Annotated in this window: 48 protein-coding genes (2 of these 48 cut by a window edge); 19 read left to right on the top strand and 29 right to left on the bottom strand. The window is 74.6% G+C overall.

Going from position 1 to position 57,379, the window contains the following annotated elements:
* From ABTW87_RS06015 to mraZ, 6 genes are all read right to left on the bottom strand, one after another.
* Nucleotides 1–1,137, bottom strand: partial view of a UDP-N-acetylmuramoyl-tripeptide--D-alanyl-D-alanine ligase gene (locus ABTW87_RS06015; RefSeq protein WP_350648943.1) — the 5' portion only. 297 nt of this gene lie to the left of the window's left edge; only the first 1,137 of its 1,434 coding nucleotides appear in the window; it begins with the start codon at nt 1,135–1,137; its stop codon lies beyond the left edge, outside the window.
* Complete coding sequence (locus ABTW87_RS06010) at nt 1,134–2,678, bottom strand: UDP-N-acetylmuramoyl-L-alanyl-D-glutamate--2,6-diaminopimelate ligase (protein ID WP_502891531.1); 1,545 nt, start codon at nt 2,676–2,678, stop codon at nt 1,134–1,136. The genes ABTW87_RS06015 and ABTW87_RS06010 overlap by 4 nt, the downstream gene beginning before the upstream one ends.
* A 91-nt stretch (nt 2,679–2,769) precedes the next feature.
* Nucleotides 2,770–4,935 carry a peptidoglycan D,D-transpeptidase FtsI family protein gene (locus ABTW87_RS06005; RefSeq protein ID WP_350648941.1) on the bottom strand — a complete coding sequence of 722 codons (2,166 nt, stop codon included), beginning with the start codon at nt 4,933–4,935 and terminating at the stop codon, nt 2,770–2,772.
* Between the two features lie 3 nt (nt 4,936–4,938).
* Nucleotides 4,939–5,535, bottom strand: coding sequence for a cell division protein FtsL (gene ftsL, locus ABTW87_RS06000; protein WP_350648939.1), 597 nt, complete (start codon nt 5,533–5,535; stop codon nt 4,939–4,941).
* Nucleotides 5,525–6,628: a 16S rRNA (cytosine(1402)-N(4))-methyltransferase RsmH gene (gene rsmH / locus ABTW87_RS05995; RefSeq protein WP_350648937.1), complete on the bottom strand. Its 1,104-nt coding sequence runs from the start codon at nt 6,626–6,628 to the stop codon at nt 5,525–5,527. Before rsmH ends, ftsL begins: the two co-directional genes overlap by 11 nt.
* Before the next feature lie 206 nt (nt 6,629–6,834).
* Nucleotides 6,835–7,266, bottom strand: coding sequence for a division/cell wall cluster transcriptional repressor MraZ (gene mraZ, locus ABTW87_RS05990; RefSeq protein ID WP_350648935.1), 432 nt, complete (start codon nt 7,264–7,266; stop codon nt 6,835–6,837).
* A 358-nt stretch (nt 7,267–7,624) separates the two neighbouring features.
* Between mraZ and ABTW87_RS05985 the strand changes: the two genes are divergently transcribed.
* The 3 genes from ABTW87_RS05985 to ABTW87_RS05975 are packed head-to-tail and all read left to right on the top strand — an operon-like array spanning nt 7,625 to nt 10,315.
* Nucleotides 7,625–8,872 (top strand): MurT ligase domain-containing protein, encoded by a 1,248-nt coding sequence (locus ABTW87_RS05985; RefSeq protein WP_350648993.1) that lies wholly within the window; start codon nt 7,625–7,627, stop codon nt 8,870–8,872.
* Nucleotides 8,862–9,581, top strand: coding sequence for a type 1 glutamine amidotransferase (locus ABTW87_RS05980; RefSeq protein WP_350648934.1), 720 nt, complete (start codon nt 8,862–8,864; stop codon nt 9,579–9,581). The genes ABTW87_RS05985 and ABTW87_RS05980 overlap by 11 nt, the downstream gene beginning before the upstream one ends.
* On the top strand, nt 9,578–10,315 hold the full coding sequence (locus ABTW87_RS05975; protein ID WP_350648933.1) for a TVP38/TMEM64 family protein: 738 nt from the start codon (nt 9,578–9,580) through the stop codon (nt 10,313–10,315). Before ABTW87_RS05980 ends, ABTW87_RS05975 begins: the two co-directional genes overlap by 4 nt.
* A gap of 120 nt (nt 10,316–10,435) precedes the next feature.
* Here the strand turns inward: ABTW87_RS05975 and leuS are convergent, their stop codons facing one another.
* The 7 genes from leuS to mbhE all read right to left on the bottom strand — a co-directional run bounded on the left by leuS (nt 10,436) and on the right by mbhE (nt 19,155).
* Nucleotides 10,436–13,276 (bottom strand): leucine--tRNA ligase, encoded by a 2,841-nt coding sequence (gene leuS / locus ABTW87_RS05970; protein WP_350648931.1) that lies wholly within the window; start codon nt 13,274–13,276, stop codon nt 10,436–10,438.
* Between the two features lie 240 nt (nt 13,277–13,516).
* Complete coding sequence (gene mnhG / locus ABTW87_RS05965) at nt 13,517–13,873, bottom strand: monovalent cation/H(+) antiporter subunit G (RefSeq protein WP_350648929.1); 357 nt, start codon at nt 13,871–13,873, stop codon at nt 13,517–13,519.
* A complete protein-coding gene (locus ABTW87_RS05960) occupies nt 13,870–14,127 on the bottom strand; it encodes an MrpF/PhaF family protein (protein WP_350648927.1) in 258 nt (85 codons plus the stop codon). The genes mnhG and ABTW87_RS05960 overlap by 4 nt, the downstream gene beginning before the upstream one ends.
* A 3-nt stretch (nt 14,128–14,130) precedes the next feature.
* On the bottom strand, nt 14,131–14,526 hold the full coding sequence (locus ABTW87_RS05955; protein WP_350648925.1) for a Na+/H+ antiporter subunit E: 396 nt from the start codon (nt 14,524–14,526) through the stop codon (nt 14,131–14,133).
* On the bottom strand, nt 14,523–15,992 hold the full coding sequence (locus tag ABTW87_RS05950) for a monovalent cation/H+ antiporter subunit D family protein (protein WP_350648923.1): 1,470 nt from the start codon (nt 15,990–15,992) through the stop codon (nt 14,523–14,525). The genes ABTW87_RS05955 and ABTW87_RS05950 overlap by 4 nt, the downstream gene beginning before the upstream one ends.
* On the bottom strand, nt 15,989–16,306 hold the full coding sequence (locus tag ABTW87_RS05945; protein ID WP_350648922.1) for a sodium:proton antiporter: 318 nt from the start codon (nt 16,304–16,306) through the stop codon (nt 15,989–15,991). The genes ABTW87_RS05950 and ABTW87_RS05945 overlap by 4 nt, the downstream gene beginning before the upstream one ends.
* On the bottom strand, nt 16,303–19,155 hold the full coding sequence (mbhE, locus tag ABTW87_RS05940; protein WP_350648921.1) for a hydrogen gas-evolving membrane-bound hydrogenase subunit E: 2,853 nt from the start codon (nt 19,153–19,155) through the stop codon (nt 16,303–16,305). The genes ABTW87_RS05945 and mbhE overlap by 4 nt, the downstream gene beginning before the upstream one ends.
* A gap of 315 nt (nt 19,156–19,470) precedes the next feature.
* Between mbhE and ABTW87_RS05935 the strand changes: the two genes are divergently transcribed.
* The 3 genes from ABTW87_RS05935 to ABTW87_RS05925 are packed head-to-tail and all read left to right on the top strand — an operon-like array spanning nt 19,471 to nt 24,314.
* Nucleotides 19,471–20,526, top strand: coding sequence for an AAA family ATPase (locus ABTW87_RS05935; protein WP_350648920.1), 1,056 nt, complete (start codon nt 19,471–19,473; stop codon nt 20,524–20,526).
* A 1-nt stretch (nt 20,527) separates the two neighbouring features.
* On the top strand, nt 20,528–21,826 hold the full coding sequence (locus tag ABTW87_RS05930) for a DUF58 domain-containing protein (protein ID WP_350648918.1): 1,299 nt from the start codon (nt 20,528–20,530) through the stop codon (nt 21,824–21,826).
* Between the two features lie 16 nt (nt 21,827–21,842).
* Entirely contained in the window at nt 21,843–24,314 is a 2,472-nt protein-coding gene (locus tag ABTW87_RS05925) for a transglutaminaseTgpA domain-containing protein (protein ID WP_350648917.1), read from the top strand.
* A gap of 288 nt (nt 24,315–24,602) precedes the next feature.
* Here ABTW87_RS05925 and ABTW87_RS05920 read toward each other — a convergent pair whose 3' ends face one another.
* The 9 genes from ABTW87_RS05920 to ABTW87_RS05880 all read right to left on the bottom strand — a co-directional run bounded on the left by ABTW87_RS05920 (nt 24,603) and on the right by ABTW87_RS05880 (nt 35,376).
* Nucleotides 24,603–24,998 carry an SCO2097 family morphological protein gene (locus ABTW87_RS05920; protein WP_350648915.1) on the bottom strand — a complete coding sequence of 132 codons (396 nt, stop codon included), beginning with the start codon at nt 24,996–24,998 and terminating at the stop codon, nt 24,603–24,605.
* Nucleotides 24,999–25,113: 115 nt separating this feature from the next.
* Nucleotides 25,114–26,373 (bottom strand): DNA polymerase IV, encoded by a 1,260-nt coding sequence (locus ABTW87_RS05915; protein WP_350648913.1) that lies wholly within the window; start codon nt 26,371–26,373, stop codon nt 25,114–25,116.
* A 40-nt stretch (nt 26,374–26,413) separates the two neighbouring features.
* Nucleotides 26,414–27,613, bottom strand: coding sequence for an alkaline phosphatase family protein (locus tag ABTW87_RS05910; RefSeq protein ID WP_502891530.1), 1,200 nt, complete (start codon nt 27,611–27,613; stop codon nt 26,414–26,416).
* Nucleotides 27,562–28,329: a methyltransferase domain-containing protein gene (locus tag ABTW87_RS05905; RefSeq protein ID WP_350648909.1), complete on the bottom strand. Its 768-nt coding sequence runs from the start codon at nt 28,327–28,329 to the stop codon at nt 27,562–27,564. Before ABTW87_RS05905 ends, ABTW87_RS05910 begins: the two co-directional genes overlap by 52 nt.
* Before the next feature lie 38 nt (nt 28,330–28,367).
* The gene (locus ABTW87_RS05900) at nt 28,368–28,550 is read right to left on the bottom strand and encodes a hypothetical protein (protein ID WP_350648907.1); all 183 of its coding nucleotides are present in this window, start codon (nt 28,548–28,550) and stop codon (nt 28,368–28,370) included.
* A 98-nt stretch (nt 28,551–28,648) separates the two neighbouring features.
* Entirely contained in the window at nt 28,649–32,023 is a 3,375-nt protein-coding gene (locus ABTW87_RS05895; protein WP_350648906.1) for an error-prone DNA polymerase, read from the bottom strand.
* A gap of 270 nt (nt 32,024–32,293) precedes the next feature.
* Nucleotides 32,294–34,021, bottom strand: coding sequence for a DNA polymerase Y family protein (locus ABTW87_RS05890; protein ID WP_350648904.1), 1,728 nt, complete (start codon nt 34,019–34,021; stop codon nt 32,294–32,296).
* The gene (gene imuA', locus ABTW87_RS05885) at nt 34,018–34,809 is read right to left on the bottom strand and encodes a DnaE2-dependent mutagenesis accessory factor ImuA' (protein WP_350648902.1); all 792 of its coding nucleotides are present in this window, start codon (nt 34,807–34,809) and stop codon (nt 34,018–34,020) included. The genes ABTW87_RS05890 and imuA' overlap by 4 nt, the downstream gene beginning before the upstream one ends.
* Nucleotides 34,810–34,926: 117 nt before the next feature.
* Nucleotides 34,927–35,376: an SAV_6107 family HEPN domain-containing protein gene (locus ABTW87_RS05880; RefSeq protein ID WP_350648900.1), complete on the bottom strand. Its 450-nt coding sequence runs from the start codon at nt 35,374–35,376 to the stop codon at nt 34,927–34,929.
* A 457-nt stretch (nt 35,377–35,833) separates the two neighbouring features.
* Between ABTW87_RS05880 and ABTW87_RS05875 the strand changes: the two genes are divergently transcribed.
* Genes ABTW87_RS05875 through ABTW87_RS05850 form a run of 6 tightly spaced genes read left to right on the top strand, consistent with a single transcriptional unit; the run spans nt 35,834 to nt 41,149 of the window.
* The gene (locus ABTW87_RS05875) at nt 35,834–36,322 is read left to right on the top strand and encodes a YbaK/EbsC family protein (protein WP_350648898.1); all 489 of its coding nucleotides are present in this window, start codon (nt 35,834–35,836) and stop codon (nt 36,320–36,322) included.
* A 34-nt stretch (nt 36,323–36,356) separates the two neighbouring features.
* Nucleotides 36,357–37,106, top strand: a complete 750-nt coding sequence (locus tag ABTW87_RS05870; protein ID WP_350648896.1) for a monooxygenase — start codon at nt 36,357–36,359, stop codon at nt 37,104–37,106.
* Nucleotides 37,103–37,666: a GNAT family N-acetyltransferase gene (locus ABTW87_RS05865; RefSeq protein ID WP_350648894.1), complete on the top strand. Its 564-nt coding sequence runs from the start codon at nt 37,103–37,105 to the stop codon at nt 37,664–37,666. The genes ABTW87_RS05870 and ABTW87_RS05865 overlap by 4 nt, the downstream gene beginning before the upstream one ends.
* A complete protein-coding gene (locus ABTW87_RS05860; RefSeq protein ID WP_350648892.1) occupies nt 37,663–38,526 on the top strand; it encodes a carotenoid biosynthesis protein in 864 nt (287 codons plus the stop codon). The genes ABTW87_RS05865 and ABTW87_RS05860 overlap by 4 nt, the downstream gene beginning before the upstream one ends.
* Nucleotides 38,523–39,650: a glycosyltransferase family 2 protein gene (locus ABTW87_RS05855; protein ID WP_350648890.1), complete on the top strand. Its 1,128-nt coding sequence runs from the start codon at nt 38,523–38,525 to the stop codon at nt 39,648–39,650. Before ABTW87_RS05860 ends, ABTW87_RS05855 begins: the two co-directional genes overlap by 4 nt.
* 11 nt (nt 39,651–39,661) lie before the next feature.
* Nucleotides 39,662–41,149, top strand: coding sequence for a phytoene desaturase family protein (locus ABTW87_RS05850; RefSeq protein ID WP_350648889.1), 1,488 nt, complete (start codon nt 39,662–39,664; stop codon nt 41,147–41,149).
* A gap of 104 nt (nt 41,150–41,253) precedes the next feature.
* On the opposite strand, the gene ABTW87_RS05845 is transcribed toward ABTW87_RS05850, so the two are convergent.
* Both ABTW87_RS05845 and metF read right to left on the bottom strand, forming a co-directional pair.
* Entirely contained in the window at nt 41,254–41,943 is a 690-nt protein-coding gene (locus ABTW87_RS05845) for a CDP-alcohol phosphatidyltransferase family protein (protein WP_350648887.1), read from the bottom strand.
* Nucleotides 41,944–41,987: 44 nt separating this feature from the next.
* Nucleotides 41,988–42,905 (bottom strand): methylenetetrahydrofolate reductase [NAD(P)H], encoded by a 918-nt coding sequence (metF, locus tag ABTW87_RS05840; protein WP_350648885.1) that lies wholly within the window; start codon nt 42,903–42,905, stop codon nt 41,988–41,990.
* 115 nt (nt 42,906–43,020) lie between these two features.
* Between metF and ABTW87_RS05835 the strand changes: the two genes are divergently transcribed.
* Nucleotides 43,021–44,103 carry a polyprenyl synthetase family protein gene (locus ABTW87_RS05835; RefSeq protein WP_350648883.1) on the top strand — a complete coding sequence of 361 codons (1,083 nt, stop codon included), beginning with the start codon at nt 43,021–43,023 and terminating at the stop codon, nt 44,101–44,103.
* An 8-nt stretch (nt 44,104–44,111) separates the two neighbouring features.
* Here ABTW87_RS05835 and ABTW87_RS05830 read toward each other — a convergent pair whose 3' ends face one another.
* Nucleotides 44,112–44,492, bottom strand: a complete 381-nt coding sequence (locus tag ABTW87_RS05830; protein ID WP_350648881.1) for an Rv2175c family DNA-binding protein — start codon at nt 44,490–44,492, stop codon at nt 44,112–44,114.
* Nucleotides 44,493–44,678: 186 nt separating this feature from the next.
* Between ABTW87_RS05830 and pknB the strand changes: the two genes are divergently transcribed.
* Both pknB and ABTW87_RS05820 read left to right on the top strand, forming a co-directional pair.
* The gene (pknB, locus tag ABTW87_RS05825; protein WP_350648879.1) at nt 44,679–46,661 is read left to right on the top strand and encodes a Stk1 family PASTA domain-containing Ser/Thr kinase; all 1,983 of its coding nucleotides are present in this window, start codon (nt 44,679–44,681) and stop codon (nt 46,659–46,661) included.
* The gene (locus ABTW87_RS05820; protein ID WP_350648877.1) at nt 46,658–47,521 is read left to right on the top strand and encodes a deoxyribonuclease IV; all 864 of its coding nucleotides are present in this window, start codon (nt 46,658–46,660) and stop codon (nt 47,519–47,521) included. Before pknB ends, ABTW87_RS05820 begins: the two co-directional genes overlap by 4 nt.
* Before the next feature lie 12 nt (nt 47,522–47,533).
* Here ABTW87_RS05820 and ABTW87_RS05815 read toward each other — a convergent pair whose 3' ends face one another.
* From ABTW87_RS05815 to ABTW87_RS05805, 3 genes are all read right to left on the bottom strand, one after another.
* On the bottom strand, nt 47,534–48,565 hold the full coding sequence (locus ABTW87_RS05815) for a threonine aldolase family protein (RefSeq protein WP_350648875.1): 1,032 nt from the start codon (nt 48,563–48,565) through the stop codon (nt 47,534–47,536).
* A 50-nt stretch (nt 48,566–48,615) separates the two neighbouring features.
* The gene (locus tag ABTW87_RS05810; RefSeq protein WP_350648873.1) at nt 48,616–50,022 is read right to left on the bottom strand and encodes a class II 3-deoxy-7-phosphoheptulonate synthase; all 1,407 of its coding nucleotides are present in this window, start codon (nt 50,020–50,022) and stop codon (nt 48,616–48,618) included.
* An 84-nt stretch (nt 50,023–50,106) separates the two neighbouring features.
* Entirely contained in the window at nt 50,107–50,589 is a 483-nt protein-coding gene (locus tag ABTW87_RS05805) for a nuclear transport factor 2 family protein (RefSeq protein ID WP_350648871.1), read from the bottom strand.
* A 157-nt stretch (nt 50,590–50,746) separates the two neighbouring features.
* On the opposite strand from ABTW87_RS05805, the gene ABTW87_RS05800 reads away from it, so the two are divergent.
* A complete protein-coding gene (locus tag ABTW87_RS05800) occupies nt 50,747–51,742 on the top strand; it encodes an AraC-like ligand-binding domain-containing protein (RefSeq protein WP_350648869.1) in 996 nt (331 codons plus the stop codon).
* 78 nt (nt 51,743–51,820) lie between these two features.
* On the opposite strand, the gene ABTW87_RS05795 is transcribed toward ABTW87_RS05800, so the two are convergent.
* Nucleotides 51,821–53,446, bottom strand: coding sequence for a glycosyl hydrolase family 18 protein (locus ABTW87_RS05795; RefSeq protein ID WP_350648867.1), 1,626 nt, complete (start codon nt 53,444–53,446; stop codon nt 51,821–51,823).
* Nucleotides 53,447–54,293: 847 nt separating this feature from the next.
* Here ABTW87_RS05795 and ABTW87_RS05790 point away from each other — a divergent pair.
* The 3 genes from ABTW87_RS05790 to ABTW87_RS05780 form a co-directional block, all read left to right on the top strand.
* Nucleotides 54,294–55,613 (top strand): quaternary amine ABC transporter ATP-binding protein, encoded by a 1,320-nt coding sequence (locus tag ABTW87_RS05790; protein WP_350648865.1) that lies wholly within the window; start codon nt 54,294–54,296, stop codon nt 55,611–55,613.
* Nucleotides 55,610–56,497 carry an ABC transporter permease gene (locus ABTW87_RS05785; protein WP_350648863.1) on the top strand — a complete coding sequence of 296 codons (888 nt, stop codon included), beginning with the start codon at nt 55,610–55,612 and terminating at the stop codon, nt 56,495–56,497. The genes ABTW87_RS05790 and ABTW87_RS05785 overlap by 4 nt, the downstream gene beginning before the upstream one ends.
* A gap of 100 nt (nt 56,498–56,597) precedes the next feature.
* Nucleotides 56,598–57,379: the 5' portion of a glycine betaine ABC transporter substrate-binding protein gene (locus ABTW87_RS05780; protein ID WP_350648861.1), read on the top strand. Its footprint extends 127 nt past the window's final position; only the first 782 of its 909 coding nucleotides appear in the window; it begins with the start codon at nt 56,598–56,600; its stop codon lies off the right edge, out of view.

Here is a 57,379-nt window from a genome sequence, read left to right as displayed (position 1 = left end):
CTCGGCGTGCCCGTCGTGCTCGAACGGACCCAGCTCGGCCATGTAGCCGAGCACCGCCACGGTGCGCCGCCCCTGCCCGACGCCGGCCAGCGCGCGCAGCGCGGCCGCCATCGAAGCGGGGTTGGCGTTGTACGAGTCGTCGATGACGGTGACCCCGTCGACGCGCTCGAACACGTCCATCCGCCGGGTCGAGACCAGCCCCAGCGCGCCCAGCGCGGTCGCCAGCTCGGGCAGCGGCATACCCAGCTCCCGAGCCACCGCCGCGGCGGCGAGTGTGTTCGACACCTGGTGACGGCCGGTGAGCCCGAGCCGCACCGGCGCGTCGCCCTCCGGCGTCACAAGCGTGTACGACGGCCGGCCGCGCTCGTCCAGCGTCACGTCGACCGCGCGGACGTCGGCGTCCGGGGCCTCGCCGTACCGGACCACCCGCGCGCGGGTCCGCGTGGCCATCGCGGAGACCAGGTCGTCGTCGGCGTTGAGCACGGCCAGCCCGTCCACGGGCAGCGCCTCGACCAGCTCGCCCTTGGCCAGGGCGATGGTCTCCCGGGACCCGAACTCGCCGATGTGGGCCACTCCGACGTTGAGCACCACGGAGATCCGCGGGGGCACCACGTCGCACAGGTAGCGCACGTGCCCCACTCCCCGGGCGCCCTTCTCCATCACCAGGAAGCGGGTCTCCGGGCCGGCCTTCAGCGCCGTGTACGGGTGCCCCAGCTCGTTGTTGAACGACCCGGGCGGCGCGACCGTCGGCCCGAGCCGGGCGGCGAGCTGGGCGATGAGGTCCTTGGTGGTGGTCTTGCCGGAGGAGCCGGTGAGGCCGATGACGGTGAGCGCGGGCAGCCGGTCCACGACGACGCGGGCCAGCCGGCCCAGGGCGGCGAGGGCGTCGTCGACGAGCACCATCGGCACGCCGGGCACCTCGCGGGTGCCGAGCACGGCTACCGCGCCGGCCTCGACGGCCGCCGCGGCGTAGTCGTGCCCGTCCACCTGCTCGCCGGGGAAGGCGACGAAGAGCCCGCCCGGCGCCACCTTGCGGGAGTCGAACTCCACCGGGCCGGTGACCGTGACCGCCGGGTCTGCGGCGACCAGCCGGCCAGCCACCGCCTCCGTCACCTCGGCCAGGCTGAGCGGGATCACGACGGCCCCGCCGGATCTCCGAAGCGGGCGCTCAACGCGGCGGCCAGCTCGGTGCGGTCGTCGAAGGGGTGCACCTCCCCGCCGACCTCCTGGCCCTGCTCGTGCCCCTTGCCGAGCAGCGCGACGATGTCGCCCGGCTCGGCCAGGCGGACGGCCTCCGCGATGGCGGCGCGCCGGCCGGGCACCTCCAGGATCCGGGCGTCGGTGCCGGCCCCGTACGCCCCGGCGAGCACCTCGGCGCGGATCTCGGCCGGCTTCTCGGTCCGGGGATTGTCGTCGGTCACCAGCACCACGTCCGCTCCCTCCGCCGCCGCCGCGCCCATCAACGGCCGTTTGCCCCGGTCCCGGTCGCCGCCGGCGCCGAGCAGGCAGATGAGCCGCCCGGCGCTGAGCTCCCGCAGGGCGGCCAGCGCGGCGACGATCGCGTCGGTCTTGTGGGCGTAGTCGACCACGCCGCGTACCGGGCCGGGGGCCCGGACCAGCTCCAGCCGGCCGGGGACACCGCTGCACGCGGCCACGCCCTCGACGGCGGTCTTCGGGTCCACCCCGGCGGCCACCAGCACGGCGACGGCGAGCAGCGCGTTGGCGACGTTGTGCCGGCCGGGCAGGGCCACCCCGGCGGGCAGGACGAGCCCGTCCGGGCCGTGCAGCGTGAAGCGCTGCGCGTACCCCTCGCCGCCGATCTCCTCGGCCCGCCAGGTGGCGGAGCGGTCACCGGCGGCCGAGTACGTCACCGTGGCCGGCCGGTACAGCGGCCGCAGCGCCGGGTCGTCGTGGTTGAGCACCTCCACGTCGCACCGGCCGTCGAAGAGCTTGGCCTTGGCGGCGAAGTAGTCGGCGGCGTCGGCGTGGAAGTCGAGGTGGTCGGAGCCGAAGTTGGTGTAGCCGCCGACGTCGAACCGGACGCCGCCGACCCGTCCCATGGCGAGGGCGTGGCTGGACACCTCCATGACGACGGCGGTCACGCCGCGCTCGCGGGCCGCGGCGAGCATCGCGTGCAGGTCGGTCGCCTCCGGCGTGGTGCGGACGCTGTCGATCACCAGGTCCCCGAGGCGGGTCTCGACGGTGCCGATCAGGCCGGTGGTGTGCCCGGCCGCGCGCAGCCCGGATTCGACCAGGTACGCCGTGGAGGTCTTGCCGGCGGTGCCGGTCACCCCGATCACGGTCAGCCCCTGGGTCGGGTCGCCGTACACGGCGCCGGACAGGTCGCCGAGCACGGCGCGCGGGTCGGGCACCACGAGCGCCGGCAGGCCCGCCTCCTCGGCCGCGGGCGCGCCGGCCGGGTCGGTGAGCACGGCGACCGCGCCGGCCGCCGCGGCGGCGGGGACGAACTCGGCGCCGTGCCGGCGGGCGCCGGGCAGCGCCGCGTACAGGTCGCCGGGGCGGACCTCTTGGCTGGCGTGGGTGATACCGGTGACCACCGGCTCCCGGGCACCGGACCGGGGGTCGACGGCGCCCGCGTCGGGTTCGGCGGCGAGCCGGGCGGCGAGGTCGCCGAGCCGGACTCCGGCCACGGTACGGGGGCGAGGATTGCCGGGCACGGCGTCAGACCCTACCCGGTCGTCCGGTTCGGGCCGTACAGCCGCCCCGGTGGTTCGTCCGCACGCACCGATGATGTCCCGTTCCCGCCGGTCAGCGCGGAAAGACCTGGAACTTCGGCGCGGCGGCGGCCGACGGCGGCACCCGGTAGTGGCGCAGCGCGAACTGCATCATGTCCCGGAACGCCGGTGCGGCGATGTCGCCGCCCCCGCCGCCGGGGGTGTGCGCGAACACCGCGATCACGTACCGGGGCTTCTCGGCCGGCGCCATCCCGATGAACGAGGCCACCTCGCCGGGCTGCTTGCGCCCGTCGACCAGCCGCCAGCCGGTGCCGGTCTTGCCGGCCACCCGGTAGCCGGGGACCGCCGCCGCCAGGCCGGTCGCGCCGTCGACGGTGGTCACCGCCTCAAGGATGGTGCGCAGCTCGGCGGCGATGTCCGGGCTGAGCACCTTCCGCGTCTGCGGCGGGTCCGGCTTCGTCCGCTTCCCGTCCGGCCCGATGATCTCCTTGACCAGGCGCGGCTGCACGTACGTGCCGTCGTTGGCGACCGTCGCGTACGCGGCGGCCATCTGCAGCGGGGTGGCGTCGACGCTGTGCCCGATCGGCACCGACCCGTACGACGACCCGCTCCACTCGTCGGCGGGCAGCAGCCGGCCGCTCGCCTCGCCGGGCATCCCGACACCGGTCGGCTCGCCGAGCCCGAACCGCTTCTGGTAGTCGATGAGCCGCTCCTGGCCGAGCTGGTCGGCGATGGTGATGGTGCCGACGTTCGACGAGTACGCCATCATCCCGGGCAGGCTCATCCGCTTCCCGCCCGCCGGATGGGTGTCCGCGAACCAGGTGTCGCCCATCTTGATGCCGTTCGCGATGGGCAGCGTCGTGTCCGGGGTGATCACGCCCTCCTGCAGCGCCGCCCCGAAGGTGATCGCCTTGTGCACCGAGCCCGGGTCGACCACGAAGCCGGTCGCCACGTCCTCCCGCTCGGTCGGCTGGCTGTCCAGCGGATCGGCCGCGTTGTAGGTGGGGTACGAGGCCTGGGCGAGCACCTCGCCGGTGCCCACCTCCAGCACGATCGCGGCGCCGGTCGAGCCCTTGACCTGGCCCATCCGCTCCGCGAGCAGGACCTGCACCTGGTACTGCAGGTCCCGGTCGATGGTGAGCTGCAGGGAGCTGCCCGGCTTGGCCCTGGTGGTCTCGCTGTAGCCGCCGGGGATCGGCGCGGCCAGGTCACCGAGGCCCACCTCGTAGACGCGCTTGCCGTCCTTGCCGGCGAGCAGCTCGTCGTAGCGGGCCTCCAGCCCCTCCAGACCGGTCATGTCCGGGCTGGTGAAGCCGATGAGGTTCGCCGCCAGGTCGTCGCCGGGCACCTCGCGCCGCTCGTCCCGGTTGACGTTGATGCCCGGCAGCTTGAGCGCCATGATCTGCCGCGCCCGGTCCACGTCCACGCCTCGGGCCAGGTACTCGAACTGCGACTCGATGCCGCCCGGCAGCGTGCGCCGCTGCATCTTCTCCGCGAGCTGCGACGCCGGGATGCCGAGCAGCGGGGACAGCGCCCGCGCGGTCACGCCCGGGTCCTTGACCAGGGTCGGGTCGGCGTACACGTACCGCGCCTCGACGCTGTGCGCCAGCGCCGCGCCGTCCCGGTCGTAGATGGCGCCGCGCGGCGCCGGCAGGACCACGGTGCGCAGCCGGTCGGCGAGGCCCGCGTCGGCGTACGCCGGGCTCTCCACGGCCTGCAGCACGACGAGCCGGATGCCGATGACGGCGAACAGCGTCAGCGCGAGGGCGGTGCCGAGCCGCAGCCGGCGGCCGGGGTCGGCCAGCCGGGGCGGCTTCGGTGGCTTGCGCGCCGGCCGCCGGGCCGCCGGTCGGGCCGGTGCGGTGCGCGCCGGGCGGCCGCGCGGCGGCTCGTCGCGCGGCGCGCGCTCGGGCACGGTCCGCACCACGGAGGTGCGGCGCGGCGGCGGCTCCCGCCGGCCGGCCCGCGCGGCCCGGCCGCCGTCCAGCACCTGGAGGGCGGGGCGGAACGGATCGCCGGAGCGGCCGGCGCGCGGCGTCCGACGCTGCTCGCCGCGGGTCGCGCGGGCGTCGCCCAGCCGCTGCTCGCCGAGGGTGCGCCCCCGCGGGGTGTACGCCCGGGCGCCGGAGATGCCGCCGACGCCCGGCTCGGCCGAGCGATCGGCGGCTCCGTCACCGCGGGACGGGCCGCGCCGGGAGCCCGTGGCGTCCCGGCGCGGTTCCTCCGATCTCGGCGGCACGGCCTACCCCCCGGTGCCCTGCTGGCTGGTGACCGACGGCTGCCCGCTCGCGGGCTGCGGCACACCGATGGTCTTGCCGTCCGGAAGCCGGATGTACGCCGGCTCGTCGGCCTCGACCAGGCCGAGCTTGCGCGCGGCGGCGGTCAGGTTGCCCGGCGCCTCCGCCTCGGCGATCTGCCGGTTGAGCTGCTGCTGCTCCAGGTCCAGCTTGGCCTGCTGCTGCTGCAGCTTCTCCAGGCGGAACGCGTTCTCGTTGATCTTCGTGTTGACCGTCAGGATGCCGAGCACCCCGCCGACCACCAGCAGCACGATCAGCGCGGCGAACGGCGCGCGCGGCACCGACACCGGAGCCGGCGGCGCCACCCGCAGCCGCGGCGGGCGCGCCGTGCCGGCGGCGGTCCGCTCGACCGGGCGCAGCGCGGCGGTGCCCTGCGTCGGGAACTCGCGCGCCCCCCGGGCGCGAGTCTCCGCCGGCCGGCCCGCCCGCGGCGTGCCCGTTCCGGTGCGCGTGGCCCGCTCCGCCGCGATCCGGCCCCCCGACCGCGGTGTGCGCTGCCCGCCGCCGGTCACGTCCCGGCGGTCGCGCTTGTCAATCGTCATGTCCCTCCCCCTCTTCGTCCGTCCCTGTCCCGTCCCCCGGAGGCGGCCGTCGCACGGCCGACCCCGTCCCCGGTTGGTGCATCGCCCGGACCCGCCGGCGGTACCGTTCGCGGTCGGTACGCCGGTGCTGCTCCGCGGTCGGGTCGAGCCGCTCGGCGGCCCGCAGCCGCACCGAGGCGGCGCGCGGGTTCGCCGCGACCTCCGCCTCGCTCGGCAGCTCCGCGCCCCGGCTGAGCAGCCGGAACGTCGGACCGGTCCCGGGCAGCTCGACCGGCAGGTCGACCGGGCCCGTGCTGCGGACCCGGTCGGCGAGGGCGACCTTGGTGAGCCGGTCCTCCAGCGAGTGGTAGGACAGGACCACCATCCGGCCCCCCACCGTGAGCCGGTCGAGCGCCGCCGGCAGCGCTGCCTCCAGCGCCACCAGCTCTTTGTTTACCTCTATCCGTAAAGCCTGAAACGTTCTCTTTGCCGGGTGTCCGCCCGTTCGTCGGGCTGGTGCCGGAATGCTCTCCCGGACCAGTTCCGCCAACCGCGCCGACGACGTGATCGGGGCGCGTTCCCGCTCCCGCACGATCGCCGACGCGATCCGCGTCGCGAACTTCTCCTCGCCGTAGACCCGCAGCACGCGGGCCAGGTCCGAATGCGAGTAGGTGTTGACCACCTCCTCGGCGGTCACCCCCCGGGTCTGGTCCATCCGCATGTCCAGCGGCGCGTCCTGCGCGTACGCGAACCCGCGGTCGGGCGCGTCGAGCTGCAACGAGGAGACACCGAGGTCGAACAGGACGCCGTCCACGGCCGGGTACCCGAGCCGGTCGAGCACCTCCGGCAACTCGTCGTAGACCGCGTGCTCCAGGTGGACCCGGTCGGCGAACCGGGCCAGCCGCACGCGCGCGTGCGCCAGGGCCTCGGTGTCCCGGTCGAGCCCCACCAGCACGGTCCCCGGATGCGCCGCCAGCACGGCCTCGGCATGCCCGCCGAGCCCCAGCGTGGCGTCGACGTGGACGGTACGCTCGCCCCGGTCCAGCGCGGGAGCCAGCAGCTCGAGACACCGCTCGAGCAGCACCGGCACGTGCGTGCCGCGTAGCTCCCCCATCTCGACCCCCACTGGTTCACAACCGTCCGTCGTCTCGCGCCTGTCGTCGGACGACGCCGTGCCGTCGTACCGCCAGATCCCCATCCGCTCCCGCCCGCCTTCCGGCCACGGCCCCCCGATCGGATCGTGCGCCTGGCACCGGGGAAGGGATGCCAGGAACTCGAAAGCGGCTGGAGATCTCGCAGTACGCCGGGCGCCGTCACGCCCTACAGACCGCCGGGCAGCACCCCCTCCTCGATGTCGGCGAAGTCGTCTTCGCTCTCCGCGAGGTAGGCCTCCCAGGCCGTGCGGTCCCAGATCTCCACCCGCGTGTGCGCGCCGATCACGACCAGGTCGCGGTCGAGAGCGGCGTACTCCCGCAGGTGGCCCGGGATGGTCACCCGTCCCTGCTTGTCGGGGACCTCGTCGTGCGCGCTGGCGAAGAAGACCCGGCTGTAGGCCCGGGCCGCCTTGTGCGTCATCGGCTGCGCGCGCAACTGCTCCGCGATCCGCTGGAACTCCGGCGTCGGGAAGACGTAGAGGCAGCGCTCCTGCCCTTTGGTGATCACGACACCCCCCGCCAGCTCATCCCGGAACTTCGCCGGAAGGATCAACCGGCCCTTGTCGTCCAGGCGCGGAGTGTGGGTGCCGAGGAACATCGGCCCAACCCCCTCGCCCATCTAGCGGCGTTCGCGGCGCCGCTGACCCCCCGGGCCGGTGGGGCCCTCCCGGCCTCACCATCGCGCCCCACTCTACTCCACTTCCCTCCACCTGCAACCGGAAACGCCCGCGTGGCGCGCCCGATGCTCGGCCAAAACCGCACGTCAAAAGGGGTGGAGCGGAGTGGAGGGCGAAAGCGGCCAACCGGCCACGTCCGCTTTCCGACATAGATCGACTCCGTCCGGCCGAGGCCGGTCCAGCCGGCCGCCGCGCGGTAACCGGCCGAACGGTTCAACGTCGGCAACGATCTGGCGGGCCCGCCGGTGGAGTAACCTCGCTCGCGTGACGGACGCGAAAATGCCCCTGCGGGCGAAGGTGGCCAGCTCCGTGTCGCGGACCGCCGCGGCGCTGTCGCGGGCCGCGGGCCGCGGCGACGGCTCGGTCATCGGCGGCTGGATCGGCCTCAAGATCGATCCGGATCTCCTCGCCCACCTCGCGGCGGGCCGCGCCATCGCCCTGATCTCCGGCACCAACGGCAAGACCACCACCACGCGCCTCGCCACCGCCGCGGTCAGCGTGCTCGGCAAGGTCGCCACCAACTCCTTCGGCGCGAACATGCCCACCGGGCACACCTCGGCGCTGGCCAAGGCCGGCAGCACCCCGTACGCGGTGCTCGAGGTCGACGAGCACTACCTCGCCCAGGTGCTGGACTCCACCGAAGCCCACGTGGTCGCCCTGCTCAACCTCTCCCGCGACCAGCTCGACCGCGCCAAGGAGGTCGCCATGATGGCGCAGCTCTGGCGCGCGGCGCTGGTCCGGCACCCCGAGCTCCGGGTCGTCGCCAACGCCGACGACCCGATGGTGGTCTGGGCCGCCACCCCGCCGCCCAACCACGACCACCGCATCACGCCGCCGCAGGTCACCTGGTTCAGCGCCGGTCAGCGCTGGCACGACGACTCGTGGGTCTGCCCCGAGTGCGGCTCGACGATCGCCCGCGAGGGCGACCAGTGGTGGTGCACCGGCTGCCCGCTGCGCCGGCCGCAGCCGCAGTGGACGGTGGAGGACGACGGCGTGGTCGACCCGACCGGCGCCTGGCACAAGGTCAAGCTCCAGCTCCCCGGCAAGGTCAACCTCGGCAACGCGGCCACCGCCCTCGCCGTCGCGGCCGAATTCGGTGTACGCCCGGTCGACGCGGTGCTCAAGCTCAGCTCGGTCACCTCGGTCGCCGGCCGGTACGCGCAGGTCGAGCGGGACGGGCGGCTGATCCGACTGCTGCTGGCGAAGAACCCGGCGAGCTGGCTGGAGGCGTTCGACATGGCCGACGAGGCGCCGACGCTGCTCTCCATCAACGCCCGCGACCCCGACGGCCTGGACACCTCCTGGCTCTTCGACGTCGACTTCAGCCCGCTGCGCGGCCGCCAGGTGCTCATCACCGGCGACCGGGCGTACGACCTCGCGGTCCGGCTCGACGTCAACGACGTGCCGTTCCAGCACGTCCGCACGTTCGCCGAGGCGATCCGGACGGCCCCGCAGGGCCGGCTGGAGGTCATCGCGAACTACACCGCGTTCCAGGACATCCGAGCGGAGTTGGACCGTGTCCTCTGACAGCCTGCGCATCGTCTGGGTCTATCCCGACCTGCTCTCCACCTACGGCGACCGGGGCAACGCCGTCATTCTGGCCAGCCGGGCCCAGCGCCGCGGCTACCCGGTCGAGGTGCTGGAGATCCGCTCCGACCAGCCGCTGCCCGCGACCGCCGACATCTACCTCATCGGCGGCGGCGAGGACGGCCCGCAGGCGCTCGGCGCGCAGCGGCTGATCGCCGACGGCAGCCTGCACCGGGCGGTCGCGCAGGGGTCGGTCGTGTTCGGCGTCTGCGCCGGCTACCAGTTGCTCGGCACCTCGTTCTTCGCCAAGGGCACCAAGTGCGCCGGCCTGGAGCTGCTCGACCTGTCGTCCGACCGGGGCCCCACCCGCGCCGTCGGCGAGCTGGCCGGCGACATCGACCCGCGTCTCGGCCTGCCGCCGCTGACCGGCTTCGAGAACCACGGCGGGCGCACCCACCTCGGCCCGGACGCGTCCCCCCTGGCCCGGGTCACCGCCGGGGTCGGCAACGACGGCGTCACCGAGGGCGCGTGGCGAGGCAAGCTGCTCGGCACGTACTCGCACGGGCCGGCCCTGGCCCGCAACCCGGCCCTGGCCGACCTGCTGCTGCGCTGGGCGATCGGGGTCAACCAGCTGCCTCCGCTGGACGACACCTGGTCGGACCGGCTCCGCGCCGAGCGCCGCGCCGCGGTGGCCGCCGCCCGGCCGTGACCCCGGCCGGCCGCCGCCCGGCCGACACCCGGGGCGGACGCCGCCGGCAGGTCCTCCGCGCCAGCCGCCGGATCCTCGCCGATCCGGCCGCCGCCCGCTTCGGCGTACTGCTGCTCCTGCTCGCCGGGTTCGGCCTGGCGCTGCTCGTGGTGCCCCACCCGGACCCGGCGCGGCTGCCCGACCTGGCCGACCAGCTCGGCGGGTACGCCCCGGTGGCGGCGATCGTCGGCGGGGCGCTGCTGCTCGTGGCGCTGGTCCCCCGGACCTTCATCACGCTGGCCTCCGGTGCGCTGTTCGGCGCGCTGGAGGGAGCCGCGTACGCCCTCGGCGCGGCGCTGCTGGCCGCGGCCACCGGGTTCGCGGTGGGCAGGCTGCTCGGGCGGGAGTTCGTCGCCGAACGGGTCCGTGGCCGCCTGGCCCGGCTGGACGGCTGGTTCGCCCGGCAGAGCGTGCTCGGCGTGGTCACCGTACGGCTGCTGCCGATCGCCGGGTTCGGGCTGGTCAGTTACGGCTACGGCACCACCGGCGCGCGGGTGCTGCCGTTCCTCGCCGGCAGCCTCATCGCGTCCGCGCCGACCGCCTTCGGGTACGCGGCCGTCGGCGCCGCCGCCACCTCCCCCGACGAGGTCAACTGGTTCGCCGCCGCCCCGGCCGGGCTCGGCCTGATCGCCAGCGCGGTGCTCATCCACCGCTGGTGGCGCGCCGAACGTCTCCGCCGCAACACCCCGACCTGACCCACGCCGGGCCGCCGCCCCGCCGCCCCAAGATCGGCACAACTTCGGGGAAAGTGCCGCCTCCGCGCAACGGGAGGGGACACCTTCCCCGAAGTTGTCGCCCGTCCGGGGCCCCTCCTTCTACATCACCACGGAGACCATCCGACCGGGGACGACGATGACCTTGCGCGGTTCCTTGCCGGCCAGCGACGCGGCGACCGCCTCCAGGGCGGCGCTCCGCACGGCCTCCTCGGCGGCGTCGGCGGGCACCTCGACCCGGCCGCGTACCTTCCCGTTCACCTGCACCGGGTACGTCACCGTGTCGGCCACCAGCAGGGCCGGGTCGGCGACCGGGAAGTCCGCGTACGTCAGCGAGGTCTGGTGGCCCAGCCGGCGCCACAGCTCCTCGGCGACGTGCGGGGCGAACGGCGCCAGCATCAGCACCAGCGGCTCGGCCACCTCGCGGGGCGTCTGCGGCAGCCGGGTCAGCGCGTTGGTCAGCTCGATCAGCTTGGCGATCGCGGTGTTGAACCGGATCCCCTCCATGTCGCCGCGAACGCCGTCGACCACCTTGTGCAGCAGCCGGCGGGTCGCCTCGTCGGCCGGGGTGTCGACCACCCGCAGCGCCCCGGTCTGCTCGTCCACGATCGCCCGCCAGACCCGCTGCAGGAACCGGAACGAGCCGACCACCGCCCGGGTCTCCCACGGGCGGGACACCTCCAGCGGGCCCATCGACATCTCGTACACCCGGAACGTGTCCGCGCCGTACGCGGAGCACATCTCGTCCGGCGTCACCACGTTCTTCAGGGACTTGCCCATCTTGCCGTACTCGCGGTTGACCTGGACGTCGCCCAGGTAGAACCCGCCGTCGCGCTCGACGACCTCCTCCGCCGGCACGTACGCCCCGCGCGCGTCGGTGTACGCGTACGCCTGGATGTAGCCCTGGTTGAACAGCTTCCGGAACGGCTCGTAGCTCGACACGTGGCCCAGGTCGTACAGGACCTTGTGCCAGAACCGGGCGTACAGCAGGTGCAGCACGGCGTGCTCGGCGCCGCCGACGTACAGGTCGGTTCCCCCACAGTCGCCCTCGCCGCGCGGTCCCATCCAGTACCGCTCGTTGTCCGGGTCGACGAACCGGTCCGCGTTGGTCGGGTCCAGGTAGCGCAGCTCGTACCAGCAGGAGCCGGCCCACTGCGGCATCACGTTGGTCTCGCGCGTGTACCGCTTCGGGCCGTCGCCCAAGTCCAGCTCGACCTCTACCCAGTCCCGGCGACGCGACAGCGGCGTCTCCGGGTTCGACGCGGCGTCCTCCGGGTCGAAGGTTCGCGGCGAGAAGTCGTCCACCTCGGGCAGCTCGACCGGCAGCATCTCGTCGGGCAGCGCGATGGCGGCGCCGGTCTCGTCGTACACGATCGGGAACGGCTCGCCCCAGTAGCGCTGCCGGCTGAACAGCCAGTCCCGCAGCCGGTAGGTCACCGCGCCGACGCCGTGCCCGTCGGCCGCCAGCCACTCGATGATCCGCGCCTTGGCCTCGGCGACCCCCAGGCCGTTCAGGTCCAGGCCGCGGTCGGGCGCGGCGCTGTTGATCGCCGGGCCCTCCCCGGTGTACGCCTTGCCGTCGAAGCCCGCCGCCGGCTGCACGGTGCGGACGATCGGCAGGTCGAAGACCTCGGCGAACGCCCAGTCACGCTCGTCCTGACCGGGCACCGCCATGATCGCCCCGGTGCCGTAACCGGCCAGGACGTAGTCGGCGATGAAGATCGGGATCTGCGCGTCGTTCACCGGGTTGGTGGCGTACGCCCCGACGAAGACGCCGGTCTTCTCCTTCGTGTCGGCCTGCCGCTCGACGTCGGTCTTCGCCGCGGCCGCCTTCCGGTAGGCCTCCACCGCGGCCCGGGGGTTGGCGTGCCCGCCGGTCCAGGCGTCCTTCGTCCCCTCCGGCCAGGCCGCCGGCACCAGCGCGTCGACCAGGTCGTGCTCGGGGGCCAGCACCATGTAGGTGGCGCCGAAGACGGTGTCCGGCCGGGTCGTGAACACCCGGATCGGCGCGACGGAGGTTGGGAAGTCGATGTGCGCGCCGGTGGAGCGGCCGATCCAGTTGCGCTGCATCAGCTTGATCGGCTCGGGCCAGTCCAGCGCGTCCAGGTCGTCGAGCAGCCGGTCGCCGTACGCGGTGATCCGCATCATCCACTGCTTCAGGTTGCGCTTGAAGACGGGGAAGTTGCCCCGCTCCGAGCGCCCGTCGGCGGTGACCTCCTCGTTGGCCAGCACGGTGCCCAGGCCGGGGCACCAGTTGACCGGGGCCTCCGAGACGTACGCCAGCCGGTGGTCGTCGACGACCGCCCGGCGCTCGGCCTCGGTCAGCTCGGCCCACGGCCGCCCGTCCGGGGTGCGCCGGGTTCCGCCGGCGAACTCGGCGATCAGCTCGGCGATCGGGCGGGCCCGCTTCGCCTCCGTGTCGTACCAGGCGTTGTAGATCTGCAGGAAGACCCACTGGGTCCAGCGGTAGAAGTCGGTGTCGATTGTGGCGACCGAACGCCGCTCGTCGTGGGCCAGCCCCAGGCGGCGCAGCTGGGCCTTGTACCGGGCGATGTTCGCCTCGGTGGTGGTGCGCGGGTGGGTGCCGGTCTGCACGGCGTACTGCTCGGCGGGCAGCCCGAAGGCGTCGAAACCCATCGCGTGCAGCACGTTGCGCCCGGCCATCCGCTGGTAGCGGGCGAAGCAGTCGGTGCCGATGTAGCCCAGCGGATGGCCGACGTGCAGGCCGGCGCCGGACGGGTACGGGAACATGTCCAGCACGTACAGCTTCTCCGCGCCGGCCCTGGGGTGGCCGGGGTCGGCCAGCGGGCCGGTCGGGTTGGGGGCGTGGAAGGTGCCCTCGCGTTCCCAGATGTCCTGCCAGCGGTGCTCGATCTCGTCGGCCAGGGCGGCGGTGTACCGGTACGGGGGGATGTCGCCGGCCGGTGCGGCTGCCTCAGTCATGGCTCTCCTCGCTTCGCTCGGCGCGGTTGTCTCGTGCGGTCTCGGTCGATGCTCACCGCCCGCCCGCCCGGCAGGGACCGGACCGACGGCGGGCACAAAAAAGCCCCTCGCGCAGGAGGGGGCCGCCGTGCTGTCGCGCTCAGCGCATCAGCACGGCCCGGTAAGAAGCAGGAAGACTCCGGCCATGCCCCGCAGTCTACCGCGCCGGCCCGGCCGGCTGTCGTAGGTCACCCGGAGGCATCAGCCGGCACCGTCCTGCCTCCCGGCGCCGGGGACCCGCCCCCCGAGTTCGTCGTAGCGGGTCGCGTCGGCCAGCGGGCTGCCCGCCCGGTACGCGGCACGCGCCAGGGCGTACCCACCGACCGGCGCGGAGACGAGTTGCAGCCCGGCAGCCACCAGGACCACCACCGCCGTCCGCACGCCGGGCATCAGCAGCAGCACCGCGAACAGGACGCAGACCACCCCCAGGCTGCCGGCCTTGGCCACGGCGTTCATCCGGTTGTAGACGTCCGGCAGCCGGATCAGGCCGAGAGCGCTGACCGCGATCAGCCCGGTCCCCGCCACCAGCAGCACCGAGGCGGCCAGGGCCCGGATCACGACCGCCGCCGGTGCACGAGCCGGGCCAGCGCGACCGTGGCCAGGAAGCTGACCAGCGTGCCGGTGAGGACCAGGTCGATCAGGTCGGGCGAGTCCAGCCGGACGGCCAGCACGGCCACGGCAGCCAGGAACACGAAGAACCCGTAGTCGAGCGCCGCCGCCCGGTCGGCGTCGGTCGGCCCGACGATCACCCGCCCGACGACCGCCATCAGGGACAGGGCGAGCACGACGAGCACCAGGTCGAGCAGGAACACCGGTCACCTCCGTACGTCTGGGCCGGCGGGCGGTGCCACCGCCCCGACCGGCCGGGCGGCGGCCAGCAGCCGCCCCTCCAGTTCCGCCATCGTGTCCCGGAACGCCGAGGCGTCCGAGGCGTACATGCCGTGCACCCACATCACCGGCGGGTCCCGGCGCACCGCGAGGGTGAGAGTCCCCGGGGTCAGCGTCACGCACAGCGTGACCAGGGCGATCTCGGTGTCGGTCCGGGTGCGCAGCGGGACGCGGACGATGGCCGGGTGCAGCCCGGAACCCGGGGTGAGGATCTCCCGGGCCACCACCAGGTTCGCCACCACCAGCCGGCCCGCGAACCAGGTGAGGAACCGCACGATCCGCGCCACCCGCACCACCGCCCGCCACGGCGTCGGGACGCTCATCGTCCGGTCACCGCCCGCACGTACCCGGCGGGTTCGAGCAGGCCCGCCGCCGCCTCGTCCGCCACGTGCAGCAGCGGCCCGCCGAGCGGCCCGAGGAGCAGAGCGCACGCGCTGAGCGCCAGCGGCGGCCCGACCAGTGCGGCTCCGGCACGAGCCCTTCGCCCGGGTACGGCCGGCCGCGGCGGCTCCCCCCAGAACACCGCGCCCCAGATCTTGAGCATGGACAGCAGCGTGACAAGGCTGACCAGGATCGCCACCGTCATCGCCAGCCGGTCACCGACGTCGTCGGCCGCCCGCAGCACCAGGAACTTGGCGAGGAACCCCGCGAACGGCGGGAGGCCGGCCAGTGACAGGGCCGCGGCGCCGAAGGCCAGTGCGAGCAGGGGACGCGCGGCGGCGAGGCCGCCCAGCCGGCTCAGTCGGTCGGTGCCCCGGCTGGCCCGGACGACGGCCGCGCACAGGAACAGGGCGGCCTTCACCAGCACGTACTGAGCGAGGTAGAAGATGGCGGCGGCGAGGCTCGCCGCGGTGAACAGGGCGAGCCCGAGCAGCACGTACCCGATCTGGCTCACCATGTGGAAGGCCAGCACGCGGCGCATCGATCCCGCACCGACCGCGCCGAGCACCCCGACCACCATGGACGCCAGTGCCACCGCCACCAGCAACGGGTGGTACGCCGGGTCGCCTCCGTACAGCACGGCGTAGACCCGGATGACCGCGTACAGCCCGACCTTCGTGAGCAAGCCGGAGAAGAGCGCGACCACCACCGGCGACGCGGTGGGATAGGTCCGCGGCAGCCAGTCGTGCAGGGGGACGAACGCGCACTTGAGCGCCAGGGCCAGCAGTACCACGCCGCCGGCGACGGCCGCGGCCGGGACCTGTCGGCCCGCGCCGGCCAGGTCGGCCAGGCCGACCGTTCCGGTGACCCCGTAGAGCAGGCCCACACCGGTCAACAGGATCGTGGAGCCGAGCAGGTTGGTGGCGACGTAGACGCGTCCCGCCCCGGCTCGGCCCGGCCCGCCGGCCAGGCCCAGCAGGACGTACGAGGGAACGAGCATGACCTCGATCAGCACGAAGAGGTTGAACAGGTCGGTGGTGAGGAAGGCGCCGTAGGCGCCGGCCGACAGCACCAGGGCGAGCGGCAGGAACGCCGGGTCGCGGTCGTCGCCGGTGCCGCCGGCGGCCACCAGGCAGGCCAGCACCACGGCCGCCGTCACCGTCACCAGCAACGCGCTCAGCGGGTCGGCGGCGAGGGTGATCGCGACGACGGCCGGCCAGTCCCCGACCCGCAGCACCGGCACGGCGCCGTCCCGGGTCGTCGCCAGCAGGACGACCCCGACCGCGAGGACCGCCGCCGTGCCGGCGAGCGCCACGCCACGGCGCAGCGCCGGCCGGCGGGGCAAGGCGAGCAGCAGGCCGGCGGCGAGCAGCGGAACCGCCACCGGCAGCACCAGCAGGGTGCTCACGCCTCCTCCTCCTCCGGCTTTCGCTGCCCCCGGCCGCGCCGACGGCGACGCAGCAGGGCGAGCAGGTGGATGGTGATGCCGAAGGTGATCACGATGGCGGTGAGCACGAAGGCCTGGGGCAGCGGATCCACCGTCTCCGGTCCGGCGCCGTCGACGGCCGCCTCGCGCCGGCGCAGGCCACCGGCGGCCAGCAGCACCACGTTGACGGCGTGGCCGAGCAGCACGAACCCCAGCACGAGCCGCAACTGCCCCGGCCGGAGCAGCAGGAACACGCCGGCCGCCACAAGCACGCCGACGATCAGCGGCGCGCTCACCGCACGCCCTCCGGAACCGGGCCGGGGACGCGCCCGGACGGCGCCGTGTCCAGCCGGCGTACCGCCGCCACGATCAGGGCGAGCACCATGAGGTACACCCCGAGGTCGAACACCAGCGACGACGTGACCGACCCGGGCAGCGGGCCGGGCGCCTCGACCTTGATCGGCGTCAGGAAGGCCCGGCCGGCGGCCATCGGGGCCAGGCCGACGGCGAGGGCCAGGAGCAGGCCGGTCGTCAGCAGCGGCACCGCCCGGAGCCGGCCGAGCAACGGCGCCCCGCCGGGGTGGGCGAGCTGGCCGAGACCGACGGCGGTGCCGGCGAGCAACGCTCCGATGAAGCCGCCGCCGGTTTCCTGGTGTCCCCGCAGGAACAGCACCGCGGACGCGCCGAGCATCACCGGGGCGAGGGCGCGGTAGGCGAGCGCCAGCACCGGGTCCGGTCGGTGCCGCTCCCCGCTCGTCGGCTCCGCGCCCGCACGGCCGGCGGCCGGCTGGTCGGGTCCGGGCGGTGGCGCGGCGGTGCCGGGCTCCGGGACCGCCGTCGGGCCGGCGGCACCGCCCGCCGGTGGCCGTGCGGGACCCCGGAGGAGCGCGACCAGCCCGACGGCGACGACGGCGAGCACGACCGCCTCGCCGAGCGTGTCCAGGGCCCGGAAGTCGACAAGGATGGTGTTGACGACGTTGTCCCCGCCGGTCGCCGGCTCCGCCTCCCGCAGGTACCACCGGCTCGCCGGGGACGGCTCCCGGCGACCGGTCAGTGCCGCCGTGCCCGCCGCCGCGGCGGCACCGACGAGCAGCGCCAACAGGGCGCCTCCGGCGACCCCCGGAGGGCGCCCCGGTGCGGCCAGCCGGCCGGGCCGTCCCCGCAGGGCGAGCATGACCACCACGGCCGTGAGCACCTCGACAAGCATCAGGGTGAGCGCCACGTCGGGCGCCCCGGCGGTGAGGAACCAGGCCGACAGGAGCAGCCCGACCACGCCGGTCAACGCGACCGCGGCCAGCGCGGACCGGGTGGTGAGGAGCCCCGCGACGGTGACCGCCAGCAGCGCGAGCACGAGCCAGTCCCCGGGCCGCGACGGGTCACCCCGCGGGGCGGGCAGCGGGCCGGCGAGCATCGCGGCGACCGCGGCGAGCAGCACCACGGCGAGCAGCGGCCGGGCCAGGTACGGTCCCGGCTCGGCCGCCCGGGCGGGGCGCGCGACCAGCGCACCGAACCGCACCAGGGCCTGCCGGCCCCGCTCGACCGCCCCGGCGAACGGCGGTGCCGTCGGCAGGGCGGCGAACAGCCGGTCGGTGCGCCGCCGGTACCCGGCCAGCAGCGTGCCGAGCACGACGGTCAGCGCGGACAGGCCGAGCGCCACGGTGAAGCCGTGCCAGAAGGCCAGGTAGGGCGCCTGCCCCTGGGGTCGGGCGTCGCTGGCGGCCCGCTCGACGAGCGGGCTCAGGACGGCCACGGCCGGACCGAGGACCGTCGCCGTGACGGCGGCGAACGCGGCGGGGGCGAGAAACGACCAGGCGGGCTCGTGCAGCCCGCGCTGCCGGATCGGGCCGGCGAGGAGGCCGTACACCAGCCGCGCCGCGTAGGCGAAGGTGAGCACCGACGCGAGCACCCCCAGGCCGGCCGCGGTCCAGCCCAGCCAGGCCACGCCGTGCACGTCGGTGAGCGCCTCGAAGATGGCCTCCTTCCCGACGAACCCGATCGTCGGCGGCAGCCCGGCCATCGACATGGCGGCCAGGGCGGTCAGCGCGACCGTCACCGGCATCACGCGTCGCAGCCCGGACAGCTCCCGCAGGTCCCGGCTGCCGGCCTGGTGGTCGATGATCCCCACCAGCATGAAGAGCGTGGCCTTGAACAGGGCGTGGGCGATCGTGTAGAGGATCGCCGCCGCGTCCGAGGCGGGCGTGCCCACCCCGATCACCCCGACCAGCAGGCCGAGCTGGCTCACCGTCGAGTACGCCAGCAGCGCCTTCAGGTCGTGCTGGCGCAGGGCCAGCAGCGCGCCGACGATCGCGGTGAGCAGCCCGACGCCGATGAGCGTGACGTCCCACGCCCAACGGCCGCCGAACAGGGCCGAGAAGCGCATCAGCAGGTAGATGCCCGCCTTGACCATCGTGGCGGCGTGCAGGTAGGCGCTGACCGGGGTGATCGCCACCATCGCCCCGGGCAACCAGAAGTGGAAGGGCACCTGCGCCGATTTGGTGAACGCGGCGAGGAGCACCAGGGCGCCGGCCGCCACGGTCGGAGCGGTGGCCAGGAGGCCGGGCTCCGCCAGGATCCGGTCGAGGTCGGTCGTGCCCAGGCTGCCGGCGAGGACGACCACCGCCGCGAGCAACGCGAGCCCACCGGCCGACGTCACCAGCAGCGCGCGGGTCGCCGGCCCGCGGGCCGCCGACCGTCCGTCCTGCCCGATCAGGACGAACGACAGGACACTCGTCAGCTCCCAGAAGACGAACAGCACCAGCAGGTCGTCGGCGAGCACCAGGCCCAGCATCGCCCCGGCGAACAGGGTCATCGTGACGTACACGTCGGTGTGCCGGCCCCGCGCGCTCAGGTAGCGCGGGCAGTACGCCATGATGAACGCCCCCACACCCAGCGCGAGCAGGGCGAACACCAGGCTGAGAGCGTCCATCCGCAACCCGGCGGCCACCCCCACCGACGGCAGCCACGGCCAGGAGACGGTGACGGCGCGGTCGTCGAGGATCACTGGGAGCCGGGTGAGGAGCAGCCCGGCGCCGATCAGGTAACCGATGGCCAGCAGGTAGCCGGCGTCGCGTCCGAGCCACCGGGTCAGCGCCGGCACGACACCGGCCAGCAGGAGCTGCCAGGCGAGGACGGCCGCGAGGATCATGCCAGCGGGCGCAGTACGACCGGGGAGAGCGCGAGCAGCCAGTGACCGAGGTCGACCGGCAGCGTCGTTTCCTCCATGATCGTCCCCTTCTGGTCGGCAGCGACTACCCACCGTCGCCGTCTTCACACCCCCAGCCGGGCGAATATTCGGGGCGTAACCGGCGGTCTACCTGCGGGGGTCGGCGACAGCGAGAAACATGGTTAGCCTGAGAGACCAGTGAGATTTTTGCGGCAGACGTGGCACGCTCGCGCGAACCCAACGGCGGGTCCAGGTGCTCTATACAGAGCTGCCGTCCAGGCGACGAGGAGGAGGCCCGTGACACAACAGACCTGGGACGAGGTGGGCGGTCTGCTGCCGCACGACGAGTTCCGCGCCGCCAGTGACGCCATCGTGGCGAACATCGAACAGGTCATCGAGGGCAAGACCGCCACCGTCCGGCTCGCCCTGGCCGTGCTCCTCGCCGAGGGCCACCTGCTCATCGAGGACGTGCCCGGGGTCGGCAAGACCAAGCTGGCCAAGGCGCTCGCCCGCTCGATCGACTGTTCGGTACGCCGGATCCAGTTCACCCCCGACCTGCTGCCGAGCGACGTGACCGGCGTGAGCGTCTACAACCAGGAGACGCACGACTTCGAGTTCCGCCCCGGTGCCGTCTTCGCCAACCTCGTGGTCGGCGACGAGATCAACCGGGCCTCGCCGAAGACCCAGTCGGCGCTGCTGGAGTGCATGGAGGAGCGGCAGGTCACCGTCGACGGCGTGACCTACCAGCTGCAGACGCCGTTCATGGTGATCGCCACGCAGAACCCGATCGAGATGGAGGGCACCTACCCGCTGCCCGAGGCCCAGCGCGACCGGTTCACCGCCCGGATCGCGATGGGGTACCCGGACGCCGGCGCGGAGCTGGCGATGCTCGACGGGCACGGCGCGACCGACCCGCTGCAGGAGCTGCGGCCGGTCTCCGACGCCAACACGGTGCGCCGGCTCATCGGGCACGTCCGGCAGGTGCACGTCGCCGACGCCGTGAAGCAGTACGCGGTGGACCTGGTCACCGCGAGCCGGGAGGCGCCGGACCTGCGCCTCGGCGCGTCCCCCCGGGCCACGCTCCAGCTGCTGCGCACCGCCCGCGCGGTCGCCGCGCTCGAGGGGCGCGACTACGTGCTCCCCGACGACCTGCAGGTGCTGGCCGTGCCGGTGCTGGCGCACCGGATCATCCCGACCGCCGACGCGCAGCTGGCCCGGCGCACCACCGACGCGATCGTCTCCGACCTCGTGCACCGGCTGCCGCTGCCGCACGAGCGTCGCCGCTCGCCGTACGACACCCGGCCGCCGGTCACCGGCAACGGCCGCGCCCCGTACGAGCCGCGGAGGCCCTGACGTGCGCGAGGGGCTGCGGGGGCTGACCACCCGAGGGCGGTCGTTCCTCGCCGCGGCGGTCGCCGCGGCGATCTCGGCGACGATCCTCGGCGAGAAGGACCTGCTCCGGGTGGCCGTGCTGCTCGCCGTCCTGCCGCTGCTGGCGGCGCTCTACGTCGGCCGCAGCCGCTACAAGCTGGCCTGTCACCGCTCGCTGGACCCGCACCGGGTGCCGGTCGGGGCCAGCTCCCGGGTGGTGCTGCGACTGCAGAACCTGTCCCGGCTGCCAACCGGCACGCTCCTGCTCGAGGATCGGCTGCCGTACGCGCTGGGCAGCCGGCCCCGGGTGGTGCTGGACCGGCTCGGCGCGCACCAGGCCAGCTCGGTGGCGTACACGGTGCGGGCCGACGTGCGCGGCCGGTATGAGGTCGGCCCGCTGGTGGTCCGCATGACCGACCCGTTCGGTCTGTGCGAGCTCACCCGGGCCTTCCCCAGCACCGACCGGCTCACGGTGATCCCGCAGGTCACGCCTCTGCCCATGGTCCGGCTCCCCGGCGAGTACGCGGGCAGCGGCGACAGCCGCGCCCGGTCGGTGGCGGTGCACGGCGAGGACGACGCGGCGACCCGCGAGTACCGGATGGGCGACGACCTGCGTCGGGTGCACTGGAAGTCGACTGCGCGCACCGGCGAGCTGATGGTGCGCCGCGAGGAGCAGCCCTGGGAGAGCCGGGCCACCGTCCTGCTCGACACCCGGGCGTACGGGCACCGCGGCGACGGCCCCACGGCCAGCTTCGAGTGGGCCGTCTCGGCCGCCGCGAGCATCGCCGTGCACCTGCGGCAGGGCGGCTACAAGCTGCGGCTGGTCACCGGCTCCGGCGCGGACGTCGACGCGACCGAGGTGGCCGGCGACGGGCTGCTCCTCGACCACCTGGCCGAGGTCCGGCTCGACCAGCGCGTCGAGATCACCACACTGGTGCAGGGGGTCCGGCAGCGCTCCGACGGTGGTCTGATCATCGGCCTGTTCGGGTCGCTCAGCACCGCCGAGGCCGAGCTGCTCGCCGCGCTCCGCGGCAACGGAGCCACCTGCGTGGCGTTCCTGCTGGACAGCTCCACCTGGCTCACCCTCCCGGCCAAGGCCCGGACCGAGGCCGACCACGCGCACGCCACCGCCGCCCTCGCCCTGCTGCAGAGCGGCTGGCGGGTGATCGGCGTCGACCACGGCGCCCGGCTGCCGGCGCTGTGGCCGCAGGCCGCGCGGGGCTCGCAGGGCTTCGCGCTGCGGGCCGCGCTTGCCGAGACCGTGGCCGGCGGCATGCGATGAACGGAAGGCTCCCCTCATGATCGCCCACCGGAACCTGGGCCTGGTCGCGGCAGCCGCGACGCTGCTGGCCGCGGCGCCGCTGTCGGCCATCTTCGACCGCTGGACGTGGCTGATCCAGTCGACAATCGCGGTCGCGGTGGTCGCGGCGGTGGCCGCGCTGACCCGGCTGGGGCGGGTGCCGCTGTGGGGGCAGGTGCTCGCCATGCTGGGCGGCCTGACGCTCGCCCTGGCGTGGCTGTTCCCGTCCGGCTCCGAACTCTTCGGCGTGGTGCCCACCCCGGGGACGTTCGGGCACTTCGGCGCCCTGGCCGAGGCGTCGATGGACGACATGCGCTCCTACGGCGTCAAGGTGCCGGACACCGACCCGCTGCTGTTCATCAGCGTGCTGGGCGTCGGCGGCGTGGCCGTCATGGTCGACCTGGTGGCCGTCGGGCTGCGCCGGCCCGCGTTGGCCGGCCTGCCGATGCTTGCCGTCTACTCGGTTCCGGTGGCCGTCTACGTGGACAGCGTCCCGCCGGTGCCGTTCGTCATCGGCGCGGCCGGCTACCTGTGGCTCCTCGTCAGCGACAACGTGGACCGGGTCCGCCGGTTCGGCCGGCGGTTCACCGGCGACGGCCGCGGCGTGGACGTCTGGGAGGCCTCTCCACTGGCGTCCGCCGGTCGCCGGCTCGCGGCGTTGGGCGTGGCGGTCGCCGTCATGCTGCCGCTGGCCGTGCCCGGGATGACCGGCGGCCTGCTCGACAGCCTCGGCTCGGGTACCGGCGACGGCACCGGCGGGCCCGGGCGGGGCGGGGCACCCGGCCGCATCGACCTGTTCGCCGCGCTCCGGGGCGAGCTGAACCAGAGCGAGGTCACCGACCTGGTCAAGGTGACCACCAACGAGCCGAGCCCGTTCTACCTGCGCTTCGGTGTCGCCGACCAGCTGCGGTCCGACGGTTTCCACGAACGCCCGCCGACCGGGCGTCCGATCAGCCGCCAGTTCGGCCCGTCCGAGCCCGACCGGGCCGGGATCGACCGCAACCGGTACCGGGCCTCGGTCGAGGTGACGAAGAACCTCCAGATGCCGTTCCTGCCGGTGTACTCCGAGCCGACGCAGATCGACGGCCTGAACGGCAACTGGTACTACGACACGAGCCTGCAGGTCGTCTTCTCCAACCGGGACAACTCGCCGGGCAAGCGCTACGAGTTCGACTACGTGCGATCGACGTACACCCCGGCCGCCCTGCGCCGGGCGCGGCCTCTGCCGGCCGACCACTCACTGCGGCGCCAGATGATCACGCCGCAGGTGCCGGAGGTGGAGAAGCTGGTCGGCACCCTCATCGAGGGCAAGCGCACCGAATACGACAAGGTGCGCGCGATCTACGACTACTTCTCCTCGGACAACGGCTTCACCTACGCCCTCAGCACCGAGGGCGGCACCAGCGGTCAGGACATCGTCGACTTCCTCAACAACAAGGTCGGCTTCTGCCAGCAGTACGCCGCGGCGATGGCGTGGCTGGTCCGCGCGGCCGGCGTCCCGGCACGGGTGGCGTTCGGCTTCACCAACGGCACGAACACCGGCGACGGCACGTACACCCTGACCAACCGCAACCTGCACGCCTGGACCGAGGTCTACTTCGACGGGTTCGGGTGGGTGCCGTTCGACGCCACACCCATGTACGGGGTGCAGGGCGGCGCCCGGTCGGCCTGGGCCCCGGACGTGGACGCCCCGGAGGAGTCGAGCCCACAGCCGGGCGCGACCACCGGACCGGACGAGCCGGAGTCCACATCCGGCCCGGACCGGCGGGAAGAGGGCGAGGAAGGGGCCGCCTCCGGGCTGCCGGACGACGGCGGCGCGTCCAGCCGCCCGGTGCCGGTGTGGCTCTGGTGGGTGGCGGGCGCGGTCGCCCTGCTCGTGCTGCTCGCGGTCCCGGCGCTGCGGCGGCTCGCCCTGCGCCGGCGGCGCAGCGGCGGGCGGGCGCCGGCGCCGGTGCCCGCGGAGGCGGTGGCGGCGGACGCCGGCGGGGCCCCCGCCGACGGGCAGCGCATGGTCGTGCTGGCCGACGCCGACCGGGCGCGCGCCGACGCGCACGCCGCCTGGGACGAACTGCTCGACACGCTTGTGGACTTCCGGGTCCGGATCGACCGGACGGAGACGCCGCGGGCCACCGCCGACCGGCTCGCCCGGGAGACGCTGCGGGAGGACACCGAGGCGATGTCCGCGGTCCAGCTGCTGGGCCGGGCCGAGGAGCGCGCCCGGTACGCCCGCGATCCGCTCACCGGCGAGCCGCTGCTGCCGGCCCTGCGCCGGGTCCGCGTCGCGCTCGCGGCGGGGGCCGACCGCCGGACCCGCCTGTTCGCGACGGCGCTGCCCCCGTCGGTGCTGCTGCGCTGGCGGGTCGGCGCGGTCGACGTATCGGCCCGGCTGGTGTCGGGCTACGGGCGGATCCGGTACGCGGCGGCGCGCTGGAGCCCGCGCCGCCTGCTCGCCAACCGACTGGCCCGCTGACCCCGACCCGGCGGGGCCGGCGACCGCCTCCGTTCACCAGGATCGCGCTGCAACGCAGATGTAGTGGCCTCGCCGACACGCGGAGGCCACTACATCTGCGTTCGAGCAGGATCTTGCCGGGCGACGGGCGTCGGGCGTCGGGCGGAGGGCGGAGACGGCCGGGGGGAGGTGAGGCTTGTCGCGGTGCGATGGGTGGCGGGCCGGGGCGCGCGGGAGCACGGATCGTCGCCGGGGTCGCGGCGACGCGGCTCGCCCGTCGACGGCGGGCCGGGCCCGGTCAGGCGGGGGTCAGCGGTGCCCCTCCGGGCGCTGCCGCCACCGATCCTCCATCCGGTCCAGGATCGACGGGCGGCGTCCCGCCCGCCCGCGCGGACGGCGACGTGTCGTCGTCCCGCCCACGACGTGCAGGTCGGGTGACTGCGCCCGGCGATGCGACTGCACCCCGAAGCCCAACGCGGCCAGCATGACGACGAACCCCGCCACTGCCAGCGGCGGAGTCTTGATCACCGCGCCGTAGACCAACAGGGCCAGGCCGACGATGACCACGCCGGCAGCGACGAGCAGGCGACGCCGCGCGTGGAAACGCGGATCGCTGGCGCGCACGGCCGAGGCGAATTTGGGGTCCTCGGCAAGCGACCGCTCGATCTGCTCGAACAGCCGCTGCTCGTGCTCCGAGAGCGGCACGGCACTCCTCCCCGGTCACGTGGGTCGGCCCGGTCGGGCCGACAGACCGTGGCAGCCAACCGGCTGCTTACCCGCAAGTCTACGAGGGGCCCCGCGCGTCGGAAAGCGGGACGACCTATGGCCGGCTCTGATTTTCCTCCAGGCGCTGATCCGGGACTCGGAGCAGACTGGCCGGACCTATGACGGACCGCCCGAAACGGGCAGCGGCGGCGTCGGCGGCAGCTTCCGCCTCCCGCCAGCCGCGCTCCGGCGCGCCGAGCGCGAGCTGGCGGGGAGTGTCCCCGGCGGCCGAGAGGCCCTCGGCCCGGACACCGACCAGGCGGATCGGCTCGCCCGGGTCGAGGGCGGTGTAGAGCGCCCAGGCCGTGTCGAACATCTCCCGACCGACATCGGTCGGCACGCCGAGGGTGCGGGAGCGGCTGACGGTGCGGAAGTCGGCCATGCGCACCTTCAGCGCCACCGTCCGCCCCACCTGACCGGACCGGCGCAGGCGGGCGCCGACCTTCTCGGCGAGGCCGAGCAGGGTCCGGCGGATCTCCTGCGGATCGGCCACGTCGGCGTCGAACGTCACCTCCGCGCCGATCGACTTGTCCACCTGCTCGGGGCTGACCCGGCGCGGGTCCCGTCCCCAGGCCAACTCGTGCAGGTGCCGGGCGGCGGCGTCGCCGAGCGCGTGGCGGAGCATCCCGTACGGTGCCCGGGCCAGGTCACCGACGGTGCTCAGACCGAGCCGGCGCAGCGTCTCGGCCGAGCGCTCCCCCACCCCCCACAGCGCCCCCACCGGCAGCGGGTGCAGGAAGTCGAGCACCCGGGCGGCCGGGACCACGAGCAGGCCGTCCGGCTTGGCCCGCGTCGAGCCCAGCTTCGCGACGAACTTGCTCGGCGCCACCCCGACCGAGCAGGTGAGCCGCTGCTCGGTCGCCACCCGCTCGCGGATCAGCCGGGCGATCACCGCCGGCGCGCCGAACAGCCGCCGGGCGCCCGCCACGTCGAGGAACGCCTCGTCCAGGGAGAGCGGCTCGACAAGCGGAGTGACGTCCCGGAAGACCCGCATGACCGCCCGGGAGGCCGCCGAGTACGCGGTGAAGTCGGGCGGCAGGAACACCGCCTGCGGGCACAGCGCCCGGGCCCGCATCATCGGCATGGCGCTGCGGACGCCGTACCGACGGGCCTCGTAGCTGGCGGAGCTGACCACGCCGCGCGGCCCGAGCCCGCCGACCACGACGGGCCGCCCGCGCAGCTCCGGGCGCCGGCGCACCTCGACGGAGGCGAAGAACGCGTCCATGTCGACGTGCAGCACCGGACAGCCGGTGTCGTCGGCGTCCGGCCCGAAGCGCGGATCGCCGCCCCGGGGCAACGACTGGCTGCGGCCCATGTCCGGAAGGCTAACGCCCGGGTCCGACGGAGACCGCCGGTCAGCCCCGGACGACCAGCAGCGGGATGGTCATCTCGGCCGCGGTGTCGGCACCGTGGTACGCCACCAGCCGGCTCGCCATCGGCGGCTCGGACCGGGTGGCCAGCACGGCGTAGGTGCCGTTGCAGACCACCACCACGTCCCCGATGCGGCCCAGGTGCTCCTCGGGCACCGGGCCGAACCAGCCGGCGGCCACCAGCTCCTCCCGGGTCGTGACCCGGGCCGCGGCGCCGAGCACCGCCGACCAGGTGGCCAGCACGTCGTCCCGGGCCCCGGGCCGGACGTGCAGGTAGCGGACGCGGGGCTCGCCGGCCACCACGGTCACGCCGGCGCGCAACCGCGGATCGGTGTCCAGGTCGAACCGGTGCCCGGCCGGGATGTCGAGCTGCCCGTGGTCCGCGGTGACCAGCAGCGCGGCGTCCGGTGGCAGCCCGTCGACGAGGCGGGTCAGCAGCCGGTCCACGTCGGCCGCGGCGACCCGCCAGGGCACCGAGTCGACCCCGCTGAGGTGGCCGTGCCGGTCCAGGTCGGGGTGGTAGCCGGAGACCAGGGTGGGCCCCGGCCCGGCGGCGAGCGCGCCGAGCATCTCCCGGCCCAGTGCGTCGACACCGGCCGCGCCCCGGTAGTCGCCGCCCCGGTTGGCGGCGACGGTGAGCCCGCTGCCACCGAACTCGGGCCGGCTCACCACGGTCACCTGGACACCGGCCGCCCGGGCCCGCTCCAGCTGGGTGGGTACCGGCTGCCAGCGCAGCGGCGCCGGGTCGCCGGTCCACTCGATGTGGTTGAGCACCCGGTCGGTACCGGGGATGCGCAGCGTGAACCCGAGGACGCCGTGCACGCCGGGAGCCGTACCGGTGCCCAGGGTCACCAGGCTGGTCGGGGTGGTGGACGGGAACCCGGAGGTGAGCGGCCGGCCGACCGTCGCGGCCAGCCCGGCCAGCGTCGGCGCGTACGGCGCGGCGGTCGGGATCTGGTGCCAGCCGAGCCCGTCGACGAGCAGCACGGCGACCCGGCGTACGCCCGCCAGCGTCGCGGTCAGGCCGAGCGGGTCGGTGGCGCCGGGGACCCCCAGCACCGCCAGCGCGGCGGGCAGGACGTCGGCGAGGCTCGCCGTGCCGTACCGGGGGGCGACCGTGGCCAGCGGGCCCGTCATGCCGGGCGGCGGGCGAACAGGTGCAGCTGGGCGGCGAGGTCCCGCCACGGGGCACGCGCGGCGAGCGCCCGCTCCAGTTCGAGCAGGGCGGCCGGCTGGCCGTCGGCGACCGCGGCGGGGAGCAGGTCGGCGAGGACGCGTACGCCGTGGATCTCCTCGACCGCCAGCCCCGCGGCGGTGAGGAGCGCGGCGGCGCCCTCGGCGTCGTAGCGCCGGCGCAGCGTGTCCCGGGGCCCGGCGGTGCCGGTGGGATCGGCGGCGAGCACGGCGGCGACGTCCAGGTGCCCGTTCATCGCGCGGCCGAGCACGGCGGCGGCCCGCCCGGCGACCAGCACGCTCGCGGCGCCGCCCGGACGCAGGGCCGCGGCCAGCGCGGCGACCACCGGGGCCGGGTCGTCGACCACCTCCAGGACGGCGTGGCAGAGCACCAGGTCCACGCTTGCCGGTTCGACAAGCCCGGCGAGCGCGTCGCCGTCGCCCTGCACGGCGCGTACCCGGTCGGCGACCCCGGCCTCGGCGGCGCGGCGGGTCAGCGCGGCGAGCGCGTCGGGACTGGCGTCGACGACGGTGACCCGGTGCCCGGCCTGCGCCAGCGGCACGGCGAAGCCACCGGTGCCGCCGCCCACGTCGAGCACGGTGAGGTCGGTGTCGCCACGGCGGTCCACCTCGGCGCGCAGCACCGACCAGATCACGGCGGTACGGGGGGTCAGTGGCGGCCCGGCGGGCCGGCCTGGGGTCTGCTCCACCCCGACGAGCCTAGTCACCCGGTCCAGACCGGCCGCGGGACGTGGCCTGCGGGCGGTCAGGACTCGCCGCCGGCGGCGGCGTTCTCCTCGTCGTTGCGCGAGCGCACGGAGTTCGCCACGGGTCCGTCGGTGACCTCGTACTCGCGGGCCTCGGTGTGGTGTGTCGGCACCCATCCGGCGCCGAGCCGGGTCCGGCGCGTGTTGGCCACTCCACCGCTGTTGACGCGATACCCCGTCATCGGTTCGTCCCCCTCGTGACGCGCGGGCCACCCTGCCCGCGCGGGCTGGAGTCTCCCTGCGGCGGCGCCGGAAAACCGTAACGCGGATCACTTATTGATCAACGGAAATCACGCGACGCGGGGCTGACCGGGGGATCGATCGGATCCAGCCGGTCAGCGATGAGATTGATCACTCCCTCGTGCCGCTGCAGCCGCCCCCGCACGACAAGCGCGGCGCTTGTCTTCGCCACCCGCCGGTAGCGCTGCCACAGCCCCGGGGAGCAGGTGACGTTGAGCATCCCCGTCTCGTCCTCCAGGTTGATGAAGGTGACCCCGCCCGCGGTCGCCGGGCGCTGCCGGTGGGTGACGATCCCGCCCACCCGGACCCGCCGGCCCGGCTCCACCCGGCCGAGCCGGGCGATCGGCACCGCGGCCACGGCGTCGAGCTGGTCCCGGATGAACCGGGCCGGGTGGCTCTCCGGCGACAGCCCGGTCGCCCACACGTCCGCGACGAGCCGGTCGACCGCCTCCATCCCGGGCAGGGTCGGCGCGGCGGTGCCGGTCACCGTGCCGGGCAGGCGGCCCGGCCGGTCCTGGGCCGCCGCACCGGCGGCCCAGAGCGCCTGCCGCCGGGTCAGGCCGAAGCACGCGAAGGCGTCCGCCGTGGCGAGCGCCTCCAGCTGCGCGGCGGTGAGACCGACGCGGCGGGCCAGGTCCGGCATGTCCCGGTACGCCCCGTGCGCCGCCCGCTCGGCCTCGATCCGCTCGGCCACATCCGCGCCGAGGGTACGCACGCTGGACAGCCCCAGCCGGACCGCCGGGCCGCCCAGCCCCCAGGCGTGCGGCGGCTCTCCGGGCCGGCTGCCCCACCGGGTGTCCGGGGTGGACTCCAGGACGGCCTTGGCGCCGCTGGCGTTGATGTCCGGCCGGCGGACCTCCACCCCGTGCCGGCGGGCGTCGTCGACCAGGGTCTGCGGCGAGTAGAAGCCCATCGGCTGGGCGTTGAGCAGCGCGGCCAGGAACGGCGCCGGGTGGTAGCGCTTGAGCCAGGAGCTGGCGTAGACCAGGTACGCGAAGCTCATCGCGTGGCTCTCCGGGAAGCCGTAGCTGGCGAACGCGGTGAGCTTGCGGTACACGTCGTCGGCCAGCTCGCCGGTGATCCCCCGCTCGGCCATGCCGGCGTAGAGGCGGTCGGCGATCTGCGCCATCCGCTCCACCGACCGCTTGGCGCCCATCGCCCGGCGCAGCTGGTCGGCCTCGGCCGCGTCGAACCCGGCCAGGTCGATGGCGAGCTGCATGAGCTGCTCCTGGAACAGCGGCACACCCAGGGTCTTCTCCAGCGCGTTGCGCATCAGCGGGTGCGCGAAGGTCACCGGCTCCTGGCCGTTCTTGCGCCGGATGTACGGGTGCACCGAGCCGCCCTGGATCGGGCCGGGCCGGATCAGCGCCACCTCCACCACCAGGTCGTAGAAGCAGCGGGGCTTGAGCCGGGGCAGGGTGGCCATCTGGGCGCGGCTCTCCACCTGGAACACCCCGACCGAGTCGGCCCGGCAGAGCATGTCGTAGACCTCCGGGTCGTCCAGCGTCATGTCACCGAGGTCCAGGCTCATCCCGATCATGTCGTAGCCGTAGTGCAGCGCGGAGAGCATGCCGAGGCCGAGCAGGTCGAACTTGACCAGCCCGACGGCGGCGCAGTCGTCCTTGTCCCACTGGAGCACGCTGCGGCCCGGCATCCGCCCCCACTCCACCGGGCACACCTCGATCACCGGCCGGTCGCAGATCACCATGCCGCCGGAGTGGATGCCCAGGTGCCTCGGGAAGGTCTGTACCTCGTTCGCGTACGCGACCACCTGCTCAGGGATGTCCGCCACGTCCACGGTCGCGACCGAACCCCAGCGGTCGATCTGCTTGCTCCAGGCGTCCTGCTGGCCCGGGGAGAAGCCGAACGCCTTCGCCACGTCCCGCACCGCCGACCGGGGCCGGTACGAGATGACGTTGGCGACCTGGGCGGTGTGCTCCCGCCCGTACCGGGCGTAGACGTGCTGGATCACCTCCTCCCGGCGGTCGGACTCGATGTCCACGTCGATGTCCGGCGGGCCGTCCCGCTCCGGGGCGAGGAACCGCTCGAACAGCAGGCGGTGCCGTACCGCGTCGACGTTTGTGATGCGCAGCGCGTAGCAGACCGCGGAGTTGGCCGCCGAACCCCGGCCCTGGCAGTAGATGTCCTGTTCCCGGCAGAACGTGACGATGTCGTAGACCACCAGGAAGTAGCCGGGGAAGCCCAGCTCCTCGATCATGTTCAGCTCGTGCTCCAGCTGCGCGTACGCCTCCGGGTGCGCCTCCGGCGGGCCGTAGCGCTCCCGCGCCCCCTGCGCGGTGAGGTGGCGCAGCCAGCTCATCTCGGTGTGCCCCGGCGGCACCGGGTACGCGGGCAGCGCCGGTGCGACGAGCTGCAGGTCGAAGGCGAGTTCCGCGCCGAACTCGGCGGCCCGGGCCACCGCACCCGGGTACCCGGCGAACCGGGCGGCCATCTCGGCGCCGCTGCGCAGGTGGGCGGTGCCGGCGGCGGGCAGCCAGCCGTCGATCTCGTCCAGGCTGCGCCGGGCCCGGACCGCGGCGAGCGTGGTGGCCAGCCGGCGCCGCCCGGGGGTGGCGTAGTGCACGTTGTTGGTGGCGACCGTCGGCAGCCCGGCGGCGGCCGCCAGCTCGGCGAGGGCGTCGTTGCGGTCCGCGTCGACCGGGTGGCCGTGATCGGTCAGCTCCACCGCTACCGTCTCCGCGCCGAAGAGCGCGGTCAGCCGGTCCAGCTCCCGGGCCGCCGCGTCGACGCCCTCGGTGAGCAGCGCCGCCGGCACGTGCCCCTTGCGGCAGCCGGTGAGCACCAGCACGTGGTCGCGCAGCTCGGCGGCCACCTCCTCCAGCTCCCCGTAGACCGGGCGGCCCTTCTCGCCACCGCGCAGCTGCGCGCGGGAGATGGCGGCCGCCAGCCGCGCGTACCCCTCGTGGCCGTGGGCGAGCAGCAGCAGGTGCCGCCCGAGCGGGTCGGGTTCGCCGTTCTGCGGACCGGGCAGGTCGAGGGAGAGTTCCGCACCGAAGACCGTCGGCAGGTGCAGGGCGCGGGCCGCCTCGGCGAAGCGCACGACACCGTAGAAGCCGTCGTGGTCGGTCACCGCGAGGGCGGTGAGCCCCAGCCGGGCGGCCTCCTCGGCCAGCTCCTCCGGGTGGCTGGCGCCGTCGAGGAAGCTGAAGTTGGTGTGCGCGTGCAGCTCGGCGTACGGCACCGTGCCGTCCGGGCGCTCCAGCTCGGGCGGCTCGTAGTGCTGGCGCTTGCGGGTCCACGCCGGGGAGTCGCCGCCGTCGGCGTCCACCGCCAGGGGGTCCACCACGTGCAGGTGCCGCTCGCCGCGCTTCGTACGGCGCCCGTCGCGGGCGGGCTTTCCGGTGAGCACCCGCTCCAGCTCGGACCAGGGCAGATCCGGGTTGTGGAAGCTCACCGGACACCTCCCGCCCCACGCCCGCGGGGCCGGCCTGGCCGGTCCGGCCAATCGAGCATTCCGGACGGCTCCGGGGAAGGACACGCGGACGAGCGACATTCCTGCCCGGCATGAATATGCCGGACAGGAATATCGCTCCCGGGGACACCGGTCCCCCCGCGCCGTGACCGGCCGGGACCGCCACCGGTCCGGCCCGGTCCGCGACCGCTCCGGCCGGCTCGCGGACCGGCCGGGCGGGTGCGGGCGGTGACCGGCGGGGCCGCGCGCTGGTCAGTCATAGACCGCCTCCACCAGCCACCGGCCACCCTCGACCGCGAGCAGCAGGGCACTGCCGTCGGCGAGGCAGACCTGGAACCGGGCGCGCCGGCGGGCCTCGGCCGGTGCCCACCAGCGCTCGTCCACCGGCCACGGGCCGGTCCACCCGGTGATCCGCGCCGGCTGGCCGGTCCCGACGGCCAGCCACGCCGGCGGCGCGCTCACCGCCAGGCGCGCGCTGACCACGACCGGCTCGCCGGCCGCGTCGTGCACGGTGGCGGCGAGCGGCTCCGGAAGCACCACCGCCGGTGCGGGCGGCGGGAGCCGGCCCGGCCACGGCGGCTCCCCCGCCCGGCCGTCAATCCGGTCCGCCGCCCGGGCGGCCACCCGCCCCGGACGGCGCGACCGGGCAGGGCCGGCGGGCGGGGCGTCGGGCCCGGACAGCGGGTCGGCGTGCGCCGGCAGCGGGGGTGGGCCCGGGCGGGTGGGAAGGCGTTCGTCCCCCCACGGCACGAGGCGTACCTGGTCGGCCGGGGATCGCCCGCCGCCGAGCACCGCGGTGACCACCGCCTCCGGGCCGAGGACGCCCTGGACCCGGCTGAGCGCCCGGTGGGCCCGTTCCCGCTCCTCGCCGGCCTCGCCCCACAGGCCGGGCTGCAGGGCGCCCTGCGCGATCACCCCGTCGGGGACCAGCCGCAACCGGATGATGCCGGCGGTCGGTCGGGGCGGCCGGGCACCCGCCCGGCCGGGCCGGCCACCGGAGAGCCACCCGTCGAGCTGCCACCGCACCCGGTCGGCGATGGCCGCGGCGGTGAGCAGGCCGTCGTGCCGCCAGACCCGGTGCAGTTCCTGGCCGTGCGCGGTCACCGCCTCGATGCCGAGGCGGGTGCAGGCCAGCCCGTACGCGGCGAGGTGCTCGTGCAGCCGCTCGGCCAGCGCGCGGGCGACGAAGGCCGCCGCGTCGACCCGGTCGAGCGGCTCGTCCTGATCGGCGGTGACCGCCAGGTCGGCCGGGGGCTGCCGGACCGCGAGCGGGCGGTGGTCCCGCCCGGCGGCCAGCCGGTGGGCCAGCGCACCGTCGAACCCGAACCGGGCCAGCACGTCACCGGGGGGCAGCGCGGCGAAGCCGCCGAGGGTGCGTACGCCGAGCCGGCGCAGCAGGTCGGCCAGCGCCGGGCGGCCGAGCGCCTCGACCGGCAGGTCGGCGAGGAATCCCGGTGTCCCGCCGGGCGGGACGACCCGGCCGGAGCGGGCGGCCAGCCCGGCCGCGAACACCCCGTCGGCGATGCCGATCTGACTCTCCACCGCGCAGGCCTGGGCGACGTGCTCGACGATCCGCTCCGCCGCCGCCTCCTCACCGCCGAGGTAACGCCCCGGCCCGCGGGCCGCCACCGCACAGGCCCCGGGTCGGACCACCTCCACGCCGGCCACCAGTTCCTCGACCGCGGCCACGACCGGCTCGAACGCCCGGGCGTCCCGGGCGGGATCGTGGTCGACCACGGTGAGGCGGGGGCACCGGCCCTGCGCCTCCCGCCGGCGCAGACCGCGGCGCACCCCCTCGGCCCGGGCCTGTTCGGAGCAGGCGACCACCCGGTTGGCGTGCAGGACCGCGACGGGGTCGGTGGCCGGCACCCCGTCGGCGATCTCGGCGGCGATCACCGGCCAGTCCGGGCACCAGAGCACCAGCGTGCGTACGGGTGCGGCGTGCCCGCCGGCCCCCTCCGGTCGGAACCCGGCGGTCATGCCGGACCCACCAGGGTGAGCGCCGGTGGAGGCGGCTCGGCAGCGGGGGCCGCCGGCACGGCCCGGAGCAGGCCGGCAGCCGACCGGCCGGTGACCGACGCGGCGGGGGGCCCGGGGACCGGGCGCGGGACGACCCGGGTCAGCGCGTCACCGGGTAACCAGACCGTCGCCTCCCGGGGACGGGCGGCGGCGCCCCGCCCCCGGGCCGAGACGGTGACCTCCCGACGTCGCAGCCGGCCCCGGCCGGTGCCGAGCCCCTGCCAGGCCCCGCGGGTCACCTGGAGGGTCACGTCGGCGCCGTCCCACCGCCCGTACGGGACGAGGACAGTGCCGCGCTGCCGGGCCCGGGCGGCCAGCCGGCTGGCGACCGGCGCGGAGACCCCGGCCGGGACCGCGGTGACCACGACGTCCACCCCGTCGATCAGCGCGGCGACGACGGTGGCCCAGTCCGGCCCCGGGTGCGGCACCAGGGCGAGCCGGTCCAGGGCGATGCCGAGCTCGGCCGCGGCCACCGCCCCGAAGGTCGGCACTCCGGCCACGGCGCACCACGAGCCGGCCCGGGACGCCTCGGCGAGCAGCGCCAGGATCAGGGAGGTGGCGCCGCTGTGCCGGGGTTGGCCCGCGGCGACCGCGATCGTGCTGCCGCGGCGCAGCCCCCGGCTGGGCAGCAGACCGGTCAGCTCGGGGGTCACCGGCAGCACCCGGTGCGCCCCCGCCGGATCCGGCGCGCTCGCCGGGCGCACCAGACCCGCCAGCGCGGCGGAACCGATCACCATGCGGCCCGCCATCGGACCCAACCCCCTGTCGTGCTGCTGTGCTGATAGCTCAAAAACACTCAAAACGGACCGGCGACGGTCGGCTCCATCCCGGGCCTGCCGGTGCGGGGCCCGGAACGAAGCCGGAGGTCAGGCCGCCAGGTCGCCGAGCGCCGGTTGATGGGTCACGCCGAGCGCGGTCTCCACCACCGTCACGAACTCCTCCGCCGCTCGCAGCAGGTCGTCGGCCTCGCGGGCGGTCACGACCCGCGGGATACCGGCCTCGGCGGCGGCGCGCTTACTGGCGCCGACGGCGAAGAACCGGGCCCACTCGTCGAGCTCGGGGGCGACGCCGGAGAGGAGGACCCAGACGCTTGTGACCCGGTTCCGCCGGGTCGGTGCGGGACGGGCGCGCGCGGCGAGCAGCGCCGCGGCGGCGCGCAGGGCGGCCAGGTGGGCCGCGGCGTAGCGGAGGCCGTCGGGGCCGGTCCGGGCGGCCTCGGCCAGCCCCTGGCGGGCCACCGCGAGGAGCTGGGCGGGGGTGCGGTGCGGCAGCACGTGCGCCGGCACCGTCGGTGCCTGAGCCGGGTTGGTCGGCATGATCTGTCTCCTCCACGTGGCCGAGGCGCGCACCCGCGGCGGAGACCGCCGGCGGGACCGCCGGGACGAGTGGTGCGGAGGAAGACGCACCGGTGTGGGGGCCGGCCGGGTGTGGACGCTTCCCCACACCACACCCGGCCGGCGTTACCGGCGGGTTCGTCGCCCGCCGCCCGGGGGTCGAGGGCGGCGGGCGACGCTCCTGCCTGGTGGGCCCGGACTCGCGACTGCCCGGAACCCCGGCGCGGCCCGCGGAGCCGCGCCCGCCCGGACCGGCGCCGCGAAACACCACTCCGGGCTGTTGGAACGAGCGTACGAGGCAATCGAACACTCGTTCTAACCACTGCTGACAGTACACCCTCCCCCCGACAAAAACGCAACGTGTGACGCGCGAAGGATGCGCGAGCCGGGCGGCGTGCCCGGCTGAACCCGCCCGGGGCGCACGGGGAAGAATGGCGGGATGCAGCCACACCCGAACGTACGGGCGGTGCAGGAGGCGCTCGACGGCGCCGGCGCGCACGACGGCTCCGGCGCGCCCAGCGCGGTCCGCCTGCTGCCCGACGCGGTCCACACCGCCGCGGCCGCCGCCGACACCCTCGGCGTCGAGGTCGGACAGATCGCCAACTCCCTGATCTTCGAGGCGGACGGCGCGCCGCTGCTGGTGCTGACCTCCGGGGCGCACCGCGTGGACACCGCCGGCCTCGCCGCGTCGATCGGCGTCGCCCGGCTCCGGCGGGCCACCCCGGAGTTCGTCCGCGAGCACACCGGGCAGGTCATCGGCGGAGTCGCCCCGGTCGGCCACCCCCGGCCGCTGCGCACCCTGGTGGACGTCGCCCTGGACAAGTACGACGAGATCTGGGCCGCCGGCGGCGTACCCCGGGCGGTCTTCCCCACCACCTACCCGGAGCTGCTGCGGCTGACCGGCGGCGCGCCGGCCCAGGTGGCGTGAGCGGCTTGTCGGGCCGACCGCGCGGCTCAACGGCGTGAGCGAGCCGGAGCCGACCGGGCACCGGCAGCCCGCACCCGAGCTGGTCACCCTCCACGTGTGGCGTACCGGCCGGGCGGGCCTGCCCCGGGCGCTGGTCCGGATGGCGCGCGACCCACGCCGGCTGCGCGCGCTGCCGGGCGTCCGCTTCGCCAAACTGCTCGGCACCGGGACCGGCACCGGCTTCGGGCCGGGCGACGCGGACCTGACCCGGTGGGCGGCGCTGACCGTGTGGGACTCCCCCGCCGCGGCCGCCGGCTTCGACGGCTCCCCGGTCGGGCGGGCCTGGGCGCGGATCGCCCGCGCCGCCGTCCGGGTCGACCTGCGCCCGCTCACCAGCCGGGGCGAGTGGTCGGGGCGGCGGCCGTTCGGCGACCCGCCCGGCGGGCCGGCGGACGGTCCGGTCCTCGCCCTGACCCGGGCCCGGCTGCGCCCCGCACGGGCGGCCACCTTCTGGCGGGCGGTCCCGCCGGTGGCCGCCGCGCTGCACGCCGCACCGGGCCTGCTCGCCCGGTTCGGGGTCGGCGAGGCGCCGCTGGGCTGGCAGGGCACGGTCAGCGTGTGGCGCAACCCGGCGGACCTGGTCGCGTTCGCGTACCGTCACCCGGAGCACCGCGCCGCGATCATGCGGACCCCCACCGAAGGGTGGTACGCGGAGGAACTCTTCGCGCGGTTCGAGGTGCGCGACGTGGTCGGCGACCGGACGGTGCTGGGCTGGGTCGTGAACGGAGAAGGTAGGACGGCATGAGGCTGGTGCGGTGGACACCGGACGATCTCGTCCGACGGCTGGACGACGTGGTGGCCGTCTACGGCGAGGCGATGGGGTACCGCACCGACCTGCTGGAGGCACGGCGCGGCTACATCGCCACCCACGTACGCCGGCCCGGCTTCCGCGCCGTCGCCAGCCTCACCGCGGAGGGCCACCTGGCCGGCTTCGGCTACGGCTACCTCGGCGCGTCCGGCCAGTGGTGGCACGACCAGGTGTGGCGGGCGCTGGACCCGGCGACCCGCCAGCGTTGGCTGACCGACTGCTTCGAGGTGGTCGAGCTGCACGTCCGGCCGCCCGCGCAGGGGCACGGCCTGGGCGCCGGCCAGCTGCGTGCCCTGCTGACCATGGCCGAGGGCACGACCACCCTGCTGTCCACGCCCGAGGCCGACGAGCAGCGGTCCCGGGCCTGGCGGCTGTACCGGCGCTTCGGCTTCGTCGACATCCTGCGCGACTTCCACTTCCCCGGCGACGAACGCCCGTTCGGGGTGCTCGGCCGGGACCTGCCGCTGCCCGTCTCCCCCGGGCCGGCACCGGCGTGACCCGCCCCGCCACCGCACCGCCCGGCCGCGCCACCCGGGCCGCCTGGGTGCTGCTGGCCGTGCTGGTGCTGGCGCAGATCTGCTACCCGCTGACCACCGGGCCGACCCGGGCCCGGCTCACCGTCGCCACGGTGCTGCTCGGCTACCTGCTCTCGGTCAGCCACGCGCTGTTCAGCCGCGGCCCCCGTACGGCGGTGGCGCTGGTCGCGGTGGCCACCGGCGGAGGCTTCGCCATCGAAGCGCTCGGGGTGGCCACCGGGTTCCCGTTCGGCAGCTACGACTACTCCGGGCAGCTCGGGCCGAAGCTGGCCGGGGTGCCGCTGGTGATCCCCCTCGCCTGGACCTGGATGGCCTGGCCCGCCTGGCTGGTCGCGGTCCGGCTCACCGGCGGCGGGCCGGCGGGCGTACCCGGCGGCGCCGGGCGGGCGGTCCGGCGGATCGCACTGGCGACGGTCGGGCTGGCGGCATGGGACCTCTTCCTCGACCCGCAGATGGTGGCCGAGGGCCACTGGGTGTGGCGGGACGCGACCCCCGCGCTGCCCGGCCTGCCCGGCATCCCGGTCAGCAACTACCTGGGCTGGCTGCTCTTCGCCGTGCTGCTGGCGGCCGCCCTGCGTCCCCTGGCCGGGCCGGCGGTGGCCACCACCGATCGCGGCGACCGCCCGATGCTCGCGCTCTACCTCTGGACGTACGCGTCCAGCATCCTGGCCCACGCCGTCTTCCTCGACCTGCCCGCCTCGGCCGCGTGGGGAGCGGCCGGCATGGCGGTGACCGCCGTGCCGCTGGCGGTGACGCTGCTGCGCGAACGCCGCCGCCCGGCCGACCGGCGGCCCCGCCCCCGCGTCGACGTCCCGGCATGAGCCCGTCGCTCGCGCTGCTGGTGGCGGTGGCCGCGCTGACCGTGCACACCCTTGTCAACGCCGGCCGCTGGCTGCGCCGGCCGGTCGGGACGCCGACCGAGGTGGCCGAGCCGGTGGCGGTGCTGCTGCCGCTGCGCGACGAGGCGGCCCGGGTCACCCCGTGCCTGCGCGCGCTGCTGGCCCAGCGCGGCGTGCCGGAGCTGCGGATCGTGGTGCTCGACGACGGGTCGACCGACGGCACCGCCGACGTGGTCCGCGCGGTCGCCGGGGACGACCCGCGGGTCACCGTGCTCGACGGGGCCGCCCCGCCGCCCGGCTGGCTGGGCAAGCCACACGCGTGCTGGCAGCTGGCCACCCGGGCCGACCCGGCCGCGACCGTGCTGGCGTTCGTCGACGCGGACGTGGTCCTCGCCCCGCACGCCGTCGCGGCGGCCGTCGGCGAGCTGCGCGCCGCGCGGGTGACGCTGCTGTCGCCGTACCCCCGGATCGTGGTCGCGACGGCGGCCGACCGGCTGGTCCAGCCCCTGCTGCAGTGGTTGTGGCTGACGTTCCTGCCGCTGCGCGCGATGGAGCGGTCGGCGCGGCCGTCGCTGGCCGCGGCCGGCGGGCAGTTCCTGGTGGTGGACCGGGCCGGCTACCGCGCCGCGGGTGGGCACGCGGCGGTGGCCGACAAGGTCCTGGAGGACATCGAGCTGGCCCGGGCGGTCAAGCGGTCCGGTGGGCGGATCGCGCTGGCCGACGGCTCGCGGCTGGCCACCTGCCGGATGTACGACGACTGGCCGCAGCTGCGCGACGGTTACTCGAAGTCGCTGTGGGCCTCGTTCGGGCATCCCGTCGCGGCGGCCGCGGTGGTGGCGCTGCTGCTCCTGCTCTACACCGCGCCCCCGCTGGTCGCCGTGGCGGCGCTGGCCGCCGGCGCGCCCGGGACGGCGGCCGGCGCCGCCGGCGCGTACCTGCTGGGGGTCGCCGGACGGGTGGTCAGCGCCCGCGCGACCGGTGGCCGGTGGTGGCCCGACGCGCTGGCACACCCCGTGTCGGTCGCGGTCCTCGGCTGGCTGACCCTGCGGTCGTACCATCTGCGGAAGCGGCGGCGCCTGAGCTGGCGGGGCCGTCCGGTTCTCTAGGGGGGCGCGGCATGGCGCGGATCGTCGTCGTCGGCGCCGGGGTGGGTGGCCTCGCCACCGCCGCCCGGCTGGCCACCACCGGGCACGAGGTCACCGTCTTCGAGCGGGGCGACACCGTGGGCGGCAAGCTCGGCCGGCACGTGCACGAGACCCCCGCCGGCCCGTTCCACTTCGACACCGGGCCCAGCCTGCTGACCCTGCCCCAGGTGTTCCACGACCTGTTCGAGGCCACCGGCGCGAAGCTCGACGAGTACCTGGACCTGGTCCCGCTCGACCCGATCGTGCGGCACGTCTTCCCGGGCGGCGGGCCGACCCTGGACTCGTGCGCCGACCCGGCCGGGTTCGCCGCCCGCGTCGGCGCCGCCTTCGGTGACCGGGCCGCGGCGGACTGGCGGCGCCTGTGGCGGCGCGCCGGACGGGTCTGGGCGGCCTCGGAACGGGACATCCTGCGCCGCCGCGTCGACTCGCCGCGGGACCTGGCCGCGCTGGCCTGGCGGCTGGGCGACCTGGCCGCGATCGGGCCGGGCCGCACCCTGCGCGGACTGGGCCGCGCGCACCTGTCCGATCCCCGGCTGCGGATGCTGCTCGACCGGTACGCCACCTACACCGGCGCCGACCCGCGCCGGGCACCGGCCGCGCTGGTCGCCGTCCCGTACGCCGAGCTGGCCTTCGGCGGCTGGTACCTGCGCGGCGGCCTGGGCACCCTCGCCGACGCCCTGCTGACCCGCTGCCTTGACCTCGGCGTGGTGGTGCAGACCGGCGCCCGGGTCACCCGGATCGACGCGACGGGCGGGCGGGTGCACGGCGTACGCCTCGCCGGGACCGCCGCCCCGGTGCCCGCCGACGTGGTGGTCGCCAACGTCGACGCGCTCACCCTCTACCGGGACCTGCTGCCGACGCCGCGCCGGCTGGCCGCGCTGACCGACCGCAGCCTCGCCGGCTTCGTCCTGCTGCTCGGCGTACGCGGGGATTCCGGGCTGGCGCACCACAACGTCTTCTTCCCCCGCGACTACGACGCCGAGTTCGACGCGATCTTCGGCGCGCCGGGGCGGGGCGTCCGGGCCCGGCCCGCGCCGGACCCGACGGTCTTCGTCACCGCGGCGGACGACGAGCTGGTCCGCCCGGCCGGGCACGAGGCGTGGTTCGTGCTTGTCAACGCCCCCCGGCACGGCACCGCCGCCGGTGCGGTGGACTGGCGGCGGCCCGGCCTCGCCGAGGCGTACGCGGACCGGATCCTCGACGTGCTGGCCGCGCGCGGGGTGGACGTGCGGGACCGGCTGGTGTTCCGGGAGATCCGCACCCCGGCCGACCTGGACGCCTCGGCGGGCGCGCCCGGCGGGGCGATCTACGGCACGGCCGGCGGTCTGCTCCGCCCGCCCAACCGGGGGCCGGCCCGCGGGCTGTGGCTGGTCGGCGGGTCCAGCCACCCCGGTGGTGGCCTGCCGATGGTCACCCTCTCCGCGCAGATCGTCGCCGACGCCATCGGCCCCGCCTGGTAAGGAAGGGCCCCTTCTTAACGCCTGCGGTAGTGGAAGGGCCCCTTCTTAACATCCGCGCTCGGGCTCCGGGCGCGACCGCGTGGCACCGGCGGCAACGTCGGGGCTCAGCCGGCGTCGACAAGCGCGCGGCGGACGGCGGCGAGCAGCTGCCCCAGGCCGAACGCGGCCAGCAGTACCCAGACGGCGGTCGCCATGGTGATGGTGCCGGCCGCCAGGTCCGCCTCGATCAGCCCGGTCAGCCCGGCCAGCAGCAGGCCGGCCAGGGCCACCGAGACGCGGGTCGGCCGCTCTCCGACGGTCACCGCGCCGATCTCCCGCATCCCGGCGGCGACCGACCGCGCCCGGACGTACTCGTGCAGCCAGGAGAGCCCGCCGGCCGCGGCCACCAGCGCGCCCGGCGCGCCGATCAGCCAGAACGCGACGAGCCAGGCCGCCTCGCCGAGCCGGTCGGCCACCGAGTCGTAGACGTACCCGAGCCGGGTGGTGCGGTTGGTCGCCACCGCCAGTGCGCCGTCGACGCTGTCCGCCACGGCGGCGAGCAGTACGAACAGCGCGCCCAGGAACGGCCCGTCCTGCGGGCGCACGGCGAGCAGCGGCACGCAGAAGCAGAGCAGCACCCCGGCGACGGTGACCGCGGTCGGGGTGACCCGCAGGCGCCCCAGCACGTAGCCCACGTGGTACGCGAAGCGCAGCCAGGCGCGGACGACCGGGGCCGCGGCGCGCGGGTCGAAGCCCCCGTGCAGGCGCGCCCAGGCCGTGGCGTACTGGTCCCAGTTCAGCTGTGTGCCCACCACGGCTCAACCGTCGCACCGATCGTGAGGTGTCGCGGCACGTCCGCTCACACGCGGGCACCGGCCTGCAGGTGCTGCCAGACCTCGCGGGTGGCGGTGGAACGGTTGAGGGTGATGAAGTGGATCCCCGGCACACCCTCGTCGAGCAGGCGGCGGCACATCTCGCTGGCCTGCTCGATGCCGAGCCGGCGGACCGCCTCCGGGTCGTCGGCGACCCGCTCGAAGCGCGCGGCCAGGGCCGGCGGGAAGGGCGCGCCGGAGAGCTGCACCGACCGCTCGATGGTGCCGATCTGGGTCACCGGCATGACGCCGGGCAGGATCGGGGTGTCGCAGCCCGTCGCCGCCACCCGGTCGCGCAGGCGCAGGTAGTCGTCCGCGTCGAAGAACATCTGCGTGATCGCGAACTCGGCGCCCGCCCGGCACTTGCGGACGAAGTACGCCGTGTCGGTGGCGATGTCGGGCGAGCGGGGGTGCTTGTACGGGAAGGCCGCGACACCGACGCTGAAGTCACCCGAGTCCCGGACCAGCCGGACCAGGTCCTCCGCGTAGCGCACGCCCTCCGGGTGCGGGACCCACTCGCCGGTCGGGTCGCCCGGCGGGTCGCCGCGCACCGCGAGCACGTTGCGCACGCCCGCCGCCGCCAGCCGCCCGATGACGTTCCGCAGCTCGGCGACCGAGTGGTTGACCGCCGTCAGGTGCGCCATCGGCAGCAGCGTCGTCTCGGTGGCGATCCGCTCGGTGACCGCGACGGTCGTGTCCCGGGTCGATCCGCCGGCGCCGTAGGTGATCGAGACGAACGACGGGCGCAGCGACTCCAGCTCGCGGATGGCCTGCCAGAGCAGCCGCTCACCCTCGGGGGTCTTGGGCGGGAAGAACTCGAAGGAGAACGTCGGCCGGCGGTCACGGATCAGCTCCCCGATCGCCGGCTGCGAGTTGGGGAGGACCGAGGGGAGACCGAGCGCCACTCCCCGACTGTAACGGGGCGGGGCCCCCGTACCCCATGACCTTCCCAAGCGGCGGACGGCGCGGCGCGTACCCACCGGTACGGCACCGGCCGGCCCGACCGGCTAGCGTCGGGACGTGACCCACGCTGCTCCCGTCTCCCCGGTCGACCGCGCCGGGCTGCGTCAACGCGTCGACAAGGCGCTCACCGAGTTCCTCGCCGCCCGGCGCACCTGGATGGCCGGCGTCGACGACGCGCTCGTCCCGGTCGCCGAGACGATCGAGGCGTTCGTCCTCGGCGGAGGCAAGCGGCTGCGGCCCGCGTTCGCGTACTGGGGGTTCCGGGGTGCCGGCGGGGTGGACACCGACCAGGTGGTGACCGCCCTGTCCGCGCTGGAGTTCGTGCAGGCCAGCGCCCTGATCCACGACGACCTGATGGACCGGTCGGACACCCGGCGGGGCGAGCCGGCGGTGCACCGGCGGTTCGCCGCCCGGCACCGGGCGGCCGGCTGGGGCGGGGACGCGGACTCCTTCGGCGACGCGGCGGCGATCCTGCTGGGCGATCTGTGCCTGGTCTGGTCGGACGAGGTGCTGCACTGCGCCGGGCTGGACCCGCGCACCGTGGCCCGGGCCCGGCCGGTCTTCGACGAGATGCGCACCGAGGTGACCGTCGGCCAGTACCTCGACGTGCTCACCCAGGTCACCGGGGACACGTCGCTCGAGCGGGCCGGGAAGGTGGCCCGCTACAAGTCGGCGAAGTACACCGTCGAACGCCCGCTGCTGCTCGGCGCCGCGCTGGCCGACGCGTCGGCTGACGTGAGCGTGGCGTACTCCGCGTACGGGCTGCCGCTGGGCGAGGCGTTCCAGCTGCGCGACGACGTGCTGGGCGTCTTCGGCGACCCGGCGCAGACCGGCAAACCGGCCGGCGACGACCTGCGCGAGGGCAAGCGCACCTACCTGGTGGCGGCGGCGCTGGAGACGCTCGACGGCGCCGGGCGCGAGGTGCTGCTGGACGGCCTCGGCGACCCAGCGCTGGACGAGGCGGGAGTGACCCGGCTGCGGGAGCTGATCGAGACCAGCGGCGCGCTCGGCCGCACCGAGCAGCGGATCGGCGCGCTCACCGACGCGGCGCTCGCGGCGCTGACCACCGTCGACCTCGACACCGAGGCCCGCCAGGCCCTGGTCGACCTGGCGATCGCCGCCACCCGCCGCCCCGCCTGACCCCCCGGCTAGAAGCCCAGGGCCTGGGCGCGGCGTTTCACCTCGCGGGCCTGGTCGCCGGCGAGGGCGGCGGCCGCGGTGCCGCCGGGGAGTGTGTCGTCGGGCTGGTACAACCAGCGCAGGCTCTCCTCGTCGTCGTAGCCGGCGTCGGCCAGCAGGTTGAGCACCCCGGGCAGGTGCTTGAGCGCACCACCGGCCGCCACCAGATCCGCCGGCACCCGCCGGACGCCGTCGCGGCGCACCGCGATCAGCTCCCGGTCCCGGATCATCTGGTGGACCTTGCTGATCGGCAGGTCGAGACGCTCGGCGACGTCCGGCAGCGTCAGCCACTCGGTCGGTCCGGCGGCAGGGTTCGCGGCGCGCTCGTCGCCGGGTACGGAGTCGGTCACCCGACCACCCTGCCACGTCCGCCCCGGGACCTGGCGACGGCACCCCGCAGCATCGTCCCGGCGCAGCCGCGCCATCGCCCGGGCCCGCGACGGAACGGCGGGTGACCTGGAAAGACCCGGTCCGTTCGTCCCCGCCTGTAGCATCCTGTTCAACCTTCACCCCCTGGACACATAGACTGCCTGCCGATGGACACACAGGTCGCCGACACGTTGCTGGGCTCGCTGATCGACGGGCGCTACCGCATCCGCGGTCGCGTGGCCCGTGGCGGCATGGCGACCGTGTACACCGCCACCGACGAGCGCCTCGAGCGCACCGTCGCCGTCAAGATCATTCATCCGGCGCAGGGCCCGGAGGCCCGGGGCCGGCTGGCGGGCTTCGTGCAGCGCTTCACCGACGAGGCGAAGACGATCGCCCGGCTGACCCACCCCAACGTCGTCGCGGTCTACGACCAGGGCACGCACGCCGGCCGGCCGTACCTGGTGATGGAGTACGTGCGGGGCCGCACGCTGCGCGACGTGCTCGCCGAGCGGCGCCGGCTCAACCCGGACGAGGCCCTCGCCATCGCCGAGCAGATGCTTGCCGCGATCGCCGCGGCGCACCGGGCCGGCCTGGTCCACCGCGACGTCAAGCCGGAGAACGTGCTGGTCGCCGAGGCACCGACGGGCGGCGTCGCCAACCTGGTCGACAGCGTCGTCAAGGTCGCCGACTTCGGGCTGGCCCGGGCGGTGGAGGCGAGCGCCGACGACGAGCACGGCAGCCAGCTCATGGCGACCGTCGCGTACGTCGCCCCGGAGCTGGTCACCGACGGCCACGCCGACGCGCGCACCGACGTCTACTCGGCGGGCATCGTGCTGTTCGAGATGCTGACCGGGCGCGTCCCGTACGACGGGGACCGCCCGGTCGAGGTGGCCTGGCAGCACGTGGACCGTGACGTGCCGGCGCCGTCGATGCTGGTGCCGGGGCTGCCCAAGGCGCTCGACGACCTGGTCGGCCGCGCCACCCGGCGCGATCCGGGGGCCCGGCCGACCGACGCCGGCGCGCTGCTGGCCGAGGTGCAGGTGGCCCGGGAGGATCTGGGCAACCCCAACACCCGTACGGCGGTGCTGCGCCGGGTGGGCGACGAGCCGCCGGTGGCCCAGCCCACCATGGTCGTCGCGGCCGTGCAGCCCGCCCAGCGGCCCTCCTGGGCGCGCCTTCCCGACGGCGCGCCCCGCGGCGGCCGGCGCCGGGCGGCGCCCGAGGGGGACGTCTGGTCCCGGCTGGCCGCGCTGCGGGCCACGGTGATGGGCGACCGGCGCGGCCGGATGGCGGTGGCCGCCGCCGTCGTGGTGCTCGGGCTGGTGGCCGCGGTGGGCGGCTGGTGGGTCGGCGTCGGCCGGTACACGGTGGCGCCGCAGCTGGTGAGCCTCAGCAAGGCCCAAGCGGAGACGCAGGCCGCGCGGGCCGGCCTCGTCCTGCGGTACGCCGACCCGCGCCACGACGAGCAGGTGCCGAAGGACGCCGTCCTGGCCCAGGAACCGGTCTCCGCCACCCGCATCGAGAAGGGCGGCACGATCACGCTCACCCTCTCGCTGGGCCCGGAGCGCTTCCCGGTGCCGGACGTGGTGGGCAAGGAGTTCGACCTCGCCGCCACCGACCTGACCGACGCCCAGCTCAAGGTGGTCAAGGGAGCCACCCGCTACGACGACAGCCTGCCGGAGGGCGTCGTGGTGGCGACCGACCCGAAGCCGGGCACCGAGGTCAAGCCGGGCGACGAGGTCACCGTCATCCTGAGTAAGGGCAGGGCGCCGGTCTCGGTGCCCAACCTGGTCGGCAAGAGTCTCGACGAGGCGCGCCGGACCCTGGCCCGGCTCGGCCTGGTGCTCGTCGAGCCGCCGACGGTGAAGGAGTCGGACAAGCCCAAGGACGAGGTCCTCGGGCAGAGCCCGGCCGACGGCACCGGGGTGGAGAAGGGCGCGCAGGTCCGGCTCGAGGTGAGCCAGGGTCCGCCGCTGGTCGTCGTCCCCCGCGTGATCGACCTTCCGTGCCAGCAGGCCAAGCAGGTCCTCGAGGGCCAGGGCCACCCGGTGGCGGTGCAGTTCAACCCGAACGGCGTGGTCCGGTTCCAGAGCCCGGGCGAGAACGCGCAGGTGCCGCCCGGCACCCAGATCACCCTCGGCTGCCTGTGACGACGGGGGCACGGCCGGTCGGCACGCACACGCCGACGTCGGGCGGCCTGGCGAAGGCCGCCCTGCCGTACGTCGACGCCGCCGGCTCCGAGGTCGTCCAGGTCTACGTGTCCAATTCGCGGGGCTGGGCGCTGCCCTCCGGCGACCCGGTTCAGGACGCGCTGTTCCGGACCGGCTGCGCCGAGCGGGGCGTACCGGTGTTCATCCACGCGTCGCTGCTGGTGAACCTGGGCTCCCCTACCGAGGCCACGGTGCAGCGGTCGGCGCTGACGCTCGAGCACGCGCTGCGCCGGGGCGCGGCGATCGGCGCGGAGGGCGTGGTGTTCCACGCCGGCAGCGCGGTGGACGCCGGGCACGCCGACGCGGCCATGCGGCAGGTCCGCGAGGCGCTGCTCCCGCTGCTGGACGCCGCGGGTGCTGCCGGCGGGCCGATGCTGCTGGTCGAGCCGAGCGCCGGCGGCGGCCGATCGCTCGCCTCCCGGGTGGAGCAGCTCGGCCCCTACCTCGAGGCGGTGGACGGGCATCCCTGGCTCGGCGTCTGCTTCGACACCTGCCACGCCTGGGCGGCCGGGCACGATCTGGCCGTCGAGGGCGGCATGACCGCCACGCTCGACACGCTTGTGGCCACCGTGGGCGCGGGCCGGCTGCGGCTGGTGCACGCAAACGACTCGAAGGACCTGTGCGGCTCGACCCGGGACCGGCACGAGAACATCGGCAAGGGCACCATCGGCGAGCCCGCCTTCGCGGAGCTCATGCGCCACCCGGCCACCGCCGGCGTACCGGTGGTGGTGGAGACCCCCACCGAGAAGCACGTGGGGCACGCCGCCGACGTCGCCACCCTCAAGCGGCTGCGCCCCTGACCGCCCCGGCGGTCAGCCCCGCAGGACGCGGGTGAGGGCGTCGACCGCGTGGCCGATCGCGGCGTCGTCGACGTCCAGGTGGGTGACCAGGCGGGCGGTGCGGGGGCCGAGCACCGAGACCAGGACGCCCTCCGCACGGGCGGCGGCGGCGAGGCGGTGCGCGTCCAGGGGGTGCTTGGTGAGGTCCAGCGGGACGATGTTCGTCCGGACCGGGCAGGCCAGCACACCGAACGGGGCGACCGCCTCCGCGAGCCGGGCCGCCTTGGCGTGGTCCTCGGCGAGCCGCTCGACGTGGTGCGCGAGGGCGTACCGGCCGGCCGCGGCCAGGATGCCGGCCTGCCGCATGCCGCCGCCCATCCGCTTGCGGATGAACCGGGCCCGCTCGACCTTGTCGGCGCTGCCGACGACCAGGGAACCCACCGGCGCGCCGAGGCCCTTGGACAGGCAGACCGACAGAGTGTCGAAGAGTTCGCCGTAGGCCGCCAGCGGCACCCGGTCGGCGACGTGCGCGTGCCAGATCCGGGCGCCGTCGCAGTGCAGCGCCACCTGCGCGTCGTCGGCGACGCGCCGCAGCGCCCGCAGCGTGTCCAGCGGGATGACCCCGCCGCCACCCCGGTTGTGGGTCTGCTCCACCGCGATGGCGCGGGTGGGCACCGCCCAGTAGCCGTCCGGCCGGATCATGGCCGCCACCGCGTCGGGGTCGACGTCCGCGCCGACCGCCGGCCAGGTCCGCGACGAGATGCCGCCGTACGCGGCGGCGGCGCCGATCTCGTACGTCACCACGTGCGCGTCGGCGTCGCAGAGCAGCTCGTTGCCGGGCGGCACCAGCAGTTGCAGGGCGATCTGGTTGGCCATCGAGCCGGTCGGGCAGAACAGCGCCGCCTCGTGCCCGAAGAGCGCGGCGACCTCGGCCTCGAGGGCGTTGACGGTCGGGTCCTCGCCGTACACGTCGTCGCCGACGTCGGCGGCGGCCACGGCCTCCCGCATCCCGGCGCTCGGCCGGGTGACGGTGTCCGAACGGAGGTCGATCAGCGCGTCAGCCACGGTCGTCCTTCCGGCTGCCGACTGCGGGGCTCGCAAGCTCACTCCTCGCGTCAGCCACGGAGCATTTCCGCCACGAGGAAGGCCAGCTCCAGCGACTGCTGGGTGTTCAGCCGCGGGTCGCAGGCGGTCTCGTACCGGCCGGGCAGGTCGAGGTCGTCGATGCCCTGGGCGCCGCCGAGGCACTCGGTGACGTCCTCGCCGGTCAGCTCGACGTGCAGGCCGCCGGGGTGCGTCTCCAGGCCGCGGTGCACCTCGAAGTAGCCGAGCACCTCGTCGACGATGCGGTCGAAGTGCCGGGTCTTGTAGCCGTTGGACGACTCGTGGGTGTTGCCGTGCATCGGGTCGCACTGCCAGACCACCTTGGCGCCGGCGGCGGTGACCTTGGCGACGATCGGCGGCAGGGCGTCGCGCACCCGGTGGTTGCCCATCCGGCTGATCAGGGTGAGCCGGCCGGGGACGTTGTCCGGGTTGAGCTTCTCGCACAGCTCGATCGCCTCGTCCGGGGTGGTGGTCGGGCCGAGCTTGACGCCGATGGGGTTGGCGATGCGGGAGATGAAGTCGATGTGGGCGCCGTCGATCTGCCGGGTGCGCTCACCGATCCACAGGAAGTGCCCGGACAGGCCGTACGCCCGGTTGTCGGAGACCCGGGTCAGCGCCCGGTCGTACTCGAGGGCGAGCGCCTCGTGGGAGCAGTAGAGGGTGACGGTACGCAGCGCCTCGTCGTCGGTCATCCCGCAGGCCCGGATGAACGCCAACGCCCGGTCGATCTCCCGGGCGATCGCCTCGTACCGCTCGCCGGCCGGCGAGTTGCGCACGAACCCCTTGTTCCAGTCGTGCACGGCGTGCAGGTCCGCCAAGCCACCCGCCAGGTACGCGCGGAGCATGTTCATGGCGGCGGCGGAGTTCGCGTACGCCCGGATCATGCGCTGCGGGTCGGCGACCCGCGCCTCCGGCGTCGCCTCCAGCGAGTTGATCATGTCACCCCGGTACGCCGGGAGACCCCGCGCGTCGGTCGGCAGCGACCGCGGCTTGGTGTACTGCCCGGCGACCCGGGCGACCTTGACCACTGGCAGCGAGGCGCCGTAGGTCAGCACGATCGCCATCTGCAGCAGCGTGCGGGCGTTGGCGAGCAGGTGGCTCTCGGTGTTGTCGGCGAAGGTCTCCGCGCAGTCGCCGCCCTGGAGCAGGAACGCCTTGCCCTCGCACACCAGCGCGAGCTTCTGCCGCAGCTGGTCGACCTCGTAGGGCGCCACGACCGACGGCACGTTCTCCAGCACCTTGCAGACCTCGGCGACCTGGGCCGCGTCCGGCCAGGGCGGGGTCTGCGCGCGGGGCAGGGCCCGCCAGAGGTCCAGACCGAGGGCGGCGTCCTCGGCGGAGTCGACGGTCGGCCGGCTGGTCTGCAGCACGGGGCTGCCGACGGCCGGATGGCTCAGCTGGTGCCACTCATGGCGCATGACAGAAAGCGTACGGCGACGGTCCGGGCCACCAGGCGGCGAGGGGGACCGTTCCGGCAGGTGAGAGATCACTCACCGGAGCGGTCAGGGGGTGACCGCGGGGCTGGGCGTGTTGCCGCCGGGTGCCTCCGCGGCGATGCACCAGTCGGCTCCGTCCCGGGTGACCGTGAACAGCAGCGGGCGGGTCAGCTTCCGCGTGCCGGCGGTCACCGACACCGCCGCGCTGACCTCCTGGCCCCGCGGGCCCGGCCGGATGTCGGTGATCTGGGCCTGCGGCACCTCGAAGTGGTCGGCGAAGTCGCCGTTCGGCCCGGTGGCGGCGGCGTCGAACGCCTCGTGCATGACCGCGCAGAGCTGGCTGCGCCCGGCGGCCACGTCCTTGGCCGTCATGGCGTCGAGGTACGCCTGCACCCGCTCCCGGGCCTTCGCCGAGGCCTCCTCAGCGGGCGCCCGCCCGGTGGGCTCCGCCGCCGGCTGGTCGTCACCGCCGATCCCGCAGCCGAGCAGGAGCGCCGGCAGGGTCGAGCCGAGCAGCCCGACGGCCAGCCTCCGGTACGCCGTACGCATGCCACCTCCGAACCGTCCGCGGACAGCCAACCCCGTCGAGCGGCGAGTCTGTCACATCCGCCCACCACCGATCGATCCGCCGGGCCGAGCGCCCGATCCCCGACGGCGCTAATCTCCACGTGCGGAGCGGCGGTGACGCGTCGCCCCAATCAGGGAGGTGACCGACATCCTCACCACGGCGTCGGTGAGCACGATCCAGCTGCCTCCCGCGGAGCGCTTCGACTTCTGGCTCGACCTGGTCGCCCGGGAGTCCGTCCCGGCGCGCATCGCCAGCACCCACGCCGCCGACTTCGCCGCCTCGGCCCGGGTGGTCGACCTGGGTGTCGTGAAGCTCGCCGCCTGGACGTACCCGTCACTGGAGCTGCACCGAACCTCCTCGATGATCGGAAGCACCGATCCTGAGCTGTACCAGCTCGCGCTCCCCCTGTCCGGCAGCGGCGCGATGAGGCAGGGGCGGCAGGAGGCCGCGCTCCGTCCGGACGGCTTCGCCCTCGTCGACACCATCCGCCCGCACGCCTCCACCCACCGGCCGGGTCACCCGGCGGCCGGGCCCCTGCGTACCGTCACCGCCCTCGTACCGCACGCGGCGCTACCGCTCCCGGCCGTCCGGGTGCGGGACCTGCTGGCTGCCCATCTCCCGGCGGACCGCGGGATGGGTCTGCTGCTTGCACAGTTCCTGCGCCAGGTCGTCGAGCATCCGGAGCAGTACGCGACGGACGACGCCAAACGGCTCGACATCGTCGCCCTCGACCTGATCGCCGGCACCCTCGCCGCCCGCTTGGGCACCGACAGCGTCCTTCCGGCGGAGGTACGCGACGGAGGGCTGCGGGCCCGGGTCGAGGCATTCGTGACGCGGCACCTGGCAGATCCGACGCTCCGCCCGGAGAGCATCGCCGCGGCACACCACGTCTCGGTGCGTACCCTGCACCGGCTCTTCGAGGGGACCGGGACGACAGTCGCGGCCCTGGTTCGCAGTCAGCGCCTGGAACGCTGCCTGCGGGATCTCACCGACCCGCGGCTGTGCCGGCTGACGGTGCAGGAGATCGGCCGGCGCTGGGCCTTCCATGACCCGGCCCACTTCAACCGGGCGTTCCGCCTGGCGTACGGACTGTCGCCGGGTGAGCACCGGGAGCGGGCTCGGACACCGGACTGAGCCGCCCGGCACACGCGGGCGGGGAGGGACCGGTGTGCGGTCCCTCCCCGCCGTGTGGGTGGTGCGTCGGCCTCCGGACTACCCGAGACCGCCCTTGATGGCGCCGATCAGCTCGCCGTTGGTGGTGTCACCGGAGAGCTCCCAGAAGAACGCGCCACCGAGGCCCTGGTTCTTCGCGTACGTCATCTTCCCGCCGATGGTGGACGGCGTGTCGTAGCTCCACCAGTTGCTGCCGCACTTGGCGTACGCCGTGCCGCCGACGGTGCCGGTCGCCGGACAGGTGTTCTTCAGGACCTTGTAGTCCTCGATCCCCTGCTCGTACGTGCCCGGCGCGGGGCCGGTGGCGGTGCCGCCCGGCGCGGACTGGGTCACCCCGGTCCAGCCCCGGCCGTAGAAGCCGACGCCGAGCAGGAGCTTGCTGGCCGGGATGCCCTTGCTCTTGAGCTTCTGGATCGCCGCGTCGGACCAGAAGCCCTGCTGCGGGATGCCCGGGTACGAGTAGAGCGGGGAGTGCGGGGCGGTCGGGCCCTGCGCGTTGAAGGCGCCGAAGTAGTCGTACGTCATCGGCATGATCCAGTTGAGGTGCTGCGCGGCGCCGGCGTAGTCGGTGGCGTCGATCTTGCCGCCGTTGCTGCCGTCGGCGGTGATCGCGGCGGTCACCAGGGCCGACGAGCCGAAGCGCGAGCGCAGCGCGCTGACCAGGTTCTTGAACGCGTTCGGCCCGCTGGAGTCACAGGTGAGACCGCAGGCGTTCGGGTACTCCCAGTCGACGTCGATGCCGTCGAAGACGTCCGCCCAGCGCGGGTCCTCGACCAGGTTGTAGCAGCTCTCGGCGAACGCGGCCGGGTTCTGCGCCGCCTGCGTGAAGCCGCCGGACCACGTCCAGCCGCCGAAGGACCAGATCACCTTGAGGTGCGGGTACATCTTCTTGAGCTTGCGCAGCTGGTTGAAGCTGCCGCGCAGCGGCTGGTCCCAGGTGTCGGCGACGCCGTCGACGCTGTCCGCCGCGGTGTACGCCTTGTCGTAGTCGGCGTAGCTGTCCCCGATGGTGCAGCGGCCGCCGGTGGTGTTGCCGAAGGCGTACAGGATGTGGGTCAGCTTCGAAGCCGAGCCGCTGGTGTGGATGTTCTTGACGTGGTAGTTGCGGCCGTAGACGCCCCACTGCGCGAAGTAGCCGACGACCTTCTTGCCGCTCGGGTCCGGCGGCGGGGTGGTCGGCGGCGGGGTGGTGGGCGGTGCCGTGGTCGGCGGAGCGGTGGTCGGCGGAGCCGTGGTGGGCGGGGCGGTGGTGGTGGGCGGCGCGCCACCCGCACAGGGTGCGCCGTTGATGGTGCAGTTCAGCGGAGCCCGGTACGGGCCGCTGCCGTTGTAGCCCCAGCTGAAGGCGGCGCCCGGGGCGAGGGGGCCGGCCCAGCTCTTCTTGACCGCGACGTAGTGGTTGCCGGAGCGGGTGACGTCGGCGTCCCAGAAACTGCTGATGCTGGTGCCCGCGGGCAGGTCGAACTCGATGCGCCAGGTGCTCACCGACGCGTCCGAGCCGTTGGTGACCGTCACCCGCGTCTCGTGACCGGTCCCCCAGTCCTGCACCCTGGTGAAGGCGGCGGTGACACTGCCGGCCCCGAACGCCGAGGCCATCGGGACGGTCGCGGCCGTCAGCGCGACCACGGCGCCGACCCAGAGGGCCCGGCGGAGCGATCTCTTCATGTGGCGTCTCCCCAAACAGTTAGGAAACTTTCCAAAAGGATGGGGTGACGCTACTCAGGCGTCACCACTTCGTCAAGATGTACATGCTTCGATTCGCACTGGGTGCCGACGACGGGCGCCGCCCCGCCCGCGACCGCCGCCCCGCCCGCGGAGCCGGCCGGCGACGGCCGGGCGCCGGAGCACGCCGGCCGGCGACCCGCCGAGGTGTGCGACCGCGCAATTCAGGGAAGGGTGTCGACACCGGCCGTGTCGACGGTCGGCAACTTCACCAATTCGTTACCGGAAAAGATCGTGTAGGACACGTGTAGGTTCTGCATAAGTTCCGTGTAGGTTCCATGTAGATTCCATGAAAATAGAATTCGTCCGGACGGGTGCGTGCCCCATGGAAAAGCGCCGGGCATCAACCATGCCGAGCAGTTTCACCGAGCGGCGTAAGGGCGTGAAACGGATATCCGGGAGCCCGGTCACGACCGGCAAAATGGGACCGTGGCGACCACGATGGGTGACATCGACCACCCGATTGAGGGCGAGTCGTCCCACAAGGTCCGGTCCTGCGTCCACCCTTAGCGGCACCCCTGCATCTTCGGCCCGTGATCGCGAAGAATCAGCAATGGACAACTCGGCGCTGAAATGACGCCGGCCCCGCCGGATGTCGACGCCGCCTCCCCTTCTGCGCCGAGGCGGCAACGAGGTTGCCATTCACGGAGCGGCATCAGGTAGGGTCGGCCGCGTTCACCCACCCGGGACTGTCCCGACCCCGGAAACCCGACGACATGACGGAAGTGGATGGCCATGAATGCCGTCCCAGGTCGTCCGAAATGGTCGTCACACCGGGCTGCCCGTTGGAATGGAGACCGTGTCCGCACTCAGAGCGAAATCGCTGTACAAGATTTACGGGAACCGCGCCGACCGGGCGGTCGAGCTTCTCCGTGACGGCGCGCACCGGGACGAGAAGCTGGCCGGGCTGCCGGTCACGGCCGCGGTCATCGACGCGAACTTCGAGGTCCGACGCGGCGAGATCTTCGTGGTCATGGGGCTGTCCGGCTCCGGGAAGTCCACCCTGATCCGGATGCTCAACGGGCTGCTGACGCCCACCGCGGGCACGGTGGAGGTGGACGGGGTCGACGTCACCAAGCTCAAGCCGGCGGCACTGCGCAAGCTGCGCCGCGAGAAGATCAGCATGGTCTTCCAGCACTTCGCGCTCCTGCCGCACCGGTCGGTGCTGGACAACGCCGGCTACGCGCTGGAGGTGGCCGGCCTGCCCCGGGCCGAGCGTCGGGAGCGGGCGCTGCAGGCACTGCGGATGGTCGGCCTGGAGGGTTGGGCCGACAAGCTGCCGCAGGAGCTGTCCGGCGGCATGCGCCAGCGCGTCGGCCTGGCCCGCGCACTCGCCGCCGGCACCGACATCATGCTGATGGACGAGGCCTTCTCCGCCCTCGATCCGCTCATCCGCCGCGAGGTGCAGGACCAACTGCTCGAACTGCAGGCTGAGCTGGGCAAGACGATCGTGTTCATCACCCACGACCTCAATGAGGCGATGCGCCTCGGCGACCGCATCGCGGTCATGCGGGACGGTCGGATCGTCCAGATCGGCACCGCCGAGGAGATCCTCACCGACCCGTCCAACGACTACGTCGCCCAGTTCGTCGCCGACGTCGACCGGACCAGGATCCTCACCGCGTCCTCGGTCATGGAACGGCCGCTCGGCGTCGTGGACATCAACGCCGGGCCGCGGGTCGCCGCCCGGGTGCTGCGCGAGACGCAGACCGCGGCCGTCTACGTCACCGGGCGCGACAAGAAGTTCCTCGGCACGGTGACCGCCGACGCCGCCACCGGGGCGGTCCGGGACGGCCGGCAGGACCTCCGGGAGATCGTGTCGACCGAGGACGTCCCGACCGTCGGGGACGACACGCCGGTGGCCGACATCTTCGCCCCCTGCGCGCAGAGCCCGTACCCGGTCGCCGTGGTCGACTCCGCCGGGCGGCTGGCCGGCGTGATCCCGCGGGTCACGCTGCTCGGTGCCCTGGGCAGCGCCAACACCGAAGCAGCCGGCAACCGGACCTCCCCCGCCGTCGAGCCGGGTCCGGCCTCCGGCGATGCCACGACACCGGAGGTACCGGCCCAGATCCCGGCCGGACCGCTCCGGCTGGAGGGAGAGCCCGCATGAACAGCGCCGACGGACTGAACGACGTGCTGCCGTACGTCCGGATCGGCGAGGCGTTCGAGGCCGGCGTCGACTGGTCGACCGAGCACCTCTCCCCGGTCTTCGACGGCATCGCCGCCTTCGTCGACTCGCTGGTCGAGCCGCTGGTGGACCTGCTCACCGCGCCCCCGGCGATCGTCGTGGTGCTGCTCTTCGCAGGTCTCGGCTGGTGGTTGCGCGGCTGGAAGTTCGGCCTCGGCACCGCCGTCGGCCTCACCCTCGTCGCCGGGATGCCGTTCTGGGACGAGACGATGAGCACCCTGGCGCTGGTCCTGGTTGCCAGTGGTCTGGCCCTGCTGCTCGCCGTGCCGCTGGGCATCTTCATCGCGGAGAACCCACGCGCGTCGGCGGTGGCCCGGCCGGTGCTGGACCTGATGCAGACGATGCCCGCGTTCGTCTACCTGATCCCAGCCATCTTCTACTTCGGCGTCGGCGCCGTGCCCGGGGTGCTGGCCACCGTGGTGTTCAGCATGCCGCCCGGGGTGCGCCTCACCGAACTGGGCCTGCGCCAGGTCGACCGCGAGGTCGTCGAGGCCGGCGAGGCGTTCGGGGCGTCCCCCTGGACGATCCTGCTGCGTACGAAGCTGCCACTGGCCCTGCCGACCATCATGACCGGCGTCAACCAGGTGATCATGCTGGCGCTGTCCATGGTGGTCATCGCCGGAATGGTCGGCGCCGGTGGCCTCGGCGACGTGATCATGACAGCGCTCGCCCGAGTCCAGGTCGGTGCCGGGTTCGAGGGTGGGATCGCGGTGGTCATCCTCGCCGTGGTGCTCGACCGGCTCACCGACTCCATCGGCGCCCGCACCGCGTCCGCCCGCGCGCAGCGCGCGATGCAGCAGGCCTGAATCCCCCGTCCCGACCCAAGCAGGGAAGTCACGGTGCCGGCGCCCTGCCTCGCTACCGCGAGATCCGCCGGCGTACCGGTAACAAGGAAAGGAGCTCCACATGTGGGGCAGCACAGTTCTGCGCCGGGTCGCGCTGGCGGCCACGGCCGCGTTGGCACTGACCGGCGTGGCCGCCTGCGGCGACGACTCCGGTGACTCCGGCGGCTCCGCCGGCGGCGACAAGAAGATCACCATCGGCTACATGGCCTGGGACGAGGCCATCGCCGCCTCCTACCTCTGGAGCAACCTGCTGGAGCAGAAGGGCTTCGACGTCGAGCTCAAGAACGTCGAGGCGGGCGTCGTCTACCAGGGCCTGGCGACCGGGGACATCGACCTGTTCCTCGACGGTTGGCTGCCGCAGACCCACGCCTCGTACTGGGAGCGGTACGGCGACAAGCTGGAGAAGATCGGCGTCTGGTACGACAACGCCAGCCTGAGCATCGCGGTGCCGGACTACGTCACCGGTGTCGACTCGCTGGCGGACCTCGCCGGCAACGCCGGCACCTTCGACGGCCAGATCATCGGCATCGAGCCCGGCGCCGGGCTGACCGCCGCCACCCAGGACAAGGTCATCCCGGAGTACGGCCTGACCGGAAAGCTGGACCTGAAGACCTCGTCGACCCCGGCCATGCTGGCCGCGCTGGACGGCGCGATCAAGGACAAGAAGCCGATCGTGGTGACCCTGTGGCATCCCCACTGGGCCTACGCGAAGTACCCGCTGAAGGACCTGGCGGACCCGAAGGGCACGCTCGGCCAGGCGGAGGAGATCACCACCCTGGCCCGGAAGGGCTTCGGTGCGGACTTCCCGGAGGTGACCGAGATGCTCAAGAAGTTCACGATGAG

It is taken from the genome of Micromonospora sp. NPDC126480, assembly GCF_040302465.1.
GTDB lineage: Bacteria > Actinomycetota > Actinomycetes > Mycobacteriales > Micromonosporaceae > Micromonospora.
This window is presented reverse-complemented; position numbering and strand designations above follow the sequence as displayed.

What these genes read in the sequence shown, in the direction of transcription:
- ABTW87_RS05890 (WP_350648904.1), bottom strand. Translation starts at nt 34,021, where the DNA reads ATGACCGCCGGGTTCCGACCGGAGGGGGCCGGCGGGCACGCCGCACCC.
- ABTW87_RS05790 (WP_350648865.1), top strand. Translation starts at nt 54,294, where the DNA reads ATGGAGACCGTGTCCGCACTCAGAGCGAAATCGCTGTACAAGATTTAC.
- ABTW87_RS05865 (WP_350648894.1), top strand. Translation starts at nt 37,103, where the DNA reads ATGAGGCTGGTGCGGTGGACACCGGACGATCTCGTCCGACGGCTGGAC.
- ABTW87_RS05785 (WP_350648863.1), top strand. Translation starts at nt 55,610, where the DNA reads ATGAACAGCGCCGACGGACTGAACGACGTGCTGCCGTACGTCCGGATC.
- ABTW87_RS05985 (WP_350648993.1), top strand. Translation starts at nt 7,625, where the DNA reads ATGCCCCTGCGGGCGAAGGTGGCCAGCTCCGTGTCGCGGACCGCCGCG.
- ABTW87_RS05805 (WP_350648871.1), bottom strand. Translation starts at nt 50,589, where the DNA reads ATGCGTACGGCGTACCGGAGGCTGGCCGTCGGGCTGCTCGGCTCGACC.
- ftsL (WP_350648939.1), bottom strand. Translation starts at nt 5,535, where the DNA reads ATGACGATTGACAAGCGCGACCGCCGGGACGTGACCGGCGGCGGGCAG.
- ABTW87_RS05810 (WP_350648873.1), bottom strand. Translation starts at nt 50,022, where the DNA reads ATGCGCCATGAGTGGCACCAGCTGAGCCATCCGGCCGTCGGCAGCCCC.
- ABTW87_RS05855 (WP_350648890.1), top strand. Translation starts at nt 38,523, where the DNA reads ATGAGCCCGTCGCTCGCGCTGCTGGTGGCGGTGGCCGCGCTGACCGTG.
- leuS (WP_350648931.1), bottom strand. Translation starts at nt 13,276, where the DNA reads ATGACTGAGGCAGCCGCACCGGCCGGCGACATCCCCCCGTACCGGTAC.
- mbhE (WP_350648921.1), bottom strand. Translation starts at nt 19,155, where the DNA reads ATGATCCTCGCGGCCGTCCTCGCCTGGCAGCTCCTGCTGGCCGGTGTC.
- ABTW87_RS05850 (WP_350648889.1), top strand. Translation starts at nt 39,662, where the DNA reads ATGGCGCGGATCGTCGTCGTCGGCGCCGGGGTGGGTGGCCTCGCCACC.
- ABTW87_RS05925 (WP_350648917.1), top strand. Translation starts at nt 21,843, where the DNA reads ATGATCGCCCACCGGAACCTGGGCCTGGTCGCGGCAGCCGCGACGCTG.
- rsmH (WP_350648937.1), bottom strand. Translation starts at nt 6,628, where the DNA reads ATGGGGGAGCTACGCGGCACGCACGTGCCGGTGCTGCTCGAGCGGTGT.
- ABTW87_RS05875 (WP_350648898.1), top strand. Translation starts at nt 35,834, where the DNA reads ATGCAGCCACACCCGAACGTACGGGCGGTGCAGGAGGCGCTCGACGGC.
- ABTW87_RS05955 (WP_350648925.1), bottom strand. Translation starts at nt 14,526, where the DNA reads ATGAGCGTCCCGACGCCGTGGCGGGCGGTGGTGCGGGTGGCGCGGATC.
- imuA' (WP_350648902.1), bottom strand. Translation starts at nt 34,809, where the DNA reads ATGGCGGGCCGCATGGTGATCGGTTCCGCCGCGCTGGCGGGTCTGGTG.
- pknB (WP_350648879.1), top strand. Translation starts at nt 44,679, where the DNA reads ATGGACACACAGGTCGCCGACACGTTGCTGGGCTCGCTGATCGACGGG.
- ABTW87_RS05795 (WP_350648867.1), bottom strand. Translation starts at nt 53,446, where the DNA reads ATGAAGAGATCGCTCCGCCGGGCCCTCTGGGTCGGCGCCGTGGTCGCG.
- ABTW87_RS05915 (WP_350648913.1), bottom strand. Translation starts at nt 26,373, where the DNA reads ATGGGCCGCAGCCAGTCGTTGCCCCGGGGCGGCGATCCGCGCTTCGGG.
- mraZ (WP_350648935.1), bottom strand. Translation starts at nt 7,266, where the DNA reads ATGTTCCTCGGCACCCACACTCCGCGCCTGGACGACAAGGGCCGGTTG.
- ABTW87_RS05880 (WP_350648900.1), bottom strand. Translation starts at nt 35,376, where the DNA reads ATGCCGACCAACCCGGCTCAGGCACCGACGGTGCCGGCGCACGTGCTG.
- ABTW87_RS05900 (WP_350648907.1), bottom strand. Translation starts at nt 28,550, where the DNA reads ATGACGGGGTATCGCGTCAACAGCGGTGGAGTGGCCAACACGCGCCGG.